This window comes from Sorangium sp. So ce375 (assembly GCF_051473855.1).
GTDB lineage: Bacteria > Myxococcota_A > Polyangia > Polyangiales > Polyangiaceae > Sorangium.
Genome location: NZ_CP150335.1, coordinates 2364535 through 2420440, shown reverse-complemented (window position 1 = coordinate 2420440; position 55906 = coordinate 2364535). Strand labels below are relative to the sequence as shown.

Genomic DNA, 55906 nt, shown 5'->3' with positions numbered 1-55906 from the left:
GGCCTGCTCGAGCGGCACCGCGCCGCCTTCACAGCCGGACAGCGCGCCGCTTGGTACTTCGCCGCCTTCGCCGCCGCCTGCCTCGCAGCCGACGCCGGCCACGGCCCCGGGCGCAGCGGACCCGGGCGCCACGGCCCCAGGCGCAGCGGACCCGGGCGCCACGGCCCCGGGCGCCGCTGCGCCCGCGCAGCCGGACCGGCCTGCGAGCCGCAAGAAGGCCCCCGAGACCGTCGAGGACTGCAAGGTGATCGCCTCCGAGATCACGAACGAGCCGCCGGACGGCGGGGTCGTGATGAACAACGCGATGACCGGCGCCGACGCAGGATCGAGCGATCGCCTGCAGCCGCTCGTCGACGCGATCAAGGCGAGGCGCGACGGCTTCCGCTGCTGCTTCGATCTGTACGCCCGCAAGCACCCGGGCGCGCAGGGCAGGATCACGTGGCAGCTCAAGCTGAAGCCTGACGGGACATTCGAGGAGGCGAGCATCGTGCGCGACAAGAGCGACGTGACCGCGCCGCAGATCGAGTCCTGCATGGAGGAGCTCGCGAAGTCGGTCACCTGGGCGCGCTCGCCGAGCGGCAAGGAGACCGTGCTGACCTACCCCTTCGATTTCAAGCGACGCAACTACTAGCAGCGCGCCGCGGCGAGGAGCACGTCAGTGTCGAGCGACGCTTCGGGGATCCTGCGCGGCTCGGGCCACCCCGGCCGCAACGCCTACGCCGAGCTGCTCCGCGACACGCGCGGCCTCAGGCGAGAGCAGCAGCAAGCGCGCGAGGCGTGGTTCGCGCGCCTCGCGGCCGACAAGAAGGACGAGACGCTCTTCGAGCTCGAGATCCTCCTGAAGGGCGTCGCCTGCTTCGCGAACCCGCGGAACCACCCTGGCGCCGGGCGGCGCCAGACGATCGTCAGCCACGACTTCCGCGAGCACCTCCAGCACGCCCGCGACGGCATGGCGCGCGTGGTCCAGCTGACGCGCACCATGCTCGGCGATCGCGATCGCGCCTTCGTCTTCCAGCGCTACCTGGAGACGGTGCTCCCGGAGGACACGGCGCGCACGCGCCTCCTCCACGCGACGATGGCGCAGGAGTCGCCGGAGTCGAGCCTCTTCGTGCTGCGGCACGGCTTCACGAACCTCATCGAGGTCGCAGGCGGGCTGCTCCGGCTGCCGAGGATCAACTTCAGGCTCTTCTACGCTCACCTCGCGACGGCGATGCGCGAGATCGCCCAGAGCACGTTCTTCAACCCGCTCCACGCGCTCGAGTTTCGCCCGGAGTTCGATCGCATCCCGTCGACGCAGGTGCTCGAGCTGATCCACCGTGTGCCCGGCGAGCAGGCCCACCGGCTCGTGGCGCTCACGTTCCTCGCGCTGTTCAGGATGCTCCGGTACCTCCGCCTGCTCGACGCCATCGCGCTCGATCACTCGGATCACCGCGTGGCCGGGCGCGGGTACCTCGTGCTCGCGGTCCTGCGCAGCGACGCCCGCGCGCTCTCGAACTACCTCCGGCGCCGGGCGGGCGCGCTGCTCGCGGACAGCTTCGAGCGCGATCTCCTGCGCGTGCCCGCGAGCGACATCGTCGCGCGCCATGACGAGCTCGCCGCCGAGGGGCACCGCCTCCTCTCCACGAAGGTCGCGCTGACCGGGCTCGCCGCGAACCTGCGGCTCGAGATGCGCCGCGCGTTCGAGCACGACCTCCCGCCCGCGGACGCGCTGGTGAGCGAGTCCGAGTACCGGGTCCGCCTCCGCGCCGTCTCGCACGGCCTCCGCCCCGCCCTCCAGAACGCGATCCTGTTCCTCGGCAGATCGCTCGGCGCGAAGCTCGAGGAGGGCCGCGTCTTCGACGATCAGGCCGCGCGGCGCGCGACGAGCGATCGCCTCCGGCGCGACGTGTGGATGTTCGCCCAGATCGCGCGCGCGTTCGCGAGCAAGGCGCGCCACACGGGCCCGGCGCCCGATCGATGGACCGGCATCGCGAGCTTCGCGTTCGTGCGCGAGTTCCTGTCGTACTTCCGGGCGATGGGCTACCCGCTGCTCCGGGTGGGCGACTATCCCCACGTCGACGCGTTCGTCTCCGCGATGACCGCGCTCGAGGAGAGCGACCTGCTCGATCCCCAGCGGCTCGACGCCGCCATCCGCGAGTGCGAGGCGTTCTTCGAGTTCCTGATGAAGCTGTTCGAGCAGATCTCGAAGCGCGAGGACCTGGCTGGCGTCCCGTTCGATCGCAAGGGCGCCGCGCGCGCTCTCCGGCTCTACCTCGGCGAGCGCACCTGAGCGCCCCTCGCGGGCCGCGCCGTCGCTCCAGCGCCGCAGCGAGGACACGAGCGCCGCTCGCGGCTCCTGGGAGCCCCCGGCAGTCCGTCAGCACCGAGCGGGAACCACGAGCACCCCCCGCCGATCCGAGACGCCGGCCGACAGGGGCAGCACACCGCGCGCCGACGCCGGACACCGCGGTCGCAGGCGGTGGCGCCGCCGCGGGGATGTCGTCCACCCGCGGGCGCCTCCACGCTGGACCCGTGCGCCCAGAGCAGCGGCGTCCTCACCCCCCGAGCATTTTGTAAGGCGGGTTATCTCGTCGCGACCGGCCGATCGGCTCGTTGCGCCTCGACCTCGTGGAAGACGCGAGGCGCTCCCGTGTCGCCTTATTCCGACTCGTCGGACGGCCCGGTGCTCGCAGGAGCCGGGGCCGGCGTGCTCTTGCGCGCGCCGCGGGTGCTCGCGCCCTTGGCCGGCGCCCGCTTGGCGGCGGCGCGTCCCCGAGGAGCGGCCGCCTTCTTCGGCGCAGCCGCCCGCTTGCCGGCGGCCTTCGCCTTGCGCTTCGGAGCGGCCTTCTTCGCGGCCGGCTTCTTGGCGGCGGCGCGCTTCGGGGTCTTCTTGGCGGCGGCGCGCTTCGGGGCGGCCTTCTTCGCTGCCTTCCGCGCCGGCTTCTTCGCGACCTTCCCGGCCTTCGCGGCGGCCGGCTTCTTGGCCGACTTCGTCACCTTCTTCGCAGGCTTCTTCGCGGTCTTCTTAGCAGCCATTGGAAATCCTCCTGCATTCGCCCCGGCACGGCACGGCGGACATCGCCCAACGTCCTCTCCGCTACAGTTTCCTTACCGAGGCAACAGATGTTGCACGACGTATATTGCCACGCATGGTGATGGTCAAGGAAAATCTTGCAGGCCCTAAACTGATGTATCCCGTGTGTTCCAGGCAAACTGGTCCGCAAGCGTTGCGAGGGTAAACGTCGGAGCAGGCCGTGGCGAAAACAACCCGACCGCACCGGTAACAGATTTTGACAGAATTTCGTTGACAATCGAAACGATGTCTGTCTTGGCCCTCTTCGCTCCTCCCTGGCGATGGCGCGCCTGCACGGCGCGGCAAACGGCGCCGGTACGCTCATGGTCGCACGGAGCACCAGCGTTGCGCAGGCTCTAGAGAGCCTTGTGCGGCGCCATTCGCCTCGCTACGGTCGCGGCGCCTGCGCGGCGACCCTCATGGCCGAGCGCCGCGCTGCTCTAGGCTGCTCTAGGAGGAAAGGTATGTTGGTTCGTCGCTCGACGTCGTGGTTGTTGCTTGGCGCAACGCTCCTTGCGGGCTCGGGGGCGCTCGGGTGCGGCTACTCGGAGGAGGAGATGCAGGCGAAGGTCCGCGAGATCGAGGGCCTGAAGACCCAGCTCAGCGCCGAGCAGGCGCAGAACAAGAAGGCCAAGAGCGAGCTCGACGAGGCGGCCGCCCGCATCGAGCAGCTCAAGTCCCAGCTCAAGACGGCGGGCGTGGACATCTCCAACCTGAACGCGAACCTCGAGCAGCAGGCGCGCGCCCTCGAGGACTTCCGCCGCCGTGCCCAGCAGCTCGAGGACATCAAGAAGCGCTTCGAGGTCCTGCGGGACAAGCTCCAGGCCCTCACGAAGCTGGGGCTCAGCGTGACCGTCCGCAACAACCGGATGGTCATCCAGCTGCCCGGCGACGTCCTCTTCGACTCGGGACGGGAGACGCTGAAGAAGGAGGGCCAGGAGATCCTGCTCAAGGTGGCCGAGGTCATCCGCAACGACGCCGGGCTGTCGGCGCGCTCGTTCCAGGTCGCGGGGCACACGGACAACGCGCCGCTCGCCGGCGGCCGTTTCAAGGACAACTGGGGGCTCAGCGTGATGCGCGCCCGCGAGGTGCTCGCGTTCCTGCTCCAGCCCGAGGACAAGGGCGGCGGCGGCCTCAAGCCCGAACGGTGGAGCGCCTCCGGCTACGGCGACACCGACCCGGTGAAGGCCAACGACACCCCGGAGAACAAGCAGGCCAACCGGCGCTGCGAGCTCGTGGTGCTGCCGAACGTCGAGGAGATGCTCGACCTGAAGACGCTCACCCAGTAAGGCCCAAAGCATGAGCGTCGCGGCCATCGACATCGGCACGAACTCGGTCCTCCTGCTCATCGCCGAGCGCCGCGGGGGCGAGCTCGTCGCGCTCGTCGAGCGCGCGACCATCACCCGGCTCGGCCAGGGGGTCGACGCGGCGCGCGCGCTCGCGCCCGAGGCCGTGGAGCGCACGCTCGCCTGCCTCGCCCGATACGGAGAAGAGCTCCGGTCCCGGGGGGTCGAGCGCGTCGACGCCGTTGGGACCAGCGCGATGCGCGACGCCGCCGGCGGGGAGGCGTTCATCGCCCGCGCCCGCGAGCTCATCGGCGTCGCGCCGCGCGTGATCTCCGGGCCAGAGGAAGCAGAGCTCACGTACGCCGGAGCGCTGACGGGGCTCGACCTGCCGGCCCGAGGTCCCACGATCGTGTTCGACGTGGGCGGGGGCAGCACGGAGATCATCGTCGGCAACGCCGGCGGCGCGGTGGAGCAGGCGGTGAGCCTCGACGTCGGGAGCGTCCGCCTGACGGAGCGTCACATCCGCACGGATCCGCCGACCAGCGGGGAAATCGAGGCCGTCCGAGCCGATGCTCGGGCGGCGCTGGCGACGGTTCCAGCCGTGTCCCTGCTCGCCGCGCCTACCCTGGTCGGCGTCGCGGGGACGGTGACGACCCTCGCGGCGCTCGTGCGCCACGTGGCGCCCTACGACGGCGCCCGCGTGCATGGCGCGCGGGTCTCCGGGGCAGAGATCGTGGACGCCACGGCCCGCCTCGCTTCCCTGCCGCTCGCCGCGCGCAGGCAGCTGCCCGCCCTGGATCCAGCGCGCGCGGACGTCATCGTGGCCGGCAGCGTGCTCATCGAGGAGATCCTCGCCTGGGCCTCGAGGCTCGCCGGGGCTCCTGTCGATCTCGTCGCTTCGGATCGCGGCGTCCGCTGGGGGCTCGCCGAACGGCTCAGCGCCGCCTGAGCACCCCGGCTCGTTTGAAGGCCGGACGGACGGGGCGCTCGCGGTCCGTCGCGTCCGTCACATTTTCGAGTCATCCCACCCAGGTCAGGTCCGCCACCTCTCCCGGAGAGGCCCGCTCTGCCCTAAACTAGGCGGGTGAGCCGGCGCCCATCCACGCCGATGCCTCCATCGGTACACACTGTCACCCCGCCCGACCCCGAGAAAAAACCAGAGTGATCACGCCACGATGGCTCAACCACGGGGATTTTCGTTGACGTATCTCGGCCAGCTCACTAGAGTGCGCGCGCCTGGCGCAAACCGGCCCTTTTTCATGAGGGCCGTTCCCCCGACCTCAATCCCTTCCGCCCGGAACCGTCCGCATCAACCGCTGCTTCTCAAGATTCCGCTGTGCACGCCAGAGCACCAACCTCTCGCGGGTCATGGCGGGTGCTCGCGTTCCTGCTTCTCGCACAGCGGTCTCGAGCGGCGGCGCATGGCTCTTTTCTCGGAATGCGTGACGGTGTGTGTCGGTTCTGCGGGTCCAGGTTCAACCGCATGTGCAGCGTACGCCCCTCGATGGGATTTCGGGAGGCAGACGAAAAACTAAAAAGGACGGCGGGGTGGAAGGCAAAGGAGACGATATGCAGGCTCGTTCGGAGATCCAGTTCAAGGTGGGCGACAAAGCCGTCTACCCGGCCCAAGGCGTGGCCGAGGTGGTCAACATCGAGGAGAAGGACATCGCTGGCAACCGTCAGCGATTCTATGTTCTCCGCATCTTGGACACGGATCGAAAGATCATGGTTCCAGTCAGCAACGCGAGCGCGGTCGGCCTTCGCCAGGTCATCTCTGAACAGGAAATTCGGGAAATTTTCGACATCCTCCGCGAGCGTACCATCGCGTTCGACAACCAGACCTGGAACCGTCGGTACCGCGGCTTCATGGACAAGATCAAGACGGGTTCTATTTACGACGTCGCGGAGGTGCTACGCGACCTCTATCGCTTGAAGACGGACAAGCAGCTCTCGTTCGGTGAGCGCCGCATGCTCGACACCGCCCGGACGCTGATCGTGAAGGAGATCGCGATCGCCCGAGGTCAGACGGAAGAGCAGGTGAAGACCGAGATCGAGGCGATCTTTCTCGCCAACTAAGGCGTTACCTGATGGTTAGCGGCCCTGCGGCCGCTGCCGATGGAGGCCGGCACTGCCGGCCTCCGGGCTTTTGTGGGCCCGAAATTCCGCGCCTGGGGAGCTCGGAGCGCGATCCGCCGCGGCGCCCCCGGCGGCCCGGGCGCGTTCAGAGATCGCTGCCTGGTCGCTTCTGCACGGGAGGAAGTGGGGGCAGCGCCACGTCGACGCGCCACCCCGCGTCCTCGTAGACGCAGGGCACCTGGACACGCTCTCCCGGGAGCAGGCCGGCGACGTCCACGAGGGCGTGGGCGCCGGAGATCTGGGCGGTGTACCGCTGCGGCTCGAAGCGCAAGAGGAAGCGGGACGGCGTGATCATCGCTTCGGGCGCGATCGCCTTCCCGGTCGCGGCGCTGTAGCGCTGCGCGCGCGACGCGAGGTTGTCCCGAGCGCGCCGGGACAAGAGCTCGAACGCGGCCTTGGCCTCCGCCGGATCGCCGTGCAGCTGACGCAGGCGCGCGACGAGCTCCCGGACGGCACCGTCGGGCGTGCCGCTCGGAGGCCGCCTGCTGCATCCGACGGAGGCGAGCGCCGCGATCGAGAGCGCGACCGCCACGCCGGCCCGAACGAGGCGCGAGGCCGGCCAGCGGGCGTCATGTCGCGCGGGGTGCCGGTGCATGACCATGCCGCCCTCTCCTTAGAACGACACGTCGCCGACGTCCACGGCGCGCGGCCGCCACCTCCGGGGCGACGTCGCGATGGATCGCGTTGTCACGCGCCGTCACGCGTTGCCACGCGCTGTTACGCGCCGCTACTCGTCGTTACGCCGGCGCGGCGCCGGCGAGCGCGCCCACCTGCCGGAGCGCTTCGTAAAGGACGATAGACACAGCGTTGGCCAGGTTGAGGGAGCGCACGGGACCCAGGGTGGGAATGCCGAAGACGTCGTCCGGCATCCGGGCGAGGAGCTCGGGGTCGAGGCCCACGCTCTCCTTGCCGAAGACCAGGGCGTCGCCTGGCCGGAAGTCCGCGTCGAGGTAGCTCCGCGGGGCCACCGCGCTGAAGAGGCGCAGCCGCGCGTTCGGGTGATGGTGGCGAAAGTGGGCGATGTCGAGCTGCTGCTCGAGCGTGACCAGGTGCCAGTAGTCAAGCCCCGCGCGGCGGACGCTCCGCTCGTCGATGCGGAACCCGAGCCTCCCGAGCAAGTGCAAGGGGCTCTGCGTCGCAGCGGCGAGCCGCGCGATGTTGCCTGTGTTCTGCGGGATCTCCGGCTCCACCAGCACGATCCGGAACGGCGGATCGAGCGGCGCCGCACGGAGCCGGGGGCGACCATCTTTGAGCACGCCCTCTCTTTCCGCGACGCGACCGCGCGCCGCAACCCCCGAGCGGGGATCGCGCGCGCGGTCTGGCTCGCCAGCGCCGCCTCCACGGGTAGCCGGCTCACGCGGTCGCGCGGAAAACGCGATCGGAACGGACGGAGGCCCCTCTGTCCGCTTGACGGCTGTACGAACGGACACGTAGCCTCCCGCCTCGGAGACACGGAATGCGCGCATCTTGCTGGATCGCCTCGGCTATTGCCCTCACAGGAGTGGCGTCGTCCTCGCTCGCGGCCGCCGACAGCATGGATCCGGCGCTCGCGCGCCTCGTGCGCGAACCGGACGGCGCCGTACCCTGCCGCATCGCAGGGCCGGAGGGTGGCCTCTACTACAACCCCGCATCGCGTTATCAGCGCTGCCTGACCGACGACGCTGCGTTCGCCAAGCTCATCGCGCAGTACGGCTTCGCCGTGGCGCCGTCGGCGATGCACGCGGCGCGGACCACGGGCTACGGCGGGTTCGAGATCGGCATCGAGGCCAACTACACGAAGATTGACAGCGAAGCCGACTACTGGAAGCAGGGGACGCAGGGACCGCAGGATCCGACGAGCAAGAACTTCTCCATCGAGAACCGGAGCCCGGACTCGCTCCTGCAGCACTACTCCCTCAAGGTCCGCAAGGGGTTTCCGTTCGGCTTCGAGCTCACCGGCGCCGTCGGGTTCCTCGCGAACACAGGCCTCGTCAGCGCGGGCGCCGACGTGCGCTGGGCGCTGTTCGAGGGGTTCCGCCGAGGGCTCCCCGCGATCCTCCCGGAGCTCGCCGTCGGCGGCAGCGTCCGGACCGTCACCGGGACCGAGGAGTTCCAGCTGACGGTCGCCGGCGTCGACGCCGAGATCTCCAAGCCCCTGCCGATCGGAGGCACGGTCGTGCTCACCCCCTACGCCGGCTACCAGTGGCTCCGGATCTTCGGCGACTCCGGGCTCATCGATCTCACCCCGAACACCGACGCGGTGAACTTCTGCAACTTCCGAGGGGTGAACTCGCCCGCCAACCCCGTGCAGGGGCAGAACGGCGAGCTCCCCCACGACGGCCAGCCGGTGTGCGCGGGCGGCTCCCAGGCCGACTTCAACAACACCGTCGTGTTCGACCCCGTGCGCATGAACCGCCACCGGCTGCTTTTCGGCGCCCAGCTGCGGTTCCAGATGGTCAAGCTCGGCGCGCACTTCATCACCGACGTCGTGAGCCCCGAGGACGCGAACCAGGGTGAGGCGAACGAGATCAACGGCGAGAACAAGTTCGCCGGGCTCGGGTCGCAGTGGACCCTCGGGATCGATCTCGGCGCCGTGTTCTGAGGCGCGCGACGCCGGGGGCGCTCGTGACGCGCTCCCGGCGCAGAGCCTCGTCGAGGAGCGCGGCCCGAGGGGCGGCGTGCGGTCTGCGCCGCCTCAGCGCTTCGAGCTCAGATCGGGCAGCGCGTAGCCGAGCTCGGCGAGGAGCGCCCGGAACGCGCGGTCCTCGTTCCGCGCCACGGTGAGGTGCTCCATGAACTTCTTGAAGTTGCCCTGAGCCGCCGCGTCGGCGGCGCGCTCGCTGTTCTCGAGCACGAGCAGGAGGTGCGGGTGCGCCTTGGAGACGGACCCAGGGCACTCCATCTTGCTCGCCACCCGGGCGCGCGCTTCCGCGAGCGCGTGCACCACCATGATGAGCTCCTTGTCGTGGGTCCGCGGCAGGAGCATGTCGCCCTCCCTGCGCGCCTCGTCGAGGAGCAGGCTCGCCCTGTCCAGGTAGCTCCCGGCCCAGGCCGGCAACGCGACGAAGAGGGTGCAGAGCGCGAAGGTGAAAGCAAGCATCAGGTGACGGATCATCGACTGGGTCCTCGGTCGTTCATGGTTTGCGCGGAGGACGACCCGCCGGAGGGCGGGGCCCCGCTGCCCTCGGGCGCGCCTTGCAGGGCCTCGGCGGTCGCCCGTTCATCCGATGCGGCGGCCGCGGGCTCCGGCGCGGCGCACGACAGGAGCGCAGCGCGCGCGGCCGCCTGCTCCGCGAGCTTCTTCGACCGGCCCCGGCCGGTGCCGATGACCTGGCCATCGACCTCGACGGCGACGAGGAACGCGCGGTCGTGGTCGGGCCCCTCCGTGCCCATCAGGCGGTAACGCGGCGACGCCGCGCCGCGCGCCTGCACGCGCTCCTGCAGCTCGCTCTTCGCGTCGCGCCCGAGCATGCTGCCGCTCGCGAGCTGCGCGAGCGGGCTCGCGGCGATCTTCCGGCTCAGCGCCCGCGCGCTCTCGAACCCGCGATCGAGGTACAAGGCCGCGACGAGCGCCTCGGTGGCGTCGGCGAGCACGTTCGTCTGGTCGCGCTCCCCGGCGACCTCCGCGCCCCGTCCGACCCTGAGCGCCGCGCCGAGCTCGACCCCTCGCGCCCACGCCGCGAGGGCGTCCGTGTTGACGAGGGCCGAGCGCATCATCGAGAGCTCCCCTTCCCGCGCCCCGGGAAAGCGCTCCATGAGGAGCTCCGTCACGCAGAGGCCGAGCACGGCGTCCCCGAGGAACTCGAGGCGCTGGTTGTCCACGCGCCGACCGCCTCGCTGCTCGTTCGAGAAGCTCGGGTGCGTCAGCGCCTCCTCGAGGTGCGGCAGGTCTCCCTCCAGCCCCAGATCCAGACGTTGCAACAGCTCGCTCGGGAGCATCCCCAGCACCTTGCCCACGCGCAGCGTCAGCCCGTGTTCAGGCGGTCGGTCAGCTCGGCCAGCTCCAGGTCGAGCGCCGTCAGACCGCCGGCGTCATGCGTGGACCACGCGACCCGCACCTTGCCCCACGACAGAGCGATGTCCGGGTGATGATCGCGCCGCTCGGCGAGGAGGGCGATCCGCATCACGAAGCCCACGCCGGCGCCGTAATCCGGAAACGAGTAGCTCCGCTCGATCCGCTCGCCCGCTTGCACCCAGCCCGGGTGAGCAGCGACGAACCCGGCGATCTCATCGTCGGAGAGCCGATCACGCTTGCCCATGGGGCGCAACTATGGGCTAAGCCCCGCCCCGGTGGAACCCCGGAATGCGGGGCCCCCGCCCGCGCGGCGTCCGCCGCGCGCGCCGCTGCCCGTGCGCTATCCTCCCGCCTCGATGACCGGGCTTCACGCTTGCCCCTTCTGCCGGGAGATGTTCGAGGCGAAAGAGGCGTCCACGTGCCCCGCCTGTGGCCTCCGGCTGGAGGCGCTCGCGAAGCTCCCCCCCTCGTACGACGCGCTCCAAGAGGATCCCGATGAGCCGCTCCCGCCGCACATGGAGCCGCTCCCGTGGACCTACGCCGGGCGCGGCCGGGGCGCCCTGCTCGCGCTCGCGCTCCTCGGGCTCGCGGCGTTCTTCGCGCCGTGGATCCACGAGACGGCCCCCGAGCTCCGCGATCTCAGCGGCTTCGGGCTCGCGCGGAGGCTCGGGTGGATGTGGGCCCCCGCGGTCGCGTTCTTCGTGATGATCCCGCTCGCGCTGACCCGGAGGTCGATCCACAAGATGCGCGGCGCCCGCGTGGCCGTCGCTTTCCTCGCCGCGGTCGCCCTCGTCACCGTCGCGATGCGCCTGCTGTTCTCGCCGGCCAGCACGCTGCTCCGTCCCGTCCGCTTCACGTGGGGCTACGGGCTCTACGCGACCGGGGCGCTCGCGCTGCTCGCGCTGCTCACCGCAGCGTTCTTCGGAGGAAGGATCGACGACCTCCCCACGGGCCAGCGGCGGCGGGGCGACGAGGTGCTGCACTGAGCAGCCAGAAGCAGCCAGAAGCAGCCAGAAGCAGCCAGAAACGGAGCGCAGAAGAAGCGCGTGACCGAGCGGCATCTCGGGTCGACAGGCCCGCTCGTGCGGCGTAACCTTGATGAGAGTGGCCTTTGTCCGCTGCTCGAAGGTGCGCAATGGCCAAGAGTTCTGCCAGCGTACGCCGTGAGCTGGCGCGGGACGACGAGGCGTTCGATGTCCCCGCAGCGGTGCTCTGCGCGTGCTGCGGACAGCCCGACTGCGCCGGCTGCTCCGCGGCGAGCGACGAGGGCTCGGGGGTCGTCGCGATCATCCCGTGGGAGCGCCCGATCGGCGGCGTCTGGTCGCGGCTCTGGGCCACCTCGAAGGCGACCACGCTGGGGGCCGAGACGTTCTTCGCGACGATGCCCGACGGCGCCCTCCCTGCGGCCATGCGCTTCGCCCTGCTGGCGGAGACGCTCGCGATCCTGTCGATGATCGCCGCGCTCCTGCCCGTCGTCGCGCTGGCGCTGCCGAGCCTGACGTTGGAGCTCGCCCGCAACCCGGCGGCGCGCGCGAGCGCCCTCCAGTGGCTCGCGATCGGCGTCCCGGGCGTCACCGTGTGGATGGTGCTCGCGCACACCTTGCACGGAGCCGCGCTCGACCTCGGCGCGCGACGTCAAGGCGCGCGGCCAGAGCGCCGGCGCGCGCTCCGCTTCGGGCTCTACGCGTGCGGCTGGGACCTCATGGCTGGCCCGCTCGGCGCGCTGGCCATGCTCATCACGGGCGGCCTCAAGGGAGCCGAGCAGATCCTCTCGGCCTCGCTCCGGGTACCGGGCAAGGCCTCCATGGCGCTGCTCCTGGGCGTCTACGCGCTCCAGCCCGACGCGGCAGAGCGCGCTCGGCGGGCCGGGAGCATCGCCGCGCTCGCGCTCACCATCGCCTCCGGCTTCGTCGCCATCGCGCTCGCCATCGCCTTCGGCTGACACGCCGTCCAGCGTCGACGGCGGCGCCCCCCGGAGCGGGGCGCAGATCCGTGTGCGAACCTGCGCCCTGCCAAGGGCGTCGATCCCCGTCCGTACGCGTCGCGGCCTCAGCGCATGTCGTGACGCGGCGCGGGCGAGGGCGGAGGCGCGCCCGGATGCCGGCTGCTCGCGAGGGTGCCCGGGCGCTTCTTCGGCTGCAGATCGCCCGTCGAGGTGATGTCGATGAGGTCGACGAGCTCGGGGGCGTGACCCGATACGTCCTGCGCTCGCAGGCGATCGAGGAGCTGCTTCACCTGCGCCTCCGCCTTGCCGTGCGCGAGGATCTGACGGATCGACGGCCCCTCTTGCTCGATCGAGCGGCTCACGGGCTTCCTGCTCTGGCGTCGCCACAGCACGGCGAAGCCATCGCCCTCCGGCACCGGCTCGGGCACGAGCTCCCCGTCCTTCACCCCGGCGGCGGCCGAGAGGAGCCCCGGCGCGACCTTCAGCCCCGGCTCGGCCGTGGCGCCGTCGGACGCCACGAGGCCGAGATCGCCGCCGCGCATGCTCGTCGCCTTGTCGAGCGACTTCTCGCGCGCGATCTCCTTGAAACGCTGGGGCGCCGGGTCCTTCTTCAGCTCGGTCAGGATCGCCTCGGCCTCCTCGCGCGTCGCGACGAGGATGCGCCAGAGCGCCACCATCGCCGGGGAGCTGAACCTGTCGCGGTGGGCCTCGTAATAGGCGCGGACCTCCTCGTCCGTCACCGGGGAGCTCGCCGCCGCCTCCGCCTGGATCCGCTGCAGCAGCGCGGAGCGCAGGACGCCGCGGATGCGATCCTGCACGTCGGCGCGCTCCGTGAGCTTCTGCGCGGCGGCCCCCTGGGCGAGGAGCAGCTCGCGGACGAGGACCTGGCTCACGAAGTTCTTCCGGATCTCCGCCGGGGTACGCCCGAAGGTCTGGAGCTGAAACGGCGGGACCTGCGCCAGCCTGCGCTCGACCTCCGAGGCCGTGATCGCCACGTCGCCGACGCGCGCCACCGGGGCGTCCGCAGCGGACGCGGCCGCTGGCTGGGCCTCAGCGCGGAGCGACAGGCCGGTCGACGCCGCGCAGACGACCGCCATGGCGGCCGCGCCGAGGGGGAGCTTCACCGTTCTCGCGCGCATCGGAGCGGGTTATCCCCGCGCCGCCAGGCAGGGTCAAGCTGCCCCGCGGCGCGCTGCCTCGGCGGACGCGCCGCGCTCGTCTCCGCGTTCGCCGCCCCGCAGCACCCCCGCCTTCCGCAGCGCCTGCGCGTCGAGCCCGACGAACCGGTAGACGTCCGCGGAGAAGCCGTAGGCGCGATGGAGGTGCCGGAGGCCCTCGACGAGCTCGGCGGTCACCTCGACCGGGGGCGGGGGCGGGTATGCCTTGCGGATCGAGGCGAGCGGCTCGCCCAGCTCGAGGAGCTCTTCGACGCGCGACAGCACATCGATCGGCTTGAGCGCACGCTTGCCTCGCCGCGCGACCCCCTCGGCCAGCTCGGCGAGCAAGCGCCGGCGCCGACGCTCGGTACGGCCATCGCCGGCGCGGCCACCGCCGCCCAGGAGCAGCTCGTTGAACCGGCGCGCAGCGCGGCGCTTCTCGACCGCATCCGGACTTCCCCGGCGGTTCTGCGCATCGCCACCCCGCTTGGCGGGACGTGGCGCTTTGGTGGACCCGGCCGTGGCGGCCGGCGAGCTCTTCGTTTTCACGATCCTCGGCAAGAGCACAGCGGCGCTCGAGGAGCCGGTACTCCCCGGCACATCTTCTTGCTGTCCCGGCAGTATAGACAGCTCATCCTCCTGCTTCGAAGAAAGCGGCGGAAGCACGGCGACGCTCGCCCTGCAGGCGCTGGACGTCAGCGCCCGCCTGCGCACCACGCGAGGGCCGTTCCGACGGCCGCGATGAGCCAGGCCGGCCACGTCGCGCGCACGAAGCCGGCGACGTCGGACAGCGCGCCGCGCCGCGCCCGCCGTGCGGCCTCGGCGTGCCCCACCCGGCGCATCTGCTCGCGCTCGATCTGCTCCTGCTCCTCGTCGTCGAGCGGATCGCTGCCAGCCAGGTGGTGCAGGTGATGGATCACCTCGTGATCGATCGTCTCCTCGATCTCCGCGTCGACGTCGAACCCCGGATCCTCGCGCGCTTCCGCCCGAAACGTCCGATAGAAGATCCGGATCTCCGGAGGGCGGGCGATCCCGAGCGCATCCGCGGGTGTCCCGGGCGTGTAGCAGCCCAGCAGCGGCTCGCCTCCGTCGTCGCAGGCCGGCACCCCTGCGTCGATGAAGAGATCGATGTTCCGCACGCCGCGGGCCTCGTAGATGCGCTCGGCCGCGGCGCGGACGCGCGCCTCGAAGCCGTCGAGATCTGGAAAGGCGCTCGAGGTGCTCGCCCTTGCCCTCGGGGCGCGGGGCTCCCCGAGCTCGTCCGCGTCCGTTCCGTCCACTCCAGCAGCGCGCAGCGGAGCGCGCGCGATCTCCCGCTCGAGCGGCACATCGAGGTCGTTGCGGGCACCGCAGCCCTGGCAGCGGTGGACGGCGACGAGCCGCGCGGGGTAGCGCGCCTCGTGGTAGAGGTCGACGACAGCCGCCCACGCCTCGTCCGGAGCGCTGGCGAGCGCGTCGGCGATCACCGGCGCGCGACGCTCGCGACCGAGCGCCGCGATCCCCATGGCAACGACCAGGGACGGCGTGACGCGGAGGACGCCGTCGCCGGGCAGGCGGAGGAGCGGCATCGCTTCCTCGACCGTGCGCTCCACGAGCCGCACGCCGCGGCAGACGGCGCGGCCCACGCGCAGCGCCGGGATCGGGTGGGACGCGTCGAAGTCGAACGGGCGATCGAGCTCGGGATCGTCGAGCTCGCCATCGGTGAACGGGCCGATCTCCAGCAGGCTCGACGGAGCGACCTCGAACGGGGCCCCGCAGTTCTCGCAGGTGTACGAGCCCGGCTCCTCGGGCACGACGCCGGCGGACGCGAGGAGCGCGCGCAGGACATGGACGTCGGCGAGCGGGAGGCCGAGAGGATCCAGCGGCGCGCCGCGCGCGTCGGCCACGACCGACGGGCCCGCGAGGACCTGCACGTCGAGCGCGCACCTGCCGGTGGATGCGCGCTTGCCGCCGCCGCGGCCGGCGGGAGCGCCGAAGACATCCGGAGCACGAGCGCGCGCGGCGGCGTCCGACAGGCGCACGACGCCGCCGGACGGGAGGTGGACCTGAGGGGGGAGCAGGCGTCTCGCGGGCGCAGGCATCGCGGCGGCCTATAAAGAAGTGCTGGCGCGCCTTCCAGCCCGACGCGGCTCCGTCCAGCCTCGCGCTTCGCCGTGGGGCGCTCGCCTCAGGGGTCCTCGGGCGGCGGTGAGCCCCTGGCGGCGCCGTCGTCGGTCGGAGCGAGCGGCCCCCACGGTTCGCGATCCCTGTCGGTCCCGGACGGCTCGCCCGCCGCGCGGCCGCCGTCGAGCCCGGCGGCGCTGGCGAGCTCGGCGGCCACCGCCGCGGAGAGCGAGCCTCCGCTGAGCGGGGACGCGCCGGCGACGGACGACACGGGCGACGGCTCCGAGGAAGGGCGATCTCTGCGGCGACCTCGGCTGAGCACCGGCGCGCGCTCGCCGTCGCCGGCAGGATCGGGCGCGGCGGCGCCCACGCGGTGCACGGTCGGGCGGAGCTGCAGGCGCCCGAGCGACAGGCTCGCCGCGCTGGCCGGAGGCATGCTCGACGAGAGCTCCGCGGCCACCGGCCCGCCTGTCCCGAAATCGAGATAACGCGTGATCGCCAGGGCGTAGATGAGCTTGCGCACGGTCATCTCCGGCGCGACCCCGGACCTGACGAGCACGGCGAGCGTGGGTGTGGAGCTCTGGAGCGCGTCGATCACGGCGAGCTCGCCCTCGCGGAAGCCGAAACGACCGGGCTCGAGGGCGGGGTGGAGGCGGAGGGGCACGGCCTCGATCCGCTCCAGGGTCCGGTGGAGGCGAGTCGAGCGCTCGCCGTGATCGCGCAGCCCTGCCCAGAGGAGCGCGAGCGGATCGACCTTCGCGGGATCGCCGCCCCATTCGGCCAGCACGTCGAGGCCGTCGAAGTAGCGGTACTTCGTCTCCGGAGGCAGGTCGAAGAGGCGCACCATCCGCCGCACGAACTGGACCTGGGCGAGCCAGTCGATGGTCGCGGTGTCGAGGCACCCCGACAGCAGCAGCACGTCCCCGAGGAGGCCCCTCGTCGCGAGCGCTTCCGCGAGGAGCTCGGCGGAGATCACCCCCTCCTCGAGCAAGATTTCCCCGAACCGGGCATATCCGTCGCTCGGGCGGATCTTGACGGGGGTCCCCCGGACGATCCGCACCGTGTGCTCGGCGCCCGTGGGCTCCACCAGGATGAGCGCGCCGGTCAGCCGATGCTCGACGGCATAGACGAAGAGATGAGCGAACGGCGTCCGCTCCAGATCTCCTTCCGCCGTCGCGAGACCGTCGGGAGACATCCTGGGCCAAGCTACCATAGCGCGCGCAAGCTGGAGCCCCCTTTCTCCACGCGCGCCGGCGCGGCAGCGAGGCAGTGTGGCTGGCGTCGGCGCGCTGCCCGCGGGCATCGGCCGCGGCGGTTCCGCGCTACGGTGGCGTGTATGCCGCGCGGACATGTGCTGGTGCTCGACGACGAGCGAGCGATCTTGACGACCCTTCAGAAGGCCCTGTCGCTCGAGGGCTACACGGTCGACGTCGCCGGCGGCGTCGGGGTGGCGGAGGAGAAGCTCGCGAAGCGGAGCTACGACATCGCGCTCTTCGACGTCTCGCTGCCCGACGGTGACGGCGTGGAGCTGCTCCAGCGGATACGCGCCGCGGGCTCGGAGCTGCCCGTCGTGATGATGAGCGGCCACGCGACGGTCGACGCCGCTGTCCGCGCCACGCGGCTCGGGGCGATCGACTTCCTGGAGAAGCCGCTCTCGACCGATCGGCTGCTGCTCGTGCTCGAGAACACGCTGCGCCTGGTCCGCGCCGAGGCCGAGGCGAAGGCGCTGCGGACGCAGACCGGTCAGGTAGGCGAGCTCATCGGAGAGAGCCGGGCGATGCACGATCTGCGCGAGCAGATCGCGCGCGCGGCGAAGGCGACCGCGACGGTGTTCGTGACGGGCGAGCGCGGCACCGGCAAGGAGCTGGTCGCGCGCGCGATCCACGGCGCGTCGAAGCGGGCGCGCGGGCCGCTCGAGAAGATGAACTGCGCCGCGGTCCCGAGCGAGCTCATCGAGAGCGAGATGTTCGGCCACGAGGCGGGCGCGTTCACGGGCGCGACGAAGCAGCGGCGAGGGAAGTTCGAGCGCGCGAGCGGCGGGACGCTGTTCCTCGACGAGGTCGGGGACATGCCGCTCGCGATGCAGGCGAAGCTGCTCAGGGTGCTGCAGGAGCGGGAGATCGAGCGCGTGGGCGGGCACGACACGATCAAGGTCGACGTGCGCGTGGTGGCGGCGACGAACCGCGACATCGAGGCGGCGTGCCGGGAGGGGCAGTTCCGGCCGGACCTCTACGACCGGCTCAACGTGCTGCCGCTGTCGCTGCCGCCACTCCGCGCGCGGCGCGAGGACGTGCCGCTCTTGGCGCGGCACTTCCTCGCGCTCGCGACGCAGGCGAACGATCGGCCCGGGATGGCGTTCACGGACGGCGGGATGAGCATGCTGGTCGCCTACAGCTTCCCTGGGAACGTGCGGGAGCTGCGCAACATCATCGAGCGGCTGGTGATCCTGACGCCGGACGAGACGATCGACGAGGGTGACGTGAAGGTCTGCCTCGGAGGGCAGCAAGCTGCGATGAAGGGCGGGCTCTTCCGCCCGGGGGTGCCGTTCCGGGTGCTCGCGGAGGAGGCGGAGCGGGCCATCCTGGAGGAGGCGCTCGGCCACCATGGCGGGCAGATGGCGGCGACGGCGCGGGGGCTCGGGCTCGAGCGGAGCCACCTGTACAAGAAGTTCAAGGCGCTCGGGCTGCGGGGGGACAAGGGGGAGGCGGAGGACGAGTAGCCGGAGAGGGGGCCTTCCGGGAGGCCGCGCCGAGGGGAGGGTCTGCGCGGCGGCCGCGGGTGGGCGCTCGGCCATCCGCCGAGGCGGGAGCGCGGAGCTTGCGCATGCACCACCACCCCGCATGTCTCCCTTCGGGCCATGCCACCTGGGACGTTTCGTCGCGCGCCACACAAGGCGCGCCTGAGACGTGGAGCCTGCTGGGACCTCAGGGCTGCCTCATCGTCGGTGCTCGCCGCGCCCACCCGCGGCCGCCGCGCAGACCTCCCCTCGGCGCTACGGGAGTGGACGCGGGCCGGGACCGTGGCGCGGCGCATCGCCTGGGCCGCAAGGGGTATTGGCTGTGCGATTGAGTAAGGAGGCACTGGCGCCCCATGTCCGGTCCGCCGGCGGCTCCCGGCTGCTTCCTCAGAACCGTCTCCGGTCCACCGACAGCTCCCGGCTGCTTCCTCAGAACCGCTTCCGGTCCGCCGGCGGCTCCCGGCTGCTTCCTCGGAACCGTCTCCGGTCCGCCGGCGGCTCCCGGCTGCTTCCCCGGAACCGTCTCCGGTCCACCGACAGCTCCCGGCTGCTTCCTCCGAACCGCTTCCGGTCCGCCGGCGGCTCCCGGCTGCTTCCTCGGAACCGCTTCCGATCCGCCGGCGGCTCCCGGCTGCTTCCTCGGAACCGTCTCCGGTCCACCGACAGCTCCCGGCTGCTTCCTCGGAACCGCTTCCGATCCGCCGGCGGCTCCCGGCTGCTTCCTCAGAACCGCATCCGATCCGCCGGTGGGCGAGGATCATGCAGCGGACAGAACTAGGAGACGCGAATGGCGCGCCCGATGACCGGCGGTAGTACCCCCCGCCCATCAGGCGTCTCCCAGGCTGGCCGAAGCCTGCGCACGACACCACGCGCGAGGGCCTCGACCGGCGGCTTGTCATCGTGCCTCACGCGACGACAAGATGCGCCATGACGACGGCGCACGTGCTGGACCGGGAGCTCGGTGACCCCTTCGCGGGTCAGGAGGACGATCTCCTCGAGAAGGAAGAGGAACCGTCGCCAGACGAGACGCAGCCTCGGCAACCCGCCAGCTGGCCGCTTCAGATTTCCAAGGTCGAGCGCTCGATCTTCGAGCTGCACCGGAGCTGGAAGAACGGGGTGCTCCGCCTCGATCCGGACTTCCAGCGGGAGTTCGTTTGGGATTACTGGCGCAAGGTCAAGCTCGTCGAGTCCGTGCTCATGCGCCTCCCGTTGCCGGTGTTCTACCTCTCCGAGGAGAACGAGGAGGAGACGCTCGTCATCGACGGCCAGCAGCGCCTCACCACGCTCTTCAGCTTCCTCGACGGAGAGTTCCGCCTGAGCGGGCTCAAGCTGCTCCCGGAGCTCAACAAGAAGCACTTCAAGGATCTCGACGGCAAGGTGCAGCGCCGGTTCGAGAACACGCCGCTCACCTGTTTCATCATCCAGCCGGGCACGGATGAGCAGGTGAAGTTCCAGATCTTCGAGCGCGTGAACGAAGGGGCCGTTGCGCTCAATGCCCAGGAGATCCGCAACTGCCTCTACCGAGGGCCCGGCCTCGACTTCATCAAGCGCCTAGCGAACGACGCATCGCCCGGTTCGTTCCGCGATGTCGCCGGCCCGAGCCGGGCTTACAGACGCATGCGGGCGGATGAGCTCGTGCTCCGCGCCATCGCCCTGCTCGATCTCGGGGTCGACCACTACCCCGGGGAGCTGAAGAGCTTCCTTAACGACGAGCTCAAGCGGCTGAACGCCTCGACGGAAGAAGAACGCGACGCGCTGGAGCGCAGGCTGAAGAACGCCCTCGCTCACACGAAGGCCGTCTTCGAGGATCACGCTTTCTGCCGTTACAAGCCCTCGGACGGCTCGTGGGCGCGGCAGCTCAACGGCCCGCTCGTCGAGGTCACTGTGGCCGGCTTCGATCGCTTCTTCCCTGCAGGGAACCCCTTGCCTCCCAGAAAGCTCAAGGCCGTTCGGGATCGCTTTCGGGCGATCTCCGGCGAGGAGGCGTTCCGCGACTCGATCACCTTCGCCACGCAGTCGACGAGCTCCGTTCGAACGCGGCTCGACCTCTGGATGAAGGAGCTCGCTCATGTTGCGTAGCGTGCTGCTCGAGGGCTTCCGCTCGTTCGAGCAGCCGACGGCCGTGCGCTTCGCCCCGCTGACGATCCTCGCGGGGCCCAACAACGCAGGGAAGAGCTCCGTCATCCAGGCGCTGCTCGCGCTCGTTCAGTCCGCGCAGGCGTCGAGCGCCGACTCGCTGCTGCTGAGCGGCGCTTGGTGCGATCTCGGACGGTTCGACGAAGTGGTGAGCGCGGGCTCGCCGACTGACCAGCGCCGGTTCCGCATCGGCCTCACCGGAACCACGCCGGAGGATCGCGCTGTCGATGCGGTTTGGGAGTTCGAGCCGCGGGAGGGTGAGGACTCCGCGCTCACATCGGTCCCCCTCTTCTCGCTCACCTACGCGTTCGAGCGAAGTGCGGGGCGCGTCGAGCGCCGTGTGACAGGCTTCCAGTGGGAGGGTGACGATCCCACCGAAAGGTCCCAGGGCCAAGCCGCCGGCAAGGCCGTGTTCGCCGATCCTGGTGCGTTCGTCGCCTTGACCCTCGCAGAACCGGAGCAGCTCGATGTCGGGCGTGCAAGCCAAGGGAATCGGCCTCTGATCGGCATCCATCCCTCGCCGCTCGATGCCTCGCGCACGCAATACGTCGGTCCCTTCCGCTCTCCGCCGCAGCCGCTCTACACCCCGCGCACGTCGCTGGCCGGCCCGCCGCTCGGCCGGTACGGGGAGCACACGGCCGAGCTCCTGTTCCGGCATCGCACGCAGCGGACTGACATCACCGTCCCGGGGCAGCCGCGCGACGATGCGGGAGCGCCGATCCTCTCGGCGGTCAACGCGTGGTGGTCCCACCTCTTCGACGGCAGCTTCGCCCTCCAGATCGACGCGCCCGCGCGCCTCGGCTTCACGCTGGCCATCGACACGCCCTCCGCCGAGCGGCTCGGGCTCGGGCAGGTCGGGCTCGGGCTCTCGCAGGCGCTGCCGATCGTCACGGCGTGCCTCGTCTCCCGACCCGGCGATCTGCTCCTCATCGAGACGCCCGAGGCGCACCTCCACCCCGGCGCGCAGCACCGCCTGGCGAGCTTGTTCATCGAGCTCGCCCGCAAGGGGAGGCAGGTCGTGATCGAGACCCACAGCGAGCACCTCGTCACGGCCATGCAGCTCGCCGTCAAGGAGGGGCTGCCGCCGGAAGACGTCGCCCTCAGCTTCTTCAGCCAGGAGGCTGGCCGGACGGTGGTGCAGGAGATCGAGCTGAACGCGCAAGGACGCGCGCTGCGCTGGCCGCCCGGCTTCTTCGATCAGGCGGCCATCGATCTCGCGGAGCTCCTCCGCTGATGCCGGTCGTGTTGTTGAACCACGATTTCGTCGACGGGATGGCCCACCGCACCGACCTCGGCCCGGTGGCCGTCGCGCTGCAGGACGTGCAGCGACGCCTCGGGGGAGATCCGATGCACGTGCACCCGGAGCTCACGCTGCAGGCCACCGGCGGCGGTCCGTTCGTCGAGTGGGCCAACCAGCACCGCAACGACGCCGAAGCGGATCGCCGTACGCTCAGCGCGCTGCTGCTCCGGCTGTTGAGCGGCCCGTTCGTGACCGATCTCCCGCTGGAGCGAGATGTCTCCCTGCTCTCGGACGATCCCGCGCTCCCTCCCGAGCCTCCGTGGCGGCGCGAGGCGGTGCGGCACCTCGCCGCGCATGCGCTCTCGGCCGCCTCCGCGGTTCCGTGGGTCCTGTCCTTCGATCCTCGCTCCGACCTCTCGCAGCCCAGGTACCGCTTCACGCAGGGCGACGCGATCGCCGAGGTCGACAACTTCAGGAGCAGCGCCGAGGCGCTCAGCCGGCTGGGCGAGCTGGCGACCCGCGGGCTCGCCGGCGCCCTCGCGACGCTCGAGGCCGCTGCGCGGCACGAGAGCCGGCTCATCGTCCTCCCGCGAGCCCGTGACGCCGCGCGGAAGTGGAACCTCGACTGCCCGGAGGGCGCCCTGTTCCGCGCCTTGGTCGACCTCGCCATCTACGCCGCGGCGCTCGACGAAGGGCTCTCCCGCGAGCTGGCCGCCGAGCGTTACCACAAGGCGAGCGGCGTCCCGATGTCCCGGGAGAGCGGTGAGGTCTCCCGCAGCCCCACCTGCAAGCGGCAGCGTACGTTCGTCGTCCCCGGCCGGGGTGAACAGTACTTCGACATGCACGCGAAGCCCGGCGCCAGCACGCGCATCCACGTCTGGACGGAGGTCGTGGAAGGCCGGCACGTCGTCTACGTGGGCCATTGCGGCGAGCACCTGCTCTTGCCCAGCGGCAAGCGCTGATTGCGCACGACCGCGCGCGCTCTGAGGCGCGACGCTCATCCCGCGCACGGCGGTCCGAGCCGGCACCACGTGAGCGCCGGAGGGGGTCTCCGCGCGGCAGGGTGCGGGTGGGCGCGATCCAGCACCGACCGAGGTGCCATAAGGTCCCTGCTGGCTCCACGTCTCAGGCGCGCCTTGTGTGGCGCGCGACGAAACGTCCCAGGTGGCATGGCCCGAAGGGAGACATGCCGGGCGGTGGTGCATGCGCAAGCTCCCCCGCCCCAGCCTCGGCGGATGGCCGAGCGCCCACCCGCGCCCTGCCGCGCGGAGATCCCCTCCGGCGCGTGCCCCCAGGATCTCCGCCCTCCCCTCGCCTCGCGCCCCGAGCCCGCGAGCCCCCGAGCCTCAGTCCGGCATCGCCCGCGGCGCAGGCGGCGACGCGCCCCGCATCGACTTCTGGTACTCGAGCGCCTGCTTCGCATAGTCGTCCCGCTTCATCTTCGCGTACGCCTTGGCGAGCTCCCCGTAGATCTCCGCCGCGTCCCCGGGCTTCGACCCGGACAGGAGCGCGCTGTTCAGCTCGTAGATCGCCGACACGTGCCGCCCCGTGCGCGCCAGCGCCCGCGCATAGAGCCGGTGGATCTCCGGGTTCGCCACGTCGACGAAGATCGCGCTCTCGCCGACCTTGCGCGCCTCCTCCCACGCGCCGCGCTCCACGAGCAGCCGGAGAAGCCGCCGCCAGACGCGGCGATCGTGCTGATCGAGGAGCGCGAGCCGGCGCAGCGCCGAGAGCTCGCCCGCGGCGTCCTTCTGCCGGTGCGCGAGGTCGTAGAGCCCCTGGAGCGGCTCGGCCTGCGTGGGATCCTGGCGCGACGCCGCCTCGAGGTTCGCCTTCATCTTCGCCGCGTCCTTCTTCAGCTCGGCGAGATCGGCGAGCTTCATCCGCACGACGTAGCCGTCGTGACCGTCCGCGATCATCTTGCTCAAGAGCCTCGCCGCCTCGTCGTGCTTCTTCTCGGCGAAGGCCGCCCGCACCTTGATGTAGATCGCGTCGGGCTGCTTCGGGTCGATGCGGAGCGCCTCCGCGAGCACCGCCTCGCCCTCCTGGCGCTGACCGTCCTCGAACAGCGCGAGCGCGAGCTCGACGAACCGCCTCGCGTCCTTCGGGGCGCTCGCCGCCGCCTTGCGCGCCTCGTCGAGCGGCGGCGCGTGAAGATCCGGGACGTACTGCTTCTCGTAGCGCTCGAGGCGCGGCTTCAGCCACGCGCGGAAGCGCCGATCGAGCTCCTCCGCGCTGATCCCCAGGGACTCCTTCACCACCTCCGGCGTCCGCTTGCCCGCGGCCCACCGGGGCAGCATCGAGACGACCTTCGGAAAGCCGAACTCGTCCACCATGAAGACCACGATCTGGCTCGCCGCGAAGTAGGCCATCGTCACGTCCTCGATGCTGTCGACGTGCGTGAAGGCCCGGTTGAACCCGTCGACCGCCGGGATCCTCCCCCCCTTCAGGGCGGCGAACAGCGCCGGATCTTCCTCGCGGTGCCACTCCGGCCGCCGCACGATCGTCTCGTACTCGCTGAGCCCCTCGGTGAACCAGCGCGGGACGTGGTTCTTCGAGAGCTGGATCGCGAAGACGTGCCCGAGCTCGTGCCACAGCACGTTCCCCCAGTTGAACTCCGCCGCCGCCGGGCTCAGCGCCGCGAGCGTCTGGCCGAAGCAGACGCCCTGGATGCCCACGTTGGGCAGGCCGCTCGTCCTGACGCTGAAGTTCTCCGTCGACGCGTAGAGCTCGATCGAGACGGGGACCTTCGGCGTGAAGCCGTAGCGCTTCACCATCGAGCCCCAGGCCTCCTCGAGCATGCGCGGCACGTACCGCTCGAGGATCGCCCGCTCCTGCTTGGAGTAGCGGACGCGGAACGTCTGGCCGTCGACGGTCACGTACTGCGTCGCGATGTCCTTCTCGTAGAGGTTCAGCGTGTTGAAGACCCGCACGTTGAAGCGGTCCTTGTCCCACGCCTGCTGGAGCGAGAGCACGCCGCTCTTCTCGTCGCCGGCGCGGATCAGGTTCAGCCCGAGCGTGGCGTGCGCCTTCGCGTCGTCCGGATCGACCTGCGTCGCCTCCCCCATCATCTTGACGATGTCGTCGTAGCGGTGCTCCCACTCCGCGAACTCGCCGACGATCTGGAAGAACCGCGAGAACTGCGGGTTCAGGCCGAGCACCTTCGCCTTGATGGCCTCGAAGCCGGCCGCGTCGTCGGCGAGGAAGCGGCCCGCCGCCTTGATCGAGAGCAGCGCGAGGTCGTTCGGGTTCACCTTGAGCCCGCGGTCTGCCGCTGCGTCCGCGGCGTCGATGTCCATGTCGCGGAGCGCGAGCCCGGCGCGAACGAAATAGGCCTCGGCGAGGTTCGGGTTCACGGAGAGCGCCTGCGCGACCTCGCTGTCGGCGCCGCCGAAGTCCATCGCGTTCTCGAGCTTGATGCGCGCCATGGCGACGCGGGAGAGCGGGTCCTTCGGGGCGAGCTTGAGCGCCTCCTTCACGACCTGCCCGGCGTGGCCGGGATCGTATTTGTCGAGGAACAGCTCGGCCCGCCAGAGCAACGTCTCGACCCGCTGCTTGCCGCCGACCTTCTCGGCCGCGTTGAACGCGTCGTTCGCGTCGCGCGCGCTCCGGAGCAGGTGCGCCGCGCGCCCGACCAGCGACAGCCCCTCCGCGTCGCCCGCGGTGATCTTGTCGTCGTTGTAGTCGTCGATGATCGTCATCAGCGGCGCGCGGGCCTCGCCCCGCTTGCCCGACTGGATCAGGAGCTCGCCGAGCACGAGCCGCGCGCGGCGGGCCTCGTCCTCCCGCTCCACCTCGCGCGCCGCCGCGATAGCCTCCGCCATCTTCCCGCGGCGCGCGAGCGCCTCGGCCCGGAGCGGCGCGGCGGCGATCCGCGCTTCTTTGCCGAGCGCGGCGGCCGCCTTCGCCGTCTTCGCCGCGTCGTCGTAGCGGCCGGTGAGCAGCTCGATCCGCGCCTTCGCGAGCAGCGCCGCGGCGCGCTCCTGCCCGCCCTGGAGCGCGACGACGATCTTCTCGGCGCCCGCGTAGTCGCCCTGCGCGACGAGCGCCTCCGCGCGCGAGAGCGAGGGAGGCGGCTCGCCGGAGGCGAGCGCGGGGGCCGCGCAGGCGGCGGCAACGAGGAGAGCGGCAAGAGAGCGGCGGATCGAGTGGCTTCGCATGTCACCCCGTGCGCAACCGTGCGCACCCATTCGTGTTCGTGCACAACCGTACGTAAACGAACGCAGACGAACGCAAACGAACGCAAACGAACGCAAACCTACGCTGAGAAGTGGCGCCCGGTCGAGCCGGGCAAGGCCATCGTAGCTGACGCCACCGGCGCAACCGAGCGGCGAGAGGCCGAGCATGCGCGACGGCGCGAGGGCGTGCCAGGTCGCGCGCTCCCGCGATCGTGGTATGCGGGCGTCCATGGCAAGCAATCTCGCCGGGCAGGTCGTTCTCATCACGGGCGCGTCCTCGGGCATCGGCGAGGCCCTGGCCCGGGAGGTCGCCCAGCGCGGCGGCCGGGTCGTCCTCGCGGCGCGACGGTCCGAGCGGATCGACGCGCTCGCGACGGAGATCCGGCGGTCCGGCGGCGAGGCGCTCGCGGCCCCGTGCGACGTCACGCGCGACGGCGACGTGGAGCGCGCCGTCGCGCAGGCGAGCGAGGTGTTCGGGCGGCTCGACATCGCCATCGCGAACGCCGGGTTCAGCGTGGCGGGGCGCGTCGAGGACCTCACGCTGGACGATTTCCGCCGGCAGCTCGAGACCAACGTCTTCGGCGCGCTGCGCACCGTGAAGGCCGCGCTGCCGGAGCTCAAGCGATCGCGCGGCGGCGTCGCGCTCGTCGGCAGCGTGAGCGGCTACCTCGCGGTCCCCGGGGTGGGCGCCTACACGATGAGCAAGTTCGCGGTGCGCGCCCTCGCCGAGACGCTGCGCGCGGAGCTCCACGCCGACGGCGTCGCGGTGACGCACGTCGCGCCAGGGTACGTGGCGAGCGAGATCCGCCAGATCGACAACGCAGGCAACCTGCACGAGGGCGCCACGGATCCCGTGCCGCGCTGGCTCGTCATGCCGGCGCACACGGCGGCGCGGCAGATCATGGACGGCATCGTCGCGCGGCGCGCCGAGGTGATCGTCACCGCCCACGGGAAGCTCGCGGTGTCGCTCTCGAGGCACGCCCCGGGGCTCCTCCGCGCGACCGCGTCGAGGCTCCCGCGCAAGCGCCGCGTCAGCGAGCGCTGAGCCGGCGCGGCGCCGCTTACGGGGCGGCCTGCGCGAGCTCGCGCCGGACGAGCGCTTCCAGGGCGTCGATGAAGCGCGGCCGCGCGTTCACGGCCGGCGCCCGCTCCAGCCGGGCGAGGCCTGCCTCCCGGGCGAGCACGTGCGCCTCCACGTCGAGATCGTAGAGCGTCTCGACGTGATCCGCGACGAAGCCGATCGGCGCGATCAGCGCCTCTCGCACGCCGCGCGCGGCGAGGCCGTCGAACGTCGATCGCAGATCCGGACCGAGCCAGGCGTCGCCGGTCATGCCCTGGCTCTGGAAGGCGACGAGCACCGGGTTCCCGCGGGAGGCGATGCGGCGCTCCACCTCGGCGGCCATCGCGCGGAACTGGCGCTCGTACGGATCTCCGGCGGCGATGATCCGCTGCGGGAGGCTGTGGGCCGAGAGGATCACCGCCGCCTTCGCCCGGCTCTCCTCGGGGAAGCGCGCGAGCGCCTCGTCGATCACCTCGACGAAGGCGTCGATCAGCGCCGGCTCGAGCCCCCACGGTGGCACGCACCGGACCTCCATGCCGTCGAGCTCGGCGGCCGCGTCGCGGACGACGGCGTGGTAGACGTCGACGGACTGCGGCGCGAGCGGCAGCGAGACGACGCGCCTCACGCCGCTCCTGTGCAGCGCTCCGAGCACCTCCGCCGGATACGGGTGCCAGAGGCGCCCGGCGATCGCGACCGGGAGACCGAGCCGAGCGGCGAGCGCGTCCGCCTGGGCCTGCGTGATGCGCATCAGCGGCGAGCCGCCGATCGCCTGGAAGCGGCGGCGCACCTCGTCGACAAGCTCCGGCGGGGCCGGCCGGCCGCGGCGGATGTTGGCGAGGAACCCGGGCAGATCTTCGATCCGCTCGACGGTGCCGTGGCAGCTGAGGAGGACGGCGTTGGTCACGGCGCCACTTTACATCGCCCACGCGCGGAGCAGCGCGGTCCTATGGCCCGCGCGCGGAGCAGCGCTGCCCTCGCCGGCGTTCGAGGGGACGGGCCTCGCTTTCGGTGGCTCACCAGGGCGGCGCCGCCGCTCGCTGGCGGCGGCTCACTTCGCGTCCCAGGCGACGACGACGCGGTCATGGTCGATGAGGCCGTTCTTCTTGCGGGCCAGGTGCTGCGCGACGACCCGATCGCCGGCTTCGTAGATGCGCACCTCCATGAAGGCCAGCCCATCGTCGGTCTCGATTCCGTCCAGGATCTCGGTCGAGTCCAGCTGACGCTCCCAGCCCGAGACCGGATCGCGGAAGAGCTCGCTCTTGAGCCGCTCCATGATCGCTTGCCTCCCGCTGGTGACGCTGGGGTGGGCCGGCGGATCGCGGCCGCTCACCTCCTCGATCACAGCGTCCTCCGCATAGACCCGGGAGAGGGCCTCGATGTCCTTGCCCCTCAGGGCGCGGGTGATCTCTGCAAGCAGTCCGCCGTTCACCCGCTGGGCCAAGGGTCGCGTCCGCGCCGAGCCTTCCATGCACGCTTGCATGGGACGCGGCGGTGCGGGCGTCGAGCCCGGGACAGGGCGGTGCCGCGACGGCGGCACGGGGCCGCTCCGCGACGGCGTCAGCGGGCCGCGATGAGACGGTGCCAGCGGTGACAGGGCAGCGCTGAGCTCGCTGGAAGGCTCTCTCCATGCTCGCCCGCCGAGATCGCGCGGCAGGCGGCGAGTTGCAGCGCTTGGACGGACGTGATGAATAGGGAGGGTTATGACGCAGCGCCGCACGGTCGTGCTCGCCGATCTCCACCTCGTGCGCCAGACGCCGCGCGACGTGACCGCCGACCTTGCCCGGTTCGTGGAGGCCCACAGGGGAGCGCGCATCGTTGTCGCGGGCGATCTGTTCGATCTCTCCTCCGAGTCGCCCTGGATGCCCCGTCCGCGCGCGCTGCGCGAGGCGCTGTCCGCGCATCCGATCGCGAGGGCCGCGCTCGCCGAGCACCTCGACCGAGATGGTGAGCTCTGGCTGGCGGGTGGCAATCACGACGCCGAGGTCGGAGCGCCCGACTTCCCCGTGGCGCTGGCGGAGGCGCTCGGGGTGGTCGGCGAGGCCCGGTCGCGGATCCGGACGACGCCGTGGTTCTTTCGCGAGGGGGCCATCCACCTCGAGCACGGCCACCTGTACGATCCGGACAACGCCCCGGCTCACCCGCTCGTGGTCGGCGAACGCAGCCTCGGCGTTCACTTCGTCGAGGAGTTCATCGCGCCGACCGGCGCGCACCGGTATCTGCAGGCGAACGACCAGACGCCGCTCAGCTTGTTCCTGTCGGCGTTCACCTGGTACGGCCCTCGCGCGCCCTACGTCATCTACCGCTACTTCCATGCGGCGATCGGCGCGATGTTGAAGAGCGGTCCGCTCTACCGCGCGGGAGGCGAGGCGACGGTGGGGGCCGCGGCGGTGGAGCGGTTCGCGCACGAGCTCAGCGTGCCGCGCGCGATGGCCGACGATCTCCTCGGGCTCGCGGCCACGCCGACGCTCGAGAGCGCGGCGCGCACGTTCACGCGGCTCTACTTCGATCGCGTGATCGCGACCTTGTCGATGGGCGCCGGGATCGCGGCGCTCGGGCTCGGCGCGCGGGGAACCGGCGCCGCAGCGGTCGGGCTCGGCGCATTGCTGATGGGCGTGAGCTGGGCGAGCGGGCACAACCGCTACGCCGGCACGGTCGCGGAGCGGCTGGCCGAGAGCGCCAGCCGCGTGGCGAGGACGACCGGCGCGAAGCTTGTCGTCTTCGGCCACACGCACCGGGAAGCGCTCGGCGACGGCTACGCCAACACCGGGAGCTTCTCGTTCCCTCGCACCGCCCCCGGCAGGCCCTACGTGGAGATCGAGGGTTCGCCGGACGCCCCGCGCGCCGTGAGCCGCTTCTGGAAAGCCGTGGCCTGAACCGCGAGAAGCGCCGTCGCTCGCTCAGCTGCCGCTGGCGTGTGCGGTGAGCGCGCCCTCCACCAGATCGAGCGCGAGCGGGACGTCCTCTTCCGGGATCGGCGCGCCGCCTAACATCGCTGCCAGCAGCCGCTCCCTCGGCTCCGGGCGCAACACGACAGGGCCGCCGCCACAGGCCCGGCACACGAGACCACCCCGCGCCGGGTCGACACAGGCCGACTGCGTCGTGTCGCAGGCGCGCCCGCAACGGACGCACTGCGCGAGCTCGAGGCCCCAGCCGAAAGCGACGAGCAGGCGCAAGCCGGTCTCCGCCAGCAACGCCTGGGGAGGGGCCGAGGACACCTCGTCGAGGCGGTCGAGCAGCTGGTTCAGCTCACGCCACGCCGCCTGCTCGGCGGTGTGCGCCGGAGCGATCTCCCGCACCCAGCGCAGCGCGCGCCCGGCCACCTCGAGGCGCTCGAGATCCCCCGCCAGACGCAGACGCGGGCGCTCGATCGCAGCCTCGGTGAGCTGAGCGAGATCGGCCCCCGGACGGATCTCCAGGGTCACGCGGAGCAGGTGCATCGGCTCGAGCGCCGGGAAGCGCTTGGACGAGCGGCGCGCGCCACGCGCCGTGGCGGAGATGAGCCCGCCCTGCTCGGTGAAGAGCCCGACCAGGAGGTCGGCTTCTCCGAAAGGGACACGCCGGACCAGGAGCGCCCCGGTCCGAAGGCGCTCCGTCCGCGGGCGAACCGAGCGAGGCATGGCAGGGTGCGGAGGGTGACAGCGCGAACCGCGGCGAGCGCGCGGCGAAAATTTGGCCCTCAGGCCGAGAGGAAGGTACTCGCCCTCGCGAGGGTACCCTCCGAGAGCTCCGGCGGCATGTCGTGGCCGCGGGGCCGGAGCACAATGCTGAGCGCGAGCGTGAACAGGATGAGCAGGAGCACGAACGCTATCGCGACCCCGAAGCGCCTGCTCTGCGTGCGGCGCGCGGGCGCCGCGATGGGCAGGGGTGTCACGAGCGCGATCCGGCGGCTCGCCGTGTATCGGGCCAGCACCTCCTCCATCGGGAGCGAGACCGCGCGAGCGTACGCCTTCAAGAACCCGCGAACGAACACCTCGCCAGGCAGGTCGTCGAAATGATCTGCCTCGATTCGCTCGATGGAGATCACAGGGATGCGCGTGGCGCGGGAGACTTCCTCCACGCTCATGGCTCGGGCCTCACGCGTGCGTCTCAGGTAGCGTCCGATCGACTCCATCCCATTCCACCCATCGTCATTCGGTCGTCACTCTACTCACCCTGAGAACCGTTGCTCAACCCCCTAGCGCGCCCCGAGGTACTTCTTGGAGAGGCGCGCCGAGGCGCTATTGCAACGTCTGTAACTGTGCAGCACAGCGCTGCCCTACCGGCGTCGTCGCGTCGATCTCCCGGCACCGCTCGAGATCGGCGCGCGCGTCGTCCACGAGCCCTCTCCTCTCGGCGATGCGGGCGCGCGCATCGAACGCGTCCTGCAGCCGCGTACACTCCGGCTGGTCGGTCTCGACCGCCCTGGTCAGCGCCTCGCGCGCCAGATCGAGCTCGCCCCGCTTCTCGTAGGCCAGGCCGAGCCGGTACTGCCCCACGCAGAAGAGCGGCTGCGCGGCGACCGCGCGGCGTAGCGCGTCGATCGCCTCGTCGTTCCTGCCCTTGAGCAGGTACGCCCAGCCGAGGTTACCCCACGATTTCTCCGGCGAGGCGTAGAGGATGTCCTCGGTGAGCGGCTTGAGCACCGCGATCGCCTCGTCGTAGCGCCGCTGATGCACGAGGATGACGCCCAGCACGTTCTTCGCGTCCCGCATCTCCGGGTTGGCCTCGAGGGCCCGCCGCGCCATCTTCTCGGCGCTGTCGAAGCGGCAATCGCTGGAGTGAGCGTCGCCCGCGCAGAAGCCGAGCAGGATCAACGCGCCCAGATAGGCCGCCTCGGCGTTGTCCTCGTCGAGCGAGAGCGCCTCCTCGACGTGCGCCAGCGCCTCGCGCAGGCGGCTGCGCTGGAACGCGTCGCGCGCGAGATCGTACTCCGCGATCGACCGCGCATCGCTCGACTGCGCAGCGGGCTGCGCGCCGCCGCACGCCGCGAGCGCGAGCGGCGATAGCGACAACAGCGACCCCACCGACACGACAGCGACCGCGCTGCGGATGCACCCCGCGCGGGTCGCTGCTGTCCTGTGTCGCTGCGAGGTCATGTGCGATCTTGAATCCGCTGCTGAACGATGCCGCAGCGCGGCACATCGTCGGGGCGAAACGTCGTCTGCCCTGCGGGGACCCCTGAGTAAACCAGGCCGCCTGTCACGTCAACCAGCGAATCTCGCGAGAAGACGCGGCGCGTCCTCGGGATCCCGATTCGTCTTCCAGCAGGTGTCAGGGCGGCGTAGGATGAGTGCGCAGGCGATTCCTGGTCGTCACTGTTCACCGCGGATCTCGTCCTTGAGACCCAGCAGGCCGAACAACCGCCGGAGCGCCTCGATATCGGGGATCTCGAGGCGCTCGTCCGCGACGCGCAGGTACTGGCCCTCACGGAGCTGCTGCACGGCGCGCTTCACCGTGTCGACGTCGAGGCCGACGCGGGTGGACAGCTCCATGGGCGAGATCGCGAACGAGGCGCCGTTCGAGGGGGCGCCGCTCGCGGCGCGCGACTGCTGCGCAAGCTTGAGGAGCGCGTTCACCACCTTCGACTGCGTGTCGGTGAGCATCATGATCTCGATCTGGTCCTCCGCGTCGCGGAGCCGACCGACGAGCTGCTTGATGATGCGCATCGCGACGCCCGGGTTGCGCTCGACGAGGTTCTGCAGCGTGCCCTGATCGAGCGCGAGCGCGACCCCGCGGGACAGCGCGATCGCCGTCGACGAGCGCGCCGCGCCGCCGAGGAGCGCGGATTCGCCGAACAGATCGCCGGGCTTCAGGACCATCAGGCTGCGCTCGGCGCCGCGGACCTTCTTGATGAGCCGGACCCGCCCCTCCTCCAGGAGGTACGCCTCGGTCCCGGGCTCCCCCTCGCGGAAGATGACGTCGCCCGCCTCGAACGGACGGCCAAACCGGGCGCGGAGCCGCTCGGGATCGGGCCCCGACTCGGCCGGCTCCACGCGGGCGGCGAGCGCCTCCGGGTCGGCGGGCGGCGCGGCTGGGACGGAGCGGGAGCGCGCAGGCTCCGCTGCCACGACGGGCGGCGGGGCGCGCTCTGCGTCGCTGGGGCTCGAGGCCTCGCGCTCCGCGTCGGGCGCGGCGCCGTCCCCTTCAGGCGGGCTGATCATCGGGGCGGAGTGTATCCCAGCTCGGCCGGCTTCGCGTCCGGCGCGCGCACATAGAGCGGCTCGAGGAGCTCCGGGTCGAACGGAGCCTCCGCTCGCCCGCGCTCGCCGCCCGCGGCGGCGGCCCGGAGCCGGTCGATCGCGAGGCGTCCGATCCATGCTGCGTCGGGGAAATCCAGCGCGTCGCCCCGCGCGGCGAGCGGCCGGAGCGCCTCGATCTCCTCGGCGACGGCGCCGACCACGACGATCCGGCGCCCCGCGGCGAGCTCGGCGATGACATCGAACGCCGCGTCGCGCGGCAGGTGTCGCGGCGGGATCGAAGGCGCCAGCGCGGGCCCGTCGAACGCGGCGAGGAAGACCTCGCCCTTCTTGGCGTCGATCAGCGGGACCAGCAGATCGCCGGGGCTCGCCGCGCCTCCGGCGAAGGCGGCGGCGGCCATCGCCTCCAGCGAGGTGACGCCGGCGATCGGGACGTCGAGCGCGAGCGCGACGCCCTTGGCCGCCGCGACCGCCACCCGGACCCCGGTGAACGAGCCGGGCCCCACGTCGCAGCCGAGCGCCTGGATCGCCGCGGCCGGGAGGCCCGCCGCGGCGAGCACCTCGTCGACGGCCCCGAAGATGCGCTCTGCGTGCCCGTGCAGATCGGCGTAGGTCGTCGCCGCGAGCAGCCGCGCGCCGGCGGCCGGCGCCGCGGCGGGGCCGGCGGTCGAGAGGGCGCCGCGCGACGCCGTCGCGGCGTGGAGATCCACGTCCGCTGCGTCGAAGAGGGCGGCGCTGCCGCGCGGGGTCGAGGTCGAGAGGGCGAGGAGCTTCAAGGCGCGCTCGGGAACGTTGCAGCCGCGGTGCTGTCTGGCAGAACCTCGGGAGGAGGGCAACGAGCTTCGGCGAGGCGCTGGGCCGCTGCCCGTCCGACTGGGTCGAAGGGCGGGTGCGAGCCGATGCGCGATCAACGAGCGATGCTGCCGGCGCTCCTCGTATCGGCGCTCGTCCACCTGGGCGCCTGGGGATCGGCGCGGCTATCGCCCGAGGTGTCCGCCAGCGTTCCCGCCTCGCCGCCGGCGGAGCGCGAGCCGATCGATCTCTGGACCGGGCTCACGGCCGCGCTGCCGGGCAGCAGCGGCGGCGCCGCGCGCCCGAGCGACGCTCGCAGCGAGCGCGACGGGCGCGACGAGACCGGCGGGCCGACGAGCGCGCCGCCGGCGCGCGCTCCGACCGATGCCGCCCGGCCTGCGGCGCCTGCAGAGCGCAGCGCAGAGGTCGGCGGCGAGCCGGCGCCGCCCATGACGGCCGCGCCGCGCAGCCAGGCAGCGCCTCAGCCGAAGGCGACGCCTCGCCCCAAGGCGACGCCCCGACCCGCGGAGAGACGCCCAGGGCCCGCGGCGGACGGGGAAGCCGGCCCACCGGCGCGCTCCGCCGCCGCGCGGACGAGCGCCGGCGCCGGCGAGGACGGAGAGGGCGACTTCGGAGCGGCCGGCGTGAGCGCGGCGCGCAACCTCGGGCGCGCCTTCACGAGGGCCATTCCGCCCGCCTGCCAGGCGGATCCGATCTGGGCAACGCTCCCGCCGGGAAGCGCGGGGAAGGCGCGCTTCGTGATCGACATCGACGACGTCGGGCACATCACGGCGTGGCGTCCGGAACCGGAGGCGAATGAGGCGAATGAGGCGAATGAGCCGCCCGCGCGACACCTGAGCAACCTCGCAAAACGGACGATCGCGCTGCTCGGCGGCGGGACGTTCGCCGTCGCGAGGGGCGCCGTGACGGCTGGCAAGCAGACGCTGGAGGTGAGCGCCGTCGTCCGCGTAGGCGTCGACGCTGGAGAGACAGGCGCTCCTGCCGATCTGGCGTGGCGCTTCGAAGGAGGCCGCGGAAAGGCGTCGTTCGCGCAGCCCGGCGGTCGCCTGGTGGAGGTCGTCGTCCAGGTGGTGCGCACGGAGGTCGCGCGCGGCGCGCCGCCGCCGGGCTGAGCGGCCAGCGCGCAGGCGCGTGCGCCGCCTCGTCCGGACCACCGCGCCGCTGCGGCCGGCGCGCTCTCCAGCGAGCGGTCGTCGCGCTCTTGCGGTCTCGCCTCGAGGCTCTACGTCCGGCGCGTGGGACGGCTCCGCGCTGGCGCATGGGCGTGTGTCGGGATCCTCGGAGCCGCGCCGCTCGCTGCCTGCGGCGACCGGGCAGCCGCGCTCTCACCCCCTGCGGCGCCGCGCGGCGAGGCGAGCGCGCCGTGCTCGATGCTGCGCGTCGACGCGCCTCCCGAGCCGCCAGCGGCCCGCGGCGCGGTGCCGCTGCCTGCGCTTGTCGAGCAGGTGCGGCCGGTGGTGGTGACCATCACCACCCTGCGCGCGCCGTCGTTCCCGGACGGGCGCGCGAGCCCGACGCCCCTGTTCGAGGGCGGTGCGCAGCGGGTGGAGCGGGCGATCGGATCAGGGTTCGTGATCGCCGAGGAAGGGCTCGTGATGACGAGCGATCACGTGATTGGCGACGCGTTCGGCATCGAGGTGCAGCTCTCGGACGAGCGCTCCTTCAAGGCGACCGTGGTCGGGCGAGATGCGACGCTCGACGTGGCGCTGCTGAAGCTGATCGGCGCGGGGTCGCTGAAGGTCGCCGCCCTGGGCTCGAGCGCTCCGGTCCGGCCAGGCGACGGCGTCATCGTGTTCGGGAGCCCGTTCGGGCTCGGACCGACGGTGACCCGGGGCATCATCAGCGCAACGTCGAGGCCCATGGGCACGGGGAGCCTCGACGGCTTCCTCCAGACCGACGCCGCCATCAACCCTGGAAACAGCGGCGGGCCGCTCTTCGACGCGGCGGGGCGGGTGATCGGCATCGCGACGGCGATCCACGCCGATGGCCGCGGCATCAGCTTCGCCCTGCCGATCGACGAGGTCCTGGAGATCCTCCCCGAGCTGCGGGAGACGGGGCGCGTGGACCGAGGGCGCCTCGGCATCAGCTTCCAGGAGGTGACCCACCAGCTCGCGCGGGTGCTCCGGCTGCCAGGCCGGATGGGCGCGCTGATCACGGAGGTCGAGCCGGAGGGCCCCGGGTCGCGGATGGGGTTCAAGCCGGGCGACGTGATCACGTCGGTCGAGGGGCGCCGCGTCGAGCACGCGCGCGAGCTCGCGCGCATGCTCCGGAGGACAAAGCCGGGAGACGAGGTGGAGCTCACCTACAAGCGCGACGGCGCGGACCGGCGCGCGACGGTGACCCTCGATCGGTCGGCCCTCCACGAGCCGCCGCCGAGCCGGCTCGCGCCGGACGAGCGCGCGCCGAGGGACGCCGAACAGCCGCCGTTCGGCGTGCTGGCGAGCGACGCGATGGGAGGGGCGCGCATCGAGTCGATCGCGCCTCGGAGCCCTGTGGCCGGCAACCTCGAGGTGGGCGACGTGGTGCTCGACCTGAACGGCGCGCCGGTGCGTGGCGGCGCCGACCTGACCGCGCGCCTGGGCGCGGCGGGACACAAGGATCTCCTGTTGCGGGTGCGACGCCACGGATCGCCCCGCTACCTCGCGGTCCCGGCGCGCTGAGCGGGCGTCGCTGCTGCGAGCTCGGGTCGGCGCGCGGAGCGCGGGCGGCATCCCCCTGCCTCACGTCGACATGCCCGCCGAGCGCGGGCTACATGCCCGCGGGGGACGCTGCTACGTTACGCCGCATGGGAGCTTCGGCAGGCGCGACGTGCCCGATTTGCCGCAAGTCGGCGGGGCCCAGGCCCGAGAACCCGGCCTTTCCGTTCTGCTCGCCTCAGTGCAAGCTGGTGGACCTCGGCCGCTGGCTCGAGGGGGGCTACCGGATGCCTGGCCCACCCGTTTCATCGACAGGGGACGACGAGATCCTGGAGTCGAAGGTGCGGACAGACGGGCTCGACGGCAACATCCAGGAAGAGGACGAATGATCGCTCGTCGCGCGCTTTGCTTGCTCACCGTGCTCACGTCGGTCTCCGTGTCGTCCGCCGCCGCGGCGCAGCAGGGGCCGCCGCCGCTCCCGGGGACCTCGCCGAGCGGCGGCGCCGGCGCCACATCGCCCGCCGGCGCCGCGGCCGCGCAGCCGAGCCCGTACGATCCGTCGATGCAGGCCGGAGGGTTGGCGCCGCCCCCTCCGATGACCGCGCCCGAACCGGAGCCCGCCTCGCCGGACGGCGGCACGGAGCAGCGCCTCGACGAGGCCAAGGAGCGGGATTCGGGGCGCGGGCTCGAAATCGTCTGGCTGAACGTCGAGGGAGGTTACGAGAACGTCGGTCTCCAGACGTTCAACATCGACGAGGACAACTTCACGGCCGGGTTCGTCTCGAGCGCGGCGAACGGGGGTGTCATCGGCGCCGGCGTCGGGGTCCGGCTCCTGTACTTCACGCTGGGCGCCCGCGGACGGGTCGGGCTCTTCAGCGACTGGCAGCTCTTCCGCCTCGGCGGCGAGGTCGGCATGCACCTGCCGCTCGGCAAGCTCGACCCGCACGTCGATCTGGGCTTCGGCTACGCCGGCCTCGGCAGCGTCAAGAGCGCGGTGAGCGGCGCAGCCGACGCCATCGCGATCCGCGGCTTCTACGGAAGGATCTCCGGAGGGCTCGACCTCTACCTGTCGCCGGTCTTTTCGCTCGGCGCGAACGCGAGCTGGGAGCTCCTGGCGCTCACCCGACCGGGGCTCTCCTCGGCCGCGATCGAGGAGATCAGGAGCGGAGCCGCGGCACCTCAGCAGGCCAAGGCCGATCTGCTCGCGGCCGAGGGCTCCAGCGTGGGCTCGGCGCTGGCCCTGACCGCGGTCGCCGGGCTCCACTTCTAGCCGCAGCGAAGCCCGCTCCACGGCCCCTCCCCTCGCGCCCATGAACGCCGCCGCCGCGCTCCTCTGGCTCGTCACCGTCGCCGCGCCGCTCGGGGGGCTGGCCGCGCTCCTCGTCGGGTCGCAGCGCCTCTATGGCAGGCGCCGGTTCGCGGTGGGGACGGCGCTGCTCGGCGCGCTCGCGTTCGTGCCGGCGCTGCTCATCGAGGGCTTCCTCCAGCGCTGGCAAGGCGTCGACAAGACCGCCAGCGCGCTCGACGCCGTCACGCTCATCTACATCTTCGTGGTGGCGGCGCCGCTGGAGCAGGGGCTCAAGGTGGCCGCGGTGGCGCCGATGGCCCGGCTGCGCGCCGTGGACGAGCCGTTCGATGGGCTCGTGTACGCCGCCGCCGCGGCGCTCGGGTTCGTGTCGGCCCACAACGCCGTGTACCTGTGGGGCCGGCCGCTGCCGTCGATCGACATCCTGCGGGCCCTCCTCGCCGTGCCGGCGCACCTCTTCTTCGCCTCGCTCTGGGGCTACGCGCTGGGCCGCGAGCGCACGCGGCCGCTGGGCGGCCGCCGCTTCAACGCCGCGTGGCTCGGCGCGATGCTGCTCAACGGCGCGTACGACTACATCGTCTTCGCGTGCCAGCCGGTCGCGCTCTTCATCGCGGCGCCGGTGCTCCTCGGCACAGGCCTCGCGGCGTTTCTTGCCGCGCGCGATCTGCTCCGCCGAGGCGCGTCGCCGCACAGCTCCCAGCGCAGGGAGCGCCGCTTCCTTCCCCGCATCGCGCCGCCGTCGCTCGGCACGCTGCGCGAGGCGCTGAGGCGAACCGAACGGCCGGTGACGCTCACCTGGATCGCCTTCGGCGCGCTCGTCACGGTCGGGGTGATGACGACCACGCTCGCGCTCGCGGTCGCGCTCGGCCACCGCTTCGGCGTCGACTTCGCGGCGGTGGACCGCGGCGACGCCTCGACCGCCGCGGCGGCGCCGCTCCTGCTGCTGGTCGCGGGGGCGATCGCGGCCTTTCCTTTCGCTGGCTACCTCGTCGCCCGGGCCTCGTCGACGGGCAGCGTCCTTGAGCCGGCCGCGTCGGCGGCGCTCGCGATCCTGGGCTCTCTTGTGCTGCTCGGCCTCGCGGCGCCCGTCGCCGTCGTGTTCGCGGCCGCGCTCGCCCCGATCGCCTTCAGCCTCGCGTGCGCGGGCGCCTGGATCGGCACGACGCGGTGAACGCGGCGCAGGCTCGCGCCCGGCGCCAGATCCCGCTGGTTTGCTGAGCGCGCGCGCCGCGTGCGAGAGCGGCCGGCCCAGAGCCGTCGTCCTCGTGCAGCTCCGCCTCGATCGCCCTGGCGGCTGGCCAGAGCGCACGCGACAAGCGCTACGCGGTCGCCGCCTTCGCTGCTGGCTGGTGCTTGGCCACCTCGTCCTGGAACCTGCGGAGCAGCTCCTGCGCTGCAGGCGACAGGTTCCGCGGCACCTCGACCTGGATGACGACCTGGAGCGCTCCGCGCCCGCGACCGTCGATGCGGGGCGCGCCCTTGCCCTTGACCGAGATCACCTCGCCGGGCTGCACGCCCGCCGGGACCTCGACGTCGACCACCGTGTCGTCCGGCAGGTCGATCTTGACCGTGCTGCCGAGCGCCGCGTCCGCGAAGGAGATGGGCGCCCGCGTGATGAGATCGAGCCCGTCGCGCTCAAAGCGCTCGTCCGCGGCGAGATCGACGTCGACGTACAGATCTCCGGGCGGCGCGCCCTGCGCGCCCGGCATGCCCTGGCTCGGCACCCGGAGCCGCTGGCCGCCGTCGATGCCGGCCGGGAAGCTGACGAGGACCTTCCGCGTCTTCTCGACCGCCCCGAACCCCTTGCAGACGCCGCACGGCGTCTTGATGACCGACCCCTCGCCCGAGCACTCAGGGCAAGTCTGGGTGAACATCACGAAGCCGCGCGAGGTCGAGACCTGTCCGGCGCCGCCGCATGTACCGCACGGCTTGCGCTTGGTACCCGGCTTCGCGCCCGAGCCGGAGCACTCCTCGCACGCCACCGGCGTGCGAAGGACGACCTCCCGCTTGCAGCCGAGCAAGGCGTCCCGCAGCGAGAGCCGCTGCTGAACCCGGATGTCCTGGCCGCGCGCCGGCCCGCGCCGCCGGCGCTGCCCGCCGCCGAAGCCGCCGAAGAACTCCGAGAAGATGTCCTGGAAGTGGGAGAAGATGTCGCTGTCGGCCGCGCCGCCGATCCCCTCGAGACCGGCGTGCCCGAACTGGTCGTACCGCCTGCGCTTCTCCTCATCGGAGAGGACCTGGTACGCCTCGGTGGCCTCTTTGAAGCGGGCCTCCGCCGACGCGTCGCCGGGGTTCCGGTCCGGATGGTTCTTCAACGCAGCCTGACGATAGGCCTTGCGAATGTCGTCAGGCGTCGCGTCTCGCGCGAGGCCAAGAACTTCGTAGAAGTCGCGCTTTTCACTCATGAATCGTGGACCGCCGCGTCGATCCTGCCCGACAGCGGGCACAGGCGCCGGCAGACCATAAGTCGTCGCGCGCGCCTGTCAACGCGTAATACAGCGTGAACGCTCGCGGTGGCCGTGCACCGAGAGGTCTTCCGCGCTGGCTGCGACGCTGCTACTGGCCCCGGCGCTGGAACGCGGGGGTGTCCCAGTCGGAGTCGAGCGGCGGGACGAAGCTCGCGCGGTCGCGCGGTCCGCCGCCCGCCGTCTGCACCTGCGGCGCGGGCCGGCGCGTGGCCGGATACGCGACCTCTTCGTGCCGGTGCGGCTGGCGCTGCGTCATGGGCATGGGAGGAGCGCTCGGGGCAGAGCGGCCCGACATCGGCCCGCCCGCCGCCGCGGCGAGCGACGCCCCGATGGAGTGCGCGGTGGCGCGCGGCTGCGCGGCGCTCGCGAGCTGCTGCGGGACCTCGGCGACGAGGTGATCGAAGCCGGTCGCGATGACCGTGACCTTGATCATCTCGCCCATGTTCTCGTCGATCGTCGCGCCGAAGATGATGTTCGCGTCCTCGTGCGCCTGCTCCTGCACGAGCGTCGCGGCCTCCTCGATCTCGCGCATCCGCATGTCGGGGCCGCCGACGATGTTGATGAGCACGCCCGTCGCGCCCTCGACCGAGATGTCGTCGAGCAGCGGCGAGCTGACGGCCATCTCGGCGGCGAGGCGAGCGCGGCCCTGCCCCTTCGCGCAGCCGGTGCCCATGAGCGCGCGGCCCATGTTCGACATCACCGTCTTCACGTCCGCGAAGTCGACGTTCACGATCCCGTTCTGCGTGATGAGATCGCTGATGCCCTTGATCGCCTGATAGAGGACCTCGTCCGCCTTGCGGAACGCCTCGACGAACGAGAGGTCCTCGTCGCCTAGCGAGAGGAGCTTCTGGTTCGGGATCGTGATGAGCGTGTCGACGTGCTCCGCGAGCATCGCGAGGCCGAGTTCGGCGCGGCGTGAGCGCTGCTTGCCCTCGAAGAAGAACGGCTTCGTCACGACGCCGACGGTCAGGCAGCCCTCCTCGCGCGCGAGCTGCGCGATGACCGGCGCGGCGCCCGTGCCCGTGCCGCCGCCCATCCCCGCGGTGACGAACACCATGTCCGCGCCCTGGAGGCACTCCTTCACCCGCGTCACGTCCTCGAGCGCCGCCTTGCGGCCCTTCTCGGGATCGGCGCCCGCGCCGAGTCCGCGCGTGACGCTCGCCCCGATGTGGAGCTTGGTCGGCGCGAGGCTCGATCCGAGCGCCTGGGCGTCGGTGTTGACGACGATGAACTCCACGCCCTCGAGGCCGAAGTTGATCATCGTGTTGACTGCATTGCCGCCAGAACCGCCACAACCGATGACCTTGATCCGGGCGTCGTACCCGGTGTGCTCGTCGGCAAACTCGATGGAGAAACTCATGAACTCCTCCCGGGGATGTACAGCTAGCCGCTCGGCCCGGCGCCGACCCCCGCGAAGGTCGAGCTGCTCGGAACCCTAAATGCGCGAGGACGTCCTCGCTCCGGACGGCGTTCAGAGGGGCGCCTCTTCCCCTTTGAACGCCGCGTTTCAAACCCTCTTGACTTCGAGTTCAAGAGGGATCGCCAGTGCGCTCTCCGACCCTCTCAAACCCAATTGTCTAACAACTTTCTCTTGCCACGTCATGCCTAGAATGCTGCTCGAAGCCAGTTCCAGAACCTCCCGCCCGACCTCTTTTCAATCATCATTTCTTCGACGACATCTCGACGCGACTCGCGCTCGCGGAGCTTCTCGCGACGGATCTCCGCGCGTCCGGCGTGGCCGGCGTCGAGCGTCACCGGCGTGAGCGCGCGCGCCTGCGCGAGTGCGTTGGCGCCGTACTGAACGAGGCCCACGCCGGTCGCGTACTGCGGGCCGGCCACGAGCTGCGTGATGCCTCGCACGCCGACCGGCACGCCGAGGCGCACGGGCATCCCCAGGATCTCCTCGGCGAACTCCGTCATCCCTTCCATCAGGACGCCGCCGCCGGTGAGCACCGCGCCGGCCGAGAGCTGCTCGAGCATCCCCGTGTCCTCGATCCGCTTGCGGATGACCGCGAAGATCTCCTCGACGCGCGGCTCGATGATGTCCGACAGGACGCGGCGCGCCGACTTGCGCGGCAGGTGCCCGCCGACGCCGGGGACCTCGATCTCCTCCTCGTCGCCCACCATTCGGCCCAGGGCGCAGCCGGCGTTGCGCTTCAGGCGCTCGGCCTCGCCCATCGGCGTGCGCAGCCCGGCGGCGATGTCGGCCGTCACGTTGTTGCCGCCCGCCGGGATCACGCTGGCGTGCGCGATTCCGCCGTCCACGTAGAGGAGCAGGTCGGTCGTACCGCCGCCGATGTCGATGATGGCGACGCCGATCTCCTTCTCGTCCTCCGAGAGCACCGCCTCGGCGCTGGCGAGCGGCTCGAGCACCACGTCGGCCACGGTGAGGCCGCAGCGCTCCGCGCAGCGGACGACGTTCTGCACGCACGAGGTCGCGGCGGTGATCAGGTTGACCTTCACCCCGAGCCGGACGCCGCTCATCCCGACCGGATCGCGGATGCCGTCCTGGTTGTCGACCGTGAACTCGCGCGGCAAGACGTGCAGGATCTGACGGTCGGCGTCGACCGGGATGGCCCGCGCGCCCTCGAGGACCCGCTCGACGTCCTGCCGCGTGACCTCGCCGCCCGAGACCGCGGCGACGCCGTCGGATTGCTGGCAGCGGATGTGGCTGCCCGCGACGCCGGCATACACGGTGCGGATCTCGACGCCCGCCATCGTCTGGGCGGCCTCGATCGCCTCGGCGATCGAGCGCACCGTCCAGTCGATGTTGCTCACCACGCCCTTCCGCAGGCCGCGGCACGGGACGTTGCCCACCCCGAGGATGGTGATCCCATCAGCGTCGATCTCGCCCACGACCGCCGAGACCTTGGTCGTCCCGATGTCGAGGCCGACGACGATCTCAGTAGTCTCCATCCGGCTCTTCATTGCGTGCACCACCTCATGCGGGGACGAGCCCCATGCGCGTGTAAGGCGGGCACGACGCTGCCATGAGCCAGCAGCACCGGCCAAGTTTTGCTCGGCGATCGCCGGCGCGGGGAATGGGCCCGATGGCGCTCATCTCATCCTCACCACGACGCGCTCGGGGTGCGCGTCGTTGTCGACGAAGATGACCGACGCGTTCGCCTTTCGCTGGGCGAGCTCGGTGAGCACCCGAGAGGCCTGGGCGACCTTGTCCCGGTAGGGCGGCTGCCCGAGGTGGATCGCGATCGCCTCCTTGCCGACGGTGACGACGGTCGAGCCGTCCCGCTCGACGTGGAGCTCCTGGATCGGATGGCGGCGCGCGACGCCCGCGCGCTCCATGTCGTCGACCACGTCGAGCAGGCGCCGGACCGCGATGACGACGCCGGGGCGATCCCGCGCCACCTGCTCGCCGGTGATCCCCGTGACGATCGGGAGGTCGACCGGGTCGTCCCCGGCGAGCTCCTTGAAGAGCTCGCCGTCGCGCGTCGCGAGGTAGAGCTCGCCGCCGATCGCCACCATGGCCTGCGCCTCCCGCTCGACGACGTCGACGTGGATCGTCGAGGGGAGCTTGCGCGTGACCGTCGCCTTCTCGATCCAGGGGTCGGAGGCGATCGAGGCGCCGGCGAGCTCGAGATCGAGCGTGAAGATGTTCTTGCCGACCTCGATGCCGCCGGAGCTGGCCACCTGCTCAGCGGTGCGGCGCTGGACGCCGTCGACGAGCACCGTGCGCACGGCGAAGCGAGGGCTCGACACGATGTAGCGGCGCGCGCCCCACGCGACGGCGGTCGAGGCGACGAGCACGACGGCGGCGCCCGCGAGCAGCTGCAGCGCGCGGAGGTGGCGCGAGATCGGCCGCCGAGGGCGCGCCTCCGCGGGCGCGCCGTCCTTCGCCGGCGGGCGCGGCGGGCGCACGGAGACGCTCGTCGCGGGCGGGGGCGGCGACTCGTGCGACGACGGCGTCGCCGCGCGGACGCGCTCGTTCTTCGGCGCCGCCGCCGGCACGGGCTCGGGCTTCGAGCCGCGCGCGGCCGCGGCCCGGACCGGCGGCGACGCGGGCACCGAAGGCAGCGAGCGGCGGCGGTTCGGCGGGGGCGCGCTGGGACGCTCGGTCATGAGCTGCCCTCCTGCGGCGGCGCCTTCGCCTCGAGCCGCGCCTTGAGCCCCCGCACGCACGCGTTCACGTCGCCCGCGCCGAGCGCGATGACCACGTCGCCCGGGCGGACGATCTTCTCGAGGGCCTCCGGGAGGTCGGCCTTGTCGGCGACGAAGCGCGCGTCGTGGTGGCCATGCTCCCGGATCGACTGGACGAGGCGCTCCGCGGTGACGCCGGGGATCGGCGGCTCGCCCGCGGCGTAGATGTCCGTCACGAGCAGGACGTCGGCCTGGTTGAAGGCGCGCGTGAACTCGTCGAAGAGATCGCGCGTGCGGGTGTGCCGGTGCGGCTGGAAGGCCACGACGACGCGGTGATCCTCGCCGGGGAACGCCCGGCGGGCCGCGTCGATGGTGGCGCGGATCTCGGCCGGGTGGTGGCCGTAGTCATCGATCATCGTGACGCCGCCGACCGACCCGACGACGGTGAAGCGGCGAGCGACGCCGCCGAACGTGGCCAGCGCCTGCTTCGTGACGTCGAGCGGCACCTCGAGCTCGTCCGCGACCGCGATGGTGGCGAGGCAGTTCAGGACGTTGTGCGCGCCCGGCATCTTCACCGTGAAGCCGCCGAGCGGCTCCCCGCGGCGGTACGCGTTGAAGCTCGTCTCGAGGCCGCGGAACTGGATGCCGCGCGCCGAGTAGTCCGACTGCGGCGAGACGCCGTACGTGACGTGGCGGCGCGGGATGCGCGGGAGCAGATCCTGGACGTGGGGGTGGTCGAGGCAGAGCACGGCGAGCCCGTAGAACGGGACCCGCGCGGCGAACTCGACGAAGGCGTCCTTGATGCGCTCGTGCGTGCCGTAGTGATCGAGGTGCTCGGGGTCGATGTTGGTGACCACCGCGATCGTCGGGGTGAGCCGCAGGAACGATCCGTCGCTCTCGTCGGCCTCGGCGACGAGCAGATCGCCGGCGCCGAGCCGCGCGTTCGTGCCGAGCGCCGCCATCTTGCCGCCGACGACGACGGTGGGATCGAGGCCGGCGGCGCGCAGGACCGTGGCGACGAGGGAGGTCGTGGTGGTCTTGCCGTGCGAGCCCGCGATCGCGACGCCGTACTTCACGCGCATCAGCTCGGCGAGCATCTCCGCGCGCCCGATCACCGGGGTGCCGAGCGCGCGCGCCTCGGTGAGCTCGGGGTTGTCGGGGCGGATGGCGCTCGAGTACACGACGACATCGACGCCGCGGACGTTCTCGGCGCGGTGGCCGACGTCGATCCGGACGCCGAGCGACGTGAGCCGCCGCGTCGTCGAGCTCTCCTTGAGATCCGAGCCGGAGACCTCGAACTCGAGCGAGCGCAGGATCTCGGCGAGGCCGCTCATCCCGACGCCCCCGATGCCGACGAAATGGACGTGGCGAACGCGACCGCGGAACATCAGCCTGCCTCCTCAAAGCCGAGGCCGGCGCCGGGCGGCGCGGCCTGGTTCGTCGCGGCGCTGCGCTGCGCCTCGTGAGCGCGCCCCGCGCGACCGCCGAGGGTGGGGAAGCGCAACGCGCGGTGGCGCGGAGCCCGAGCGAGCTCGAGCAGATCGGCGGCGACGCGCGCCGCGGCGTCCGGCGTGCCGAAGGCCGCCGCGGCGTCCGCCATGCGGGCCCGGAGCGCCGGGGCGGCCGCGAGCCGGGCGATCTCGCCGGCGAGGCGCGCCTCGGTGGCGTCGGCCTGCGCGATCGCCACCGCGGCGGAGGCCCGCTCGAGGGATTGCGCGTTCCTCAGCTGATGGTTGTCGGCCGCGAACGGGTACGGAACCAGGATCGAGGGGCGTCCCACGGCGCAGAGCTCGGCGAGCGTCGACGCGCCAGCGCGGGCGATCACGACGTCGGCCGCGGCGAGCGCCTCCGCCACGTCGTCGATGAAGGGGACGACGCGCGCGCGCCCCGCGAGGCCGAGCTCGGCGTAGAGCGATCGGACGGCACCCTCGCGATCCCTGCCCGTCTGGTGCACCACGTCGAGGTCGACGCCGTGATCCCGGCCTCGCGCGATCGCGCGAGGGACGACGTCGTTCAGCGCAAGCGCGCCCTGGCTGCCGCCGAGCACGAGCAGGCGGAGCTTGCCTTCGCTCGGCGCGTACGGCGCGCGGGCGAAGGCGCGCCGGAGGGGGACGCCGAAGAGGCGCACGGCGCTCGGGCGCAGCGCGCGCGCCGTCTCCGGGAAGGCGACGTACGCGCGATCGACGATGGGCGAGAGCAGCCGGTTCGAGAGCCCGAGGACGCTGTTCGGCTCGAGGATCGCGACCGGCACGCCGAGCGAGCGGGCCGCGAGGGAGACCGGCCCGCCGGCGTACCCGCCGAGCGAGAGCGCCACGCGGGCGTCGAGCCGCTCGACGAGCCTCCTCGCCTCCGGGAGGACGCCGCTCGCGCGGGCGGCGCCGCGCACGAAGCCGGAGAGGCCGCCCCCGCGGAGCGGCAGGACGTGGAGCAGCTCGAGGTCGTCGCCGCGCTCGCGCATCACGCGCACCTCGATGCCGCGCGCCGTGCCGACGTAGACGACGCGCGCGTCGGGCGCCGCGGCGCGGACGGCGTCGCCGACGGCGATCATCGGGAAGACGTGGCCGCCGGTCCCGCCTCCGGCGATCAGCACCGTCACCATGCGCCGCCCTCCTCCGCCGACGCGGCGACCACGGCCGACGCGCTCGGCGCATGCGGCACCGTCGAGGCGCCGGCCTGGCCGCCCTTCTCGGGGGCCACGACGGTCCGCGACCGGCTGATGCTGAGCAGGATGCCCGCGGCCGCGGCGTTCACGAGCAGCGATGAGCCGCCGTAGCTGAGGAACGGCAGCGTGAGCCCCTTCGTGGGGAGGATCGCCATCGCGACGGCGAGGTTCGTCATCGCCTGCACGCCGAAGAGCGTCGCGATGCCGAACGCCATGAAGCTGCCGTAGTCGTCGGCGGCCTCGAGGGCGATCTTCACGCCCCGCGAGACGATGACGAGGTACGCCGCGCACAGGCCGACGATGCCGACGAAGCCGAGCTCCTCGCCGACGATCGCGGACACGAAATCGGTGTGCGCCTCGGGCAGGTAGAGCACCTGCAGCCCTCGCCCGAGGCCGAGGCCGAAGAGCCCGCCCGAGCCGAAGCTCATGACCGACTGGAACGGCTGGTACGCGAGGTCCGCGCGGTTGTTGTCCATGTCGATCCACGCGAGGTAGCGCGCGTAGCGGTAGCCGCTGAAGCGAACGAGCGCGGCGCCGGCGAACGCCAGCAGCATGGAGAACGCGGCGATGTACGGGACGCGCGCGCCCGCCACGAACAGCAGCGTGAAGGTCAGGAAGAGCAGCACGACCGCGCTGCCGAAGTCGGGCTGCTTGAGGCAGAGGAGCATCAAGAGCCCGACCACGATGAGGTGCGGGAGGAAGCCGACGGAGAACGACTTGATGCGGTCGGCCTTCTTCGACAGCGAGTAGGCGAGCCACAGCACGATCCCGAGCTTCGCCACCTCGGCCGGCTGCACGTGGACCGGGCCGAGCGAGATCCAGCGGTAGGCGTTGCCGGCCTTGTGGCCGAGCCCTGCCACGCAGGCGACGAGCATCCCGGTGACGGCGATGAGCACCGGGTACGTGAGGACCTTGAGCCGGCGGTGGTCGACGCGGCTCGTGAGCCACATGGTGACGACCGCGAGGACCGCGTAGACCGCCTGACGCTTGAGGAAGAACTGCGCGTCCTTGTAGCGGACCGTCGCCTCGACGGCGCTCGCGCTGTAGACCATCACCACGCCGAAGCCGATGAGGGCCGTGACGACCGCCGCGAGGAAGGCGTCGACCGGCCCCGACGGGCTCGATCGCACCTTCCAGAAGGCCTCGGCGGCCGCCGCGATCCCGCCCGGCGCCGCCTTCTCCTGGTCCGGGGGACCGACGTGCCGGTTCTTGGGTGCATCGCCGCGCGCGCCGAACGCGCCGCTCCACGACATCACGACGCCACCTCCCCGGCGGCCCCGCCGGCGGCTCCCTGGAGCTCGCGAACCGCGCGGACGAAGGTGTCGCCGCGGTCCTTGTAGTCGCGGAACATATCGAAGCTGGAGCACGCGGGGCTGAGCAGCACCGCGTCGCCCGGCCGGGCCAGGGAGCGCGCCGCGAGGACCGCCTCCTCCATCGAGCCCGCCCGCGCGATCGGCAGGACGCCGGCAGCGGCGGCGGCGATGCGGTCCGCGGCCTCGCCGAGGACGACGAGGGCGCGCCCCCGCTCGCGCAGCGTGGCCACGAGCGGGGCGTAGTCGCCGAGCTTGTCGCGCCCGCCCGCGATCAGGACGGCCTTCGCCTCGCGCAGGCCAGAGAGCGCGGCGACGGAGGCGCCGACGTTCGTCCCCTTGGAGTCGTCGTAGTAGCGGACCCCCCCGACGTCCGCGACGAGCACGGTCCGGTGCGCGAGCCCCTCGAAGCTCGAGAGCGCGTCCGCGATCGCCGCCGCTGGGGCGCCGAGCGCGGCGGCGAGCGCGACGGAGGCGCACGCGTTCGCGAGGTTGTGCGCGCCCGCGAGCCGGACGCGATCCAGCGGGTAGCTCGCGCCGGCGACGCGGTCGACGATCGCGCCGCCCGCGGCGCTCACGTCCGCGCGGGCGTCGCGCGCGCTGAACGTCACGACGCGTGCGCGCCCGCGCGCCGCCTGGCGCGCGACGAGCTCGTCGCCGAACGGCACGACGGCGACGTCCTCCGGCGTCATGCGCTCGAACGGGTTGCCCTTCGCGTCGGCGTACGCCGCGAAGCTCGGGTAGCGGTCGAGGTGATCGTCGGTGATGTTCAGCAGCGCGTGCGCGCGGGCGTGCAGCGTCGGGACGCGCTCCGCCTGGAAGCTCGAGATCTCGAGGACGAGGACGTCCCACGCCTGGTCGACGACCTCGGCGAGGGGGGTCCCGAAATTGCCGCCGACGAAGGTGCGGAGGCCGGCCCGCTCGAGCATCGCCCCCGTGAGCGCCGTCGTCGTGCTCTTGCCGTTGGTCCCGCCGACGAGGACGATGGGCGCCGACACGAAGCGCGACGCGAGCTCGAGCTCGCCGATCACCTCGCGCCCGGAGCGAGCGACGGCGTCGAGCGCGGGGAACGACGGCACGCCCGGCGAGACGACCACGAGGTCGGCGCCGTCGAACAGCGCCGCGTCGTGCCCGCCCAGCGCTAGGACGACGCCCTCGGCCTCGAGGGACGCGGCCGCGGCGGAGAGCCGCTCGCGCGGCGCGCCGTCGTTCGCGATCACGCGCGCGCCGCGCGCGTTCAGGAGGCGCGCGGCCGCGACACCGCTCCGGCCGAGCCCCACGACGATCACTGTTCGCCCGCGGACGTCCATCATGCCTTCACCGCAGCTTCATCGACGCCAGGGAGACCAGCGCCAGGAGGATGGAGATGATCCAGAAGCGGACGATGATCTTGGGCTCCGCCCACCCCTTTTTCTCGTAGTGGTGGTGGATCGGCGCCATCAAGAAGACGCGCTTGCCGGTGAGCTTGAACGAGAGGACCTGCGTGATGACGCTGACCGTCTCGATGAAGAAGATGCCGCCGAGGATGATCGACAGGAGCTCGTTCTTTGTGAAGACGGCGAGCATCCCGAGCCCGCCCCCGAGGGCGAGCGACCCGACGTCCCCCATGAAGACCTGCGCGGGGTACGTGTTGTACCAAAGGAAGCCGATCCCCGCGCCGATGACCGAGCCGCAGTACACCGAGAGCTCGCCGGCCGACGCGATCGCCGGGATGTCGAGGTACGTCGCGAGCGAGAAGCTCGCGATGGAGGCGCCCACGATGTACGCGAGGATGAGGTAGGTCCCCGCGTTGATGATCACCGGGCCGATCGCGAGGCCGTCGAGGCCGTCGGTGAGGTTCACGGCGTTCGACGTCGCGACGACGACGAAGACGGCGAACGGGATGTAGACGTAGATCGGCAGCTCGATCGGGTACTTCGAGAACGCGACGAACGGGATCGCGAGCCGCGTCCTGATCTCCGCCCAGTCCGGCGGGAGCTTGGACGCGAGCAGGAACGTGTAGGCCACGGCCGCGCCGCCGATGAGCACCTGGCCGATGAGCTTGTAGCGCCCCGGCAGGCCGCCGCTGTTCCGGCGCTTGATCTTGAGGAAATCGTCCAGGTAGCCGATGACGCCGTAGCCCGCGGTGACGGCCGTCGTCGCGAGGACGAAGGGGTTCCTGAGGTCGGCCCACAGCACGGTGGGGAGCAGCAGGGAGAGCAGGATGAGCGCGCCGCCCATCGTCGGCGTGCCCGCCTTGATCTTGTGCGTCTCCGGCCCCTCGGCGCGGACCACCTGCCCGATCTGCTTGCGCCGGAGCTCGCGGATGAACCACGGCGCCAGCACGAACGTCAGCACCATGGCGGTGATCGTCGCCATGATCGTGCGGAACGGGATGTAGCGGAGGACGTTGAGCCAGCTCAGCCAGCCGTAGTGGAACTTGAGCGGGTAGAAGAGCTCGTAGATCACCCCGCACCTCCGTGCGACGGCTGCTCACCGGGGGCCCGCGCGCGGCGCGCGGCGAGCGCGCGCCGCGCCTCGTCGCGATCGTCGAACGGCAGCGTGGCACCGCCGATGATCTGGTACGGCTCGTGGCCCTTGCCGGCGATGAGGACCACGTCCCCCGGCTCGGCGTCGAGCACCGCGCGCTCGATCGCGCGCGCTCGATCGAGCTCGACGACGACGCGCGCGCGCCCGGCGGCGAGCCCCGGCAGGATGGCGTCGGCGATCGCGCGCGGGTCCTCGCTCCGCGGGTTGTCGTTGGTGACGATGGCGACGTCGGCGGCGCGGCCGACCGCCTCGCCCATCTGCGGCCGCTTCAGCGGATCGCGATCGCCGCCGCACCCGAAGACGCAGAGGATGCGCCCGGCGCCGAGGGCGCGGACGCTCGCGAGCACGCGCGCGAGCGCGTCCGGCGTGTGCGCGTAGTCGACGAGCACGATCACATCGTCGGCGCCCGGGCTATCGCAGCGCTCCAGGCGCCCCGCGACCTGGATCGGAGACGAGAGCGCCGCGGCGGCGTCACCGACGTTGAACCCGAGCAGGTAGGCCACGGCGAGGGCGGCGAGCAGGTTCGACGCGTTGTGCGCGCCGAGCAGGTGGGACCGGATGGTGACCTCGCCGGCGGGCGTGCGGGCGCGGATGAACGTGCCGCTCGCGCCGTGCGTGAGCTCGACGGGGGCGATCTCCGCTGCTTCCGGGCCCGCGCCCACCTCCGTCGAGTAGCGCGCGAGCGTCGCCGCGGCCGGGTGCGAGGGCCCGCCGGGGGCGAGCATCTCGACGAGCTGCCGCCCGAAGGGATCGTCGACGTTGATGACCGCGGCGCCGGGGCCGAGATCCACGAAGAGGCGCGCCTTCGCCGCCGCGTACGCCTCCATCGTGCCGTGGTAGTCGAGGTGATCCTGGGTGAGGTTCGTGAAGGCGGTGACCCGGAACCGGACCGCGTCGACGCGCTTCGCCGCGAGCGCGATCGACGACACCTCCATCACGAGGTGCGTGGCGCGGCGAGCGACCATCGCGGCGGCGACCCGGGCCAGCTCGTCCGCCTCGGGGCTCGTGTGTGACGCGGGGAGATCGAGATCGCCGAAGCGGTAGCCGAGCGTCCCGATGATCCCGGCCTGGCCGCCGCAGTGATCGATGCAGGCCTGGACGAGGTGGGCCGTCGTCGTCTTGCCGTTCGTACCGGTGATGCCGACGACCTCGAGCGTGAAGGTCGGGTGTCCGTAGACGACCGCGGCAGCCTGGGCGAGCGCGAGCGGCACGTCGGCGACCTCGATACGGGCGGCGCCGAGCGTGTCGGCCGCGCTCCCGCGGGCGAGGATCACCGCCCGCGCGCCGCGCGCCACCGCCTCGGGGATGAACTGCTCGCCGTGCGCCCGCGCGCCCGCGCGCGCGACGAAGATGTCCCCCGGCCCCACCTTGCGCGAGTCGAGGTGCACGCCCGTCACGACCATGTCCGCGGCGCCCGCCGGAGAGAGCTCCGCGCCCGGCATCTCGCGCAGCAGGTCCCCGAGGCGGAGCGCGAACTCGACCTCGGCCAGGCTGGCCTCCTTGTGCTCGTGCTCTGTCATGTGGGGGGCTCGAAGATGAGCTTCAGCGGCGATCCCTTGGGCAGCACGGTCCCGGGCGGGGGCTCCTGGCGCGCGAGCCGGCCGGTGCCCTCGACGCTCGGGTCGAGCCCGAGCGCCGCGGCGCTCTTCACGGCCTCGCGCTGCGGCAGCCCGGTCAGATCGGGGACGCGCAGCTCCCCCGCCTTGAGCGGCGCGGACGGCGTGACCACCCCCGTCGATATCGGCGCGGCCGCGGCGCGCGCCTCGCTCAGCACCTGGTAGGTGCTCGCCGCGAGGTCCTCCCCCGACTGCTCGGCGATCTCCGACAGCTTCATCGGCACGCTCCCGCGCGGTGTAACGCCCAGGTAGCGCAGCGCCATCTCGCCGACCCGCCGGAAGACGGGCGCCGCGACCGAGCCGCCGGCGTAGGTGCCGCCCATCGGCTCATCGAGCACCACCGCGATGGCGAGCCGAGGCCGCTCGGCCGGGACGAACCCCACGAACGACGCCACGTAGTGGGTGTCCGTGTACTTGCCCGTCGCCGGGTCGATCTTCTGCGCGGTCGCCGTCTTCCCCGCGACACGGAAGCCCGGGATGGCGGCCTCGACGCCGGTCCCGTCCCCTTCGGTCACCGCGACGAGCATCTCCGACATCATCCGCGCGATCGGCGCCGGCACCGCGTCGCGGCGCACGCGCGACGACGACTCCGACAGCGTGACGCCCGTGCCGTCGGTGACCCGCTTGATCAGGATCGGCTCGAGCAGCCGCCCTTGGTTGGCGACCGACGCCATGGCCATCGCGAGCTGGAGCGTGGTCACGCTGATCCCTTGCCCGAACGCGGCCGCCGCGGTCTCGACCTGGACCCAGGGGCGGCCGCGCGGCCGCAGCACGCCCACGGACTCGCCCGGCAGCGGCACGCCCGTCAGGTCTCCGAAGCCGAACCGCCGGAAGCCCTCGTAGAGCCGCTGCTCGCCGAGCCCTAGCGCGATCTTCGCCGTGCCGATGTTGGACGACTGAGCGAGGATCTGCGGCAGCGTCAGCCACTTGTGGATGTGCGTGTCGTGGATCACGACGTTGTCGATCGCCATGTTCCCCTCCTCGCAGTAGATCGTCGCGCTGGGGGAGACGCTCTTCGCCGCGATCGCGCTCGCGATGGCGAACACCTTCATCGTGGAGCCGGGCTCGAAGCGATCGACGACGCAGCGGTTGCGCCGGGATCCCGGATCGCTTTGCGAGTAGTCGTTCGGGTTGAAGCCCGGGGCGCTCGCCATGGCGAGGATCTCGCCGCTCTCCGGATCGACGACCACGATCGAGCCGCCGAGCGCCTCGTAGGTCTTCATCGCCGCCTCGAGCTCGCGCTCGGCGGTGAACTGGATGCCCTTGTCGATCGTCAGGTGGACGTTGTGCCCGGCGAGCGCCTGCTCGTCCTCGATCCCCTCCGAGAAGATGAGCCGGCCCGAGCGATCGCGGAGCCCGCGCACCTCCGACGCGTTGCCGCGGAGCTCGTGCTCCAGGCTGAGCTCGATCCCCTCCTTGCCCTCGCCGTCGGTGGCGACGAAGCCGAGCAGCGGGCCGGCGAGCTCGCGGTTCGGGTAGAAGCGGCGCCCCTCGCCCTCGATCACGAGCCCGCGCACCGGGTAGCGCTGCGTCCTGTCCCCGAGCGCGCGGACGTTCTCGACCTCCTGCTCGGAGATGCGGCGCTTGAGCCAGGCGAAGCGGCGCCGCCGGCCGAGCTTCTCCACGACGTCCTCGATCGGCAGCGAGAGCGCCTGCGCGATGCGCTCGGCGTACTGCTGGATCCGCATCGGGACGTACTTCTCCTCGATGCCGCGGAGCATCTCGACCGCGTCCACGGAGACGCTGGGCACCTCCACGCTCTCCGCGAGCGGCGCGCCGTTCCGGTCGTAGATGGTGCCGCGCTTCGGCGTGATGTGGAGCCGCCGCTGGCGCTGCCGCTCGGCGAGGTCGTACCACGCGTCCCCGTCCTCGACCTCGATGCGGTAGGCGCCGGACACGACGCCGCCCAGGCCGAGCGCCATGAGGCCGCAGAGCAGCCCCATGCGGATGCGGATCCACCGCGCGCGCCGGGGATCGAGGTTCTTCACGGCTGCCCTCCGCTCGGCGGCGCGCTGCCGGACTCCTCGTCGCCGGGGTCGCGCTCGCCGGGCGGCGCCGAGTAGCCCCGCACCGGGATCACGCGCTCGGGCGGGGGCGGCGTCATGCCGAGCAGCGAGCGGGCGACCATCTCCACGCGCTGCGGCGTCTCGTAGCTGGCCGCCTCGAGCGAGAGCACCCGCTTGACCTCGCGCAGCCGCGCCTGCTCGGCGCGCGCTCGCCCGAGCTTGTACCCCAGGTCGACCGTGCGCCCTCGCAGCGCGAGGTGCACGACGAACGCCGCCACCGTCGCGGCCACCGCGAGCGTCCACAGGATGAGGAACGGGCGCTGCTGCGTCACGCGAGCGCCCCCGCCCCGCCCACGCGCCGCGCGGCGCGGAGCTTCGCGCTGCGCGCCCTCGGGTTGCCTTCGACCTCGTCGTCGCCCGCGGTCACCGGCTTCTTCGTGAGCGGCTCCCACACGTCCGGCTCGCGCAGCGCGCGCTTGACGATGCGGTCCTCGAGCGAGTGGAACGAGATGATGGCGAGCACGCCGCCCGGCGCGATGATCCTGGGCGCCGCCTCGAGCAGCGCCTCCAGCTGGTCGAGCTCTCCGTTCACCGCGATGCGCAGCGCCTGGAACGTGCGCGTCGCCGGATCGACCCCGCCGATGCGCGCCGGCCCGACGGCGCGCACCACGGCGCGCCGCAGGTCGAGCGTCGTCTCGAGATCGCCGCTCTCGGCCGCCTGCTTGATGCAACGCGCGACCCTCCGGCTGCGGCGCTCCTCGCCGTAACGGTAGATGAGGTCCGCGAGCTCCTCGTCGCTGATCCGGTCGATGAGCTCGAGCGCCGTCTCACCGCGGCTCGGGTCCATCCGCATGTCGAGCGGCCCCTCGGCGCGGAAGCTCATGCCGCGGGCCGGGTCGTCGAGCTGCATGGAGCTGACGCCGATGTCGGCCAGGAGCCCGTCCACCTGCGGGACGCCGAGGGCCGTGAGGTGCCGCTCGATCTCGGAGAACTCGCCGTGAACGTAGGTCACCCGATCCCCCGCCCGGGCGAGCCGGGCGCGCGCGATCGCGAGGGCGCGCTCGTCGCGATCGATCCCGATGACCCGGGCGCCGGGCGTCTCGAGGATCGTCGCGGTGTGGCCGCCGGCGCCGAGCGTGGCGTCGACATAGACGCCCTCGCTGACCGGTGAGAGCGCGGCGAGGACCTCGCGGCCGAGGACGGAGACGTGCTGCTCACCGCGCGGGCGCGGCGGCGGAGGAGGCAGGTGCATGGGGACTACATTG

50 protein-coding genes (1 of these 50 cut by a window edge) are annotated in these 55906 nt (G+C 72.1%); 19 read left to right on the top strand and 31 right to left on the bottom strand.

What is annotated here, in order from left to right; genetic code table 11:
• Both WME90_RS09285 and WME90_RS09280 read left to right on the top strand, forming a co-directional pair.
• Positions 1 to 631, top strand: partial view of an AgmX/PglI C-terminal domain-containing protein gene (locus WME90_RS09285; protein ID WP_437280724.1) — the 3' portion only. The gene continues 65 nt to the left of window position 1, outside the view; only the last 631 of its 696 coding nucleotides appear in the window; its start codon lies off the left edge, out of view; it ends in the stop codon at positions 629 to 631.
• 27 nt (positions 632 to 658) lie between these two features.
• On the top strand, positions 659 to 2269 hold the full coding sequence (locus tag WME90_RS09280; protein ID WP_437280723.1) for a hypothetical protein: 1611 nt from the start codon (positions 659 to 661) through the stop codon (positions 2267 to 2269).
• A gap of 368 nt (positions 2270 to 2637) precedes the next feature.
• Here WME90_RS09280 and WME90_RS09275 read toward each other — a convergent pair whose 3' ends face one another.
• Positions 2638 to 3015, bottom strand: coding sequence for a hypothetical protein (locus WME90_RS09275; protein WP_012234342.1), 378 nt, complete (start codon positions 3013 to 3015; stop codon positions 2638 to 2640).
• A 501-nt stretch (positions 3016 to 3516) separates the two neighbouring features.
• Between WME90_RS09275 and WME90_RS09270 the strand changes: the two genes are divergently transcribed.
• From WME90_RS09270 to WME90_RS09260, 3 genes are all read left to right on the top strand, one after another.
• Positions 3517 to 4341, top strand: a complete 825-nt coding sequence (locus WME90_RS09270; RefSeq protein WP_437280722.1) for an OmpA family protein — start codon at positions 3517 to 3519, stop codon at positions 4339 to 4341.
• A 10-nt stretch (positions 4342 to 4351) separates the two neighbouring features.
• Complete coding sequence (locus WME90_RS09265; protein ID WP_437280721.1) at positions 4352 to 5287, top strand: Ppx/GppA phosphatase family protein; 936 nt, start codon at positions 4352 to 4354, stop codon at positions 5285 to 5287.
• A gap of 620 nt (positions 5288 to 5907) precedes the next feature.
• Positions 5908 to 6414: a CarD family transcriptional regulator gene (locus tag WME90_RS09260; protein ID WP_012234339.1), complete on the top strand. Its 507-nt coding sequence runs from the start codon at positions 5908 to 5910 to the stop codon at positions 6412 to 6414.
• 145 nt (positions 6415 to 6559) lie between these two features.
• Here WME90_RS09260 and WME90_RS09255 read toward each other — a convergent pair whose 3' ends face one another.
• Both WME90_RS09255 and WME90_RS09250 read right to left on the bottom strand, forming a co-directional pair.
• Positions 6560 to 7075 carry a hypothetical protein gene (locus WME90_RS09255; protein WP_437280720.1) on the bottom strand — a complete coding sequence of 172 codons (516 nt, stop codon included), beginning with the start codon at positions 7073 to 7075 and terminating at the stop codon, positions 6560 to 6562.
• 136 nt (positions 7076 to 7211) lie between these two features.
• On the bottom strand, positions 7212 to 7730 hold the full coding sequence (locus WME90_RS09250; protein WP_437280719.1) for a tRNA (cytidine(34)-2'-O)-methyltransferase: 519 nt from the start codon (positions 7728 to 7730) through the stop codon (positions 7212 to 7214).
• A gap of 200 nt (positions 7731 to 7930) precedes the next feature.
• Between WME90_RS09250 and WME90_RS09245 the strand changes: the two genes are divergently transcribed.
• Positions 7931 to 9055, top strand: a complete 1125-nt coding sequence (locus WME90_RS09245; protein ID WP_437280718.1) for a hypothetical protein — start codon at positions 7931 to 7933, stop codon at positions 9053 to 9055.
• Positions 9056 to 9148: 93 nt separating this feature from the next.
• Here the strand turns inward: WME90_RS09245 and WME90_RS09240 are convergent, their stop codons facing one another.
• From WME90_RS09240 to WME90_RS09230, 3 genes are read right to left on the bottom strand one after another with little or no spacing between them, the layout of a single operon-like run.
• Positions 9149 to 9568 (bottom strand): hypothetical protein, encoded by a 420-nt coding sequence (locus WME90_RS09240; protein WP_437280717.1) that lies wholly within the window; start codon positions 9566 to 9568, stop codon positions 9149 to 9151.
• The gene (gene rnc / locus WME90_RS09235) at positions 9565 to 10392 is read right to left on the bottom strand and encodes a ribonuclease III (RefSeq protein ID WP_437280716.1); all 828 of its coding nucleotides are present in this window, start codon (positions 10390 to 10392) and stop codon (positions 9565 to 9567) included. The genes WME90_RS09240 and rnc overlap by 4 nt, the downstream gene beginning before the upstream one ends.
• Positions 10393 to 10418: 26 nt before the next feature.
• The gene (locus tag WME90_RS09230; protein ID WP_437280715.1) at positions 10419 to 10712 is read right to left on the bottom strand and encodes a 4a-hydroxytetrahydrobiopterin dehydratase; all 294 of its coding nucleotides are present in this window, start codon (positions 10710 to 10712) and stop codon (positions 10419 to 10421) included.
• Positions 10713 to 10824: 112 nt separating this feature from the next.
• On the opposite strand from WME90_RS09230, the gene WME90_RS09225 reads away from it, so the two are divergent.
• Both WME90_RS09225 and WME90_RS09220 read left to right on the top strand, forming a co-directional pair.
• Positions 10825 to 11454, top strand: coding sequence for a hypothetical protein (locus WME90_RS09225; RefSeq protein ID WP_437280714.1), 630 nt, complete (start codon positions 10825 to 10827; stop codon positions 11452 to 11454).
• Positions 11455 to 11603: 149 nt separating this feature from the next.
• Positions 11604 to 12410: a hypothetical protein gene (locus tag WME90_RS09220; protein WP_437280713.1), complete on the top strand. Its 807-nt coding sequence runs from the start codon at positions 11604 to 11606 to the stop codon at positions 12408 to 12410.
• Positions 12411 to 12517: 107 nt separating this feature from the next.
• On the opposite strand, the gene WME90_RS09215 is transcribed toward WME90_RS09220, so the two are convergent.
• The 4 genes from WME90_RS09215 to WME90_RS09200 all read right to left on the bottom strand — a co-directional run bounded on the left by WME90_RS09215 (position 12518) and on the right by WME90_RS09200 (position 16868).
• Positions 12518 to 13552 (bottom strand): peptidyl-prolyl cis-trans isomerase, encoded by a 1035-nt coding sequence (locus tag WME90_RS09215; RefSeq protein WP_437280712.1) that lies wholly within the window; start codon positions 13550 to 13552, stop codon positions 12518 to 12520.
• A gap of 33 nt (positions 13553 to 13585) precedes the next feature.
• Positions 13586 to 14236: a hypothetical protein gene (locus WME90_RS09210; protein ID WP_437280711.1), complete on the bottom strand. Its 651-nt coding sequence runs from the start codon at positions 14234 to 14236 to the stop codon at positions 13586 to 13588.
• 29 nt (positions 14237 to 14265) lie between these two features.
• Positions 14266 to 15651 carry a metallopeptidase family protein gene (locus WME90_RS09205; RefSeq protein WP_437280710.1) on the bottom strand — a complete coding sequence of 462 codons (1386 nt, stop codon included), beginning with the start codon at positions 15649 to 15651 and terminating at the stop codon, positions 14266 to 14268.
• 86 nt (positions 15652 to 15737) lie between these two features.
• Positions 15738 to 16868: a hypothetical protein gene (locus WME90_RS09200; protein WP_437280709.1), complete on the bottom strand. Its 1131-nt coding sequence runs from the start codon at positions 16866 to 16868 to the stop codon at positions 15738 to 15740.
• Positions 16869 to 17009: 141 nt separating this feature from the next.
• On the opposite strand from WME90_RS09200, the gene WME90_RS09195 reads away from it, so the two are divergent.
• The 4 genes from WME90_RS09195 (at position 17010) to WME90_RS09180 (ending at position 22748) form a co-directional block, all read left to right on the top strand.
• Positions 17010 to 18392 (top strand): sigma-54-dependent transcriptional regulator, encoded by a 1383-nt coding sequence (locus tag WME90_RS09195; RefSeq protein WP_437280708.1) that lies wholly within the window; start codon positions 17010 to 17012, stop codon positions 18390 to 18392.
• Between the two features lie 945 nt (positions 18393 to 19337).
• The gene (locus WME90_RS09190) at positions 19338 to 20489 is read left to right on the top strand and encodes a DUF262 domain-containing protein (RefSeq protein ID WP_437280707.1); all 1152 of its coding nucleotides are present in this window, start codon (positions 19338 to 19340) and stop codon (positions 20487 to 20489) included.
• Complete coding sequence (locus tag WME90_RS09185) at positions 20479 to 21780, top strand: DUF3696 domain-containing protein (RefSeq protein ID WP_437280706.1); 1302 nt, start codon at positions 20479 to 20481, stop codon at positions 21778 to 21780. Before WME90_RS09190 ends, WME90_RS09185 begins: the two co-directional genes overlap by 11 nt.
• Positions 21780 to 22748 (top strand): hypothetical protein, encoded by a 969-nt coding sequence (locus WME90_RS09180; RefSeq protein ID WP_437280705.1) that lies wholly within the window; start codon positions 21780 to 21782, stop codon positions 22746 to 22748. Before WME90_RS09185 ends, WME90_RS09180 begins: the two co-directional genes overlap by 1 nt.
• A 384-nt stretch (positions 22749 to 23132) precedes the next feature.
• Here the strand turns inward: WME90_RS09180 and WME90_RS09175 are convergent, their stop codons facing one another.
• Positions 23133 to 25946 (bottom strand): tetratricopeptide repeat protein, encoded by a 2814-nt coding sequence (locus WME90_RS09175; protein WP_437280704.1) that lies wholly within the window; start codon positions 25944 to 25946, stop codon positions 23133 to 23135.
• A gap of 247 nt (positions 25947 to 26193) precedes the next feature.
• Here WME90_RS09175 and WME90_RS09170 point away from each other — a divergent pair, with 247 nt between their 5' ends.
• Positions 26194 to 27009, top strand: coding sequence for an SDR family oxidoreductase (locus tag WME90_RS09170; RefSeq protein ID WP_437280703.1), 816 nt, complete (start codon positions 26194 to 26196; stop codon positions 27007 to 27009).
• A gap of 16 nt (positions 27010 to 27025) precedes the next feature.
• Here WME90_RS09170 and hemH read toward each other — a convergent pair whose 3' ends face one another.
• Both hemH and WME90_RS09160 read right to left on the bottom strand, forming a co-directional pair.
• Positions 27026 to 27928, bottom strand: coding sequence for a ferrochelatase (gene hemH, locus WME90_RS09165; protein ID WP_437280702.1), 903 nt, complete (start codon positions 27926 to 27928; stop codon positions 27026 to 27028).
• Positions 27929 to 28072: 144 nt separating this feature from the next.
• Positions 28073 to 28453: a hypothetical protein gene (locus WME90_RS09160; protein ID WP_437280701.1), complete on the bottom strand. Its 381-nt coding sequence runs from the start codon at positions 28451 to 28453 to the stop codon at positions 28073 to 28075.
• Positions 28454 to 28724: 271 nt separating this feature from the next.
• On the opposite strand from WME90_RS09160, the gene WME90_RS09155 reads away from it, so the two are divergent.
• Positions 28725 to 29897, top strand: a complete 1173-nt coding sequence (locus tag WME90_RS09155; RefSeq protein ID WP_437280700.1) for a hypothetical protein — start codon at positions 28725 to 28727, stop codon at positions 29895 to 29897.
• Between the two features lie 24 nt (positions 29898 to 29921).
• On the opposite strand, the gene recO is transcribed toward WME90_RS09155, so the two are convergent.
• From recO to tsaB, 5 genes are all read right to left on the bottom strand, one after another.
• Entirely contained in the window at positions 29922 to 30641 is a 720-nt protein-coding gene (gene recO, locus WME90_RS09150; RefSeq protein ID WP_437280699.1) for a DNA repair protein RecO, read from the bottom strand.
• A gap of 59 nt (positions 30642 to 30700) precedes the next feature.
• Positions 30701 to 31135, bottom strand: a complete 435-nt coding sequence (locus tag WME90_RS09145) for a helix-turn-helix domain-containing protein (RefSeq protein WP_437280698.1) — start codon at positions 31133 to 31135, stop codon at positions 30701 to 30703.
• A 106-nt stretch (positions 31136 to 31241) separates the two neighbouring features.
• Positions 31242 to 32099 carry a tetratricopeptide repeat protein gene (locus tag WME90_RS09140; RefSeq protein WP_437280697.1) on the bottom strand — a complete coding sequence of 286 codons (858 nt, stop codon included), beginning with the start codon at positions 32097 to 32099 and terminating at the stop codon, positions 31242 to 31244.
• 216 nt (positions 32100 to 32315) lie between these two features.
• Complete coding sequence (locus tag WME90_RS09135) at positions 32316 to 33164, bottom strand: Crp/Fnr family transcriptional regulator (protein ID WP_437280696.1); 849 nt, start codon at positions 33162 to 33164, stop codon at positions 32316 to 32318.
• Entirely contained in the window at positions 33161 to 33976 is an 816-nt protein-coding gene (tsaB, locus tag WME90_RS09130; protein ID WP_437280695.1) for a tRNA (adenosine(37)-N6)-threonylcarbamoyltransferase complex dimerization subunit type 1 TsaB, read from the bottom strand. Before tsaB ends, WME90_RS09135 begins: the two co-directional genes overlap by 4 nt.
• Before the next feature lie 123 nt (positions 33977 to 34099).
• On the opposite strand from tsaB, the gene WME90_RS09125 reads away from it, so the two are divergent.
• The 5 genes from WME90_RS09125 (at position 34100) to WME90_RS09105 (ending at position 39126) form a co-directional block, all read left to right on the top strand.
• A complete protein-coding gene (locus WME90_RS09125; protein ID WP_437280694.1) occupies positions 34100 to 35125 on the top strand; it encodes a hypothetical protein in 1026 nt (341 codons plus the stop codon).
• A gap of 123 nt (positions 35126 to 35248) precedes the next feature.
• Positions 35249 to 36673: a trypsin-like peptidase domain-containing protein gene (locus WME90_RS09120; protein ID WP_437280693.1), complete on the top strand. Its 1425-nt coding sequence runs from the start codon at positions 35249 to 35251 to the stop codon at positions 36671 to 36673.
• Positions 36674 to 36798: 125 nt separating this feature from the next.
• A complete protein-coding gene (locus tag WME90_RS09115; protein WP_437280692.1) occupies positions 36799 to 37038 on the top strand; it encodes a DNA gyrase inhibitor YacG in 240 nt (79 codons plus the stop codon).
• Positions 37035 to 37919 carry a hypothetical protein gene (locus tag WME90_RS09110; protein ID WP_437280691.1) on the top strand — a complete coding sequence of 295 codons (885 nt, stop codon included), beginning with the start codon at positions 37035 to 37037 and terminating at the stop codon, positions 37917 to 37919. Before WME90_RS09115 ends, WME90_RS09110 begins: the two co-directional genes overlap by 4 nt.
• 40 nt (positions 37920 to 37959) lie before the next feature.
• Complete coding sequence (locus WME90_RS09105; RefSeq protein WP_437280690.1) at positions 37960 to 39126, top strand: PrsW family intramembrane metalloprotease; 1167 nt, start codon at positions 37960 to 37962, stop codon at positions 39124 to 39126.
• A gap of 148 nt (positions 39127 to 39274) precedes the next feature.
• Here WME90_RS09105 and dnaJ read toward each other — a convergent pair whose 3' ends face one another.
• From dnaJ to rsmH, 13 genes are all read right to left on the bottom strand, one after another.
• Positions 39275 to 40360 carry a molecular chaperone DnaJ gene (dnaJ, locus tag WME90_RS09100; protein ID WP_437280689.1) on the bottom strand — a complete coding sequence of 362 codons (1086 nt, stop codon included), beginning with the start codon at positions 40358 to 40360 and terminating at the stop codon, positions 39275 to 39277.
• 151 nt (positions 40361 to 40511) lie between these two features.
• Positions 40512 to 41783 carry a cell division protein FtsZ gene (gene ftsZ / locus WME90_RS09095; RefSeq protein WP_437280688.1) on the bottom strand — a complete coding sequence of 424 codons (1272 nt, stop codon included), beginning with the start codon at positions 41781 to 41783 and terminating at the stop codon, positions 40512 to 40514.
• 245 nt (positions 41784 to 42028) lie between these two features.
• Positions 42029 to 43339, bottom strand: coding sequence for a cell division protein FtsA (gene ftsA / locus WME90_RS09090; protein ID WP_437280687.1), 1311 nt, complete (start codon positions 43337 to 43339; stop codon positions 42029 to 42031).
• 141 nt (positions 43340 to 43480) lie between these two features.
• Entirely contained in the window at positions 43481 to 44500 is a 1020-nt protein-coding gene (locus tag WME90_RS09085) for an FtsQ-type POTRA domain-containing protein (RefSeq protein WP_437280686.1), read from the bottom strand.
• Complete coding sequence (gene murC / locus WME90_RS09080) at positions 44497 to 45906, bottom strand: UDP-N-acetylmuramate--L-alanine ligase (protein WP_437280685.1); 1410 nt, start codon at positions 45904 to 45906, stop codon at positions 44497 to 44499. Before murC ends, WME90_RS09085 begins: the two co-directional genes overlap by 4 nt.
• Positions 45906 to 47117, bottom strand: coding sequence for an undecaprenyldiphospho-muramoylpentapeptide beta-N-acetylglucosaminyltransferase (gene murG, locus WME90_RS09075; protein WP_437280684.1), 1212 nt, complete (start codon positions 47115 to 47117; stop codon positions 45906 to 45908). The genes murC and murG overlap by 1 nt, the downstream gene beginning before the upstream one ends.
• Positions 47111 to 48433 carry a putative lipid II flippase FtsW gene (ftsW, locus tag WME90_RS09070; protein WP_437283585.1) on the bottom strand — a complete coding sequence of 441 codons (1323 nt, stop codon included), beginning with the start codon at positions 48431 to 48433 and terminating at the stop codon, positions 47111 to 47113. The genes murG and ftsW overlap by 7 nt, the downstream gene beginning before the upstream one ends.
• On the bottom strand, positions 48433 to 49803 hold the full coding sequence (murD, locus tag WME90_RS09065) for a UDP-N-acetylmuramoyl-L-alanine--D-glutamate ligase (protein ID WP_437280683.1): 1371 nt from the start codon (positions 49801 to 49803) through the stop codon (positions 48433 to 48435). The genes ftsW and murD overlap by 1 nt, the downstream gene beginning before the upstream one ends.
• Before the next feature lie 4 nt (positions 49804 to 49807).
• The gene (mraY, locus tag WME90_RS09060; RefSeq protein ID WP_437280682.1) at positions 49808 to 50938 is read right to left on the bottom strand and encodes a phospho-N-acetylmuramoyl-pentapeptide-transferase; all 1131 of its coding nucleotides are present in this window, start codon (positions 50936 to 50938) and stop codon (positions 49808 to 49810) included.
• Positions 50935 to 52539 (bottom strand): UDP-N-acetylmuramoyl-L-alanyl-D-glutamate--2,6-diaminopimelate ligase, encoded by a 1605-nt coding sequence (locus tag WME90_RS09055; RefSeq protein WP_437280681.1) that lies wholly within the window; start codon positions 52537 to 52539, stop codon positions 50935 to 50937. The genes mraY and WME90_RS09055 overlap by 4 nt, the downstream gene beginning before the upstream one ends.
• Positions 52536 to 54623 (bottom strand): penicillin-binding protein, encoded by a 2088-nt coding sequence (locus WME90_RS09050; RefSeq protein ID WP_437280680.1) that lies wholly within the window; start codon positions 54621 to 54623, stop codon positions 52536 to 52538. Before WME90_RS09050 ends, WME90_RS09055 begins: the two co-directional genes overlap by 4 nt.
• Positions 54620 to 54973 carry a hypothetical protein gene (locus WME90_RS09045; RefSeq protein ID WP_437280679.1) on the bottom strand — a complete coding sequence of 118 codons (354 nt, stop codon included), beginning with the start codon at positions 54971 to 54973 and terminating at the stop codon, positions 54620 to 54622. The genes WME90_RS09050 and WME90_RS09045 overlap by 4 nt, the downstream gene beginning before the upstream one ends.
• Complete coding sequence (rsmH, locus tag WME90_RS09040; protein WP_437283584.1) at positions 54970 to 55893, bottom strand: 16S rRNA (cytosine(1402)-N(4))-methyltransferase RsmH; 924 nt, start codon at positions 55891 to 55893, stop codon at positions 54970 to 54972. The genes WME90_RS09045 and rsmH overlap by 4 nt, the downstream gene beginning before the upstream one ends.
• Positions 55894 to 55906 lie beyond the last annotated feature (13 nt).

Bases quoted from the DNA above. Each gene is read 5' to 3' on its own strand.
- WME90_RS09240 (WP_437280717.1), bottom strand. From the start codon at position 9,568: ATGATCCGTCACCTGATGCTTGCTTTCACCTTCGCGCTCTGCACCCTC.
- WME90_RS09180 (WP_437280705.1), top strand. From the start codon at position 21,780: ATGCCGGTCGTGTTGTTGAACCACGATTTCGTCGACGGGATGGCCCAC.
- WME90_RS09270 (WP_437280722.1), top strand. From the start codon at position 3,517: ATGTTGGTTCGTCGCTCGACGTCGTGGTTGTTGCTTGGCGCAACGCTC.
- WME90_RS09245 (WP_437280718.1), top strand. From the start codon at position 7,931: ATGCGCGCATCTTGCTGGATCGCCTCGGCTATTGCCCTCACAGGAGTG.
- murG (WP_437280684.1), bottom strand. From the start codon at position 47,117: ATGGTGACGGTGCTGATCGCCGGAGGCGGGACCGGCGGCCACGTCTTC.
- WME90_RS09265 (WP_437280721.1), top strand. From the start codon at position 4,352: ATGAGCGTCGCGGCCATCGACATCGGCACGAACTCGGTCCTCCTGCTC.
- WME90_RS09275 (WP_012234342.1), bottom strand. From the start codon at position 3,015: ATGGCTGCTAAGAAGACCGCGAAGAAGCCTGCGAAGAAGGTGACGAAG.
- WME90_RS09185 (WP_437280706.1), top strand. From the start codon at position 20,479: ATGTTGCGTAGCGTGCTGCTCGAGGGCTTCCGCTCGTTCGAGCAGCCG.
- WME90_RS09170 (WP_437280703.1), top strand. From the start codon at position 26,194: ATGGCAAGCAATCTCGCCGGGCAGGTCGTTCTCATCACGGGCGCGTCC.
- WME90_RS09220 (WP_437280713.1), top strand. From the start codon at position 11,604: ATGGCCAAGAGTTCTGCCAGCGTACGCCGTGAGCTGGCGCGGGACGAC.
- WME90_RS09255 (WP_437280720.1), bottom strand. From the start codon at position 7,075: ATGGTCATGCACCGGCACCCCGCGCGACATGACGCCCGCTGGCCGGCC.
- WME90_RS09205 (WP_437280710.1), bottom strand. From the start codon at position 15,651: ATGCCTGCGCCCGCGAGACGCCTGCTCCCCCCTCAGGTCCACCTCCCG.
- WME90_RS09055 (WP_437280681.1), bottom strand. From the start codon at position 52,539: ATGACAGAGCACGAGCACAAGGAGGCCAGCCTGGCCGAGGTCGAGTTC.
- ftsA (WP_437280687.1), bottom strand. From the start codon at position 43,339: ATGGAGACTACTGAGATCGTCGTCGGCCTCGACATCGGGACGACCAAG.
- WME90_RS09140 (WP_437280697.1), bottom strand. From the start codon at position 32,099: ATGACCTCGCAGCGACACAGGACAGCAGCGACCCGCGCGGGGTGCATC.
- ftsZ (WP_437280688.1), bottom strand. From the start codon at position 41,783: ATGAGTTTCTCCATCGAGTTTGCCGACGAGCACACCGGGTACGACGCC.
- rnc (WP_437280716.1), bottom strand. From the start codon at position 10,392: ATGCTCCCGAGCGAGCTGTTGCAACGTCTGGATCTGGGGCTGGAGGGA.
- WME90_RS09195 (WP_437280708.1), top strand. From the start codon at position 17,010: ATGCCGCGCGGACATGTGCTGGTGCTCGACGACGAGCGAGCGATCTTG.
- WME90_RS09215 (WP_437280712.1), bottom strand. From the start codon at position 13,552: ATGCGCGCGAGAACGGTGAAGCTCCCCCTCGGCGCGGCCGCCATGGCG.
- murD (WP_437280683.1), bottom strand. From the start codon at position 49,803: ATGATGGACGTCCGCGGGCGAACAGTGATCGTCGTGGGGCTCGGCCGG.
- WME90_RS09115 (WP_437280692.1), top strand. From the start codon at position 36,799: ATGGGAGCTTCGGCAGGCGCGACGTGCCCGATTTGCCGCAAGTCGGCG.
- WME90_RS09190 (WP_437280707.1), top strand. From the start codon at position 19,338: ATGACGACGGCGCACGTGCTGGACCGGGAGCTCGGTGACCCCTTCGCG.
- dnaJ (WP_437280689.1), bottom strand. From the start codon at position 40,360: ATGAGTGAAAAGCGCGACTTCTACGAAGTTCTTGGCCTCGCGCGAGAC.
- WME90_RS09105 (WP_437280690.1), top strand. From the start codon at position 37,960: ATGAACGCCGCCGCCGCGCTCCTCTGGCTCGTCACCGTCGCCGCGCCG.
- WME90_RS09260 (WP_012234339.1), top strand. From the start codon at position 5,908: ATGCAGGCTCGTTCGGAGATCCAGTTCAAGGTGGGCGACAAAGCCGTC.
- WME90_RS09200 (WP_437280709.1), bottom strand. From the start codon at position 16,868: ATGTCTCCCGACGGTCTCGCGACGGCGGAAGGAGATCTGGAGCGGACG.
- rsmH (WP_437283584.1), bottom strand. From the start codon at position 55,893: ATGCACCTGCCTCCTCCGCCGCCGCGCCCGCGCGGTGAGCAGCACGTC.
- WME90_RS09225 (WP_437280714.1), top strand. From the start codon at position 10,825: ATGACCGGGCTTCACGCTTGCCCCTTCTGCCGGGAGATGTTCGAGGCG.
- ftsW (WP_437283585.1), bottom strand. From the start codon at position 48,433: ATGTCGTGGAGCGGCGCGTTCGGCGCGCGCGGCGATGCACCCAAGAAC.
- recO (WP_437280699.1), bottom strand. From the start codon at position 30,641: ATGCCTCGCTCGGTTCGCCCGCGGACGGAGCGCCTTCGGACCGGGGCG.
- WME90_RS09155 (WP_437280700.1), top strand. From the start codon at position 28,725: ATGACGCAGCGCCGCACGGTCGTGCTCGCCGATCTCCACCTCGTGCGC.
- WME90_RS09175 (WP_437280704.1), bottom strand. From the start codon at position 25,946: ATGCGAAGCCACTCGATCCGCCGCTCTCTTGCCGCTCTCCTCGTTGCC.
- WME90_RS09230 (WP_437280715.1), bottom strand. From the start codon at position 10,712: ATGGGCAAGCGTGATCGGCTCTCCGACGATGAGATCGCCGGGTTCGTC.
- WME90_RS09125 (WP_437280694.1), top strand. From the start codon at position 34,100: ATGCGCGATCAACGAGCGATGCTGCCGGCGCTCCTCGTATCGGCGCTC.
- WME90_RS09085 (WP_437280686.1), bottom strand. From the start codon at position 44,500: ATGACCGAGCGTCCCAGCGCGCCCCCGCCGAACCGCCGCCGCTCGCTG.
- WME90_RS09135 (WP_437280696.1), bottom strand. From the start codon at position 33,164: ATGATCAGCCCGCCTGAAGGGGACGGCGCCGCGCCCGACGCGGAGCGC.
- WME90_RS09145 (WP_437280698.1), bottom strand. From the start codon at position 31,135: ATGGAGTCGATCGGACGCTACCTGAGACGCACGCGTGAGGCCCGAGCC.
- WME90_RS09110 (WP_437280691.1), top strand. From the start codon at position 37,035: ATGATCGCTCGTCGCGCGCTTTGCTTGCTCACCGTGCTCACGTCGGTC.
- murC (WP_437280685.1), bottom strand. From the start codon at position 45,906: ATGTTCCGCGGTCGCGTTCGCCACGTCCATTTCGTCGGCATCGGGGGC.